Here is a 57,671-nt window from a genome sequence, read left to right as displayed (position 1 = left end):
AGGGTTCATCACCTTAACAGATATTAATTTCATCTCTTTATCTGTTAAATGGAATAAATGCATTTGTTGCGCTGAAATATTCTCCACAAAATCTACTTTATTCAAAACACCCTCCCAAACTAAATCTGAAAAAACGTCTAATTCTTCTTCCGCTACTTCAGGTGTATCTGTTTTAATTTTTTCCCATTCATCTCCTGTGATAGATTGTGTGGCTAAGAAATTAATAAACTCCTGATGTAATTCTTCTAACTGCTGCTTTGTAAGTCTTGTATACTTCATTACTTGCTTTTACTGTTTGATTTGCTTTTGTACAAATTCAAAATCTTGGCAAAAATAAAAAGGCTGTACAAATTGTACAGCCTTTTTAAGATTTAATATTATTTATTTTTCATTAGAAGATGTAACGCACTCCAAATTGCGCTTGCCATCTTGATGCTAAACTAGCATCAAACCCGTAAGTCTTAGTTAAACTAGGGTCAAATGTGTAGGTTGGTGTATTGGTAGCATCTACAGAAACTCCAATAGGACTCACATTATTAGGCTGTTGTATAACACCCCAATCAGAATTGATTAAGTTCCCTACATTAAGAACATCAATACTAAATTGAATTTTATTATCATTATTAAAGGTATAATCCTGTAATATTTTCATATCCCATTTACCTCTCCACGGTGCTAATGCGCCATAACGCTCCATATACTCACCTCTATTATCACTTAAATAATCATCTTGTTGAATATACGCTTCAAAAGCTTCAGCTTGACCTGCTCCTGAAAATTGCATTTGCCCAACTTCTGCCGCGGTAGGAATGTATAATAAATCGTTATTTTGGAAAGAACTATCGCCGTTAATATTCCCTGCATACGTATAATTGTAACGAGCTCCTTGTCCGTACTCAAAGAACGTTGAAATTGTTGTATTCCATTTTCCTTGACCATATTCAAAGTTCTTAGACAACACCCCAATAAATCTGTGGGTATCTCCATATTTAGAGAAACCTAGCACATCTTCATTAGCATTTCCTAGAGTTGGGTTAAAATCAAACGCATCTCCAGTAATCTCTGCTTCTATTGAGTTTACATCCTTAGCATTTAAATAACTATAAGCCCCCATTACATATAAGCCATTATTAAAATTTTTCTGAGCCTTAACAGATGCATTCCATACTCTTCCTTTATCTGAGTTTGTAAATACATAAGCATTGTTTCCTTTATCAGCAGCTGTATAATATGGTCTATTATCCCCTGGAGCATTCAAAATACCCGTTGGATTTCTTAATCCCCAGTTTTGAACATGAGCTGCATTTAAATCCTTAGTATAAGAAACATCTGCCGTTAATACAATATCATTATCAAAGCGATGATCAACTCCTAAATTAGTTCTCCAAACTTGTGGAAATTGAAAATCAGGATCTACTAATTGAAAGAAACCATCATCTGCACCACTTACTTGATTTCCAATCCAAACAAAAGGTAATCTTCCTGTAAAGAAACCTGTCCCCCCTCGTAATTGTGTCGATTTGTCGCCATTTAAATCCCAATTGAAACCAATTCTAGGTGAAACTAGCCATTTATTGGTAGGCATGGTAGTAGAATTAAGCTCCACTTCTTCATTCGTATTAGGGTTAAAATACGAAACAGAATTATCTCTTGATGCTCCATTATCAGTATCAATGTAATTCTGAATTAAACTAGAAGTATCAAAATACATTGGTCTATCAAAACGAACACCATATGTTAATTTTAAATCTTCTGAAACATTCCATTCATCTTGCACATAAAAAGACAACTGACCAACATTTAGTTCTGCTAATTTCCAACCACCGTCATTTCCATCACCAGCAGCATTAGAATTATTAAAAACATTCTGAGCATTTGCTAAGTTTTTTATTAGGATTCCGTTTGGATCAGCAGCATCATCTAAGAAAGTTTGCACTGAAGGATAAGGGTTAAAATTACCATAGTAATTACCATTAGTCCCAAAAGTTGCAAAGTTATCATACGCAGTTAAGTTGAATGAATTCTTAAATTGAAATTTCTCAAAAGAAAAACCAACAGTATAGGTATGATCTCCTTTAAAAATATTCATATTATTAGTTAACTGAAAAACTTTCTGGTCTAATTTGTTATTAATTGAGAAAGGTTCGTGACCTGCAATAATATAATTCAGACCATTTCCATCTTGAATATTGATTACTGGAGCAGGGCTAGAAAAGGGAGTTCTAAAATCATCAAAATGGGTATATCCCACTTGTAACTTATTTGTTACTTCATCAGACAAGGTAGAGTTTAATTCTAATTGAAATGAATTTAATTTATTATTGATCTCATACCCAGATTTTTCAAATTGTAAAGTTGTAAAATTGGGTCCTCTTGTTGATAAAGCTGTTGGATGTGCAGGTTTCTCACTAGATGCATCTAAAAAGTTATAGATAAGTGCTAACCTGTTCTTATCATTAATATTCCAATCTAATTTAAAAAGTCCCTTTGTAGAACCTGATCCGTAGGTAAAACCACTGTAAGCACCAGTGTCATAACCAAGACCTGCTAAAGCAGATTGCACGGCCATTAAATCTGACTCTAACACTCTAGACTCATTGATAGCACCAGAACCCGTATTCGGAATCCATCCATTTGTTCCTAAATCTTCTCTTTCTTCTTTCTCAAAATTGGCAAAAAAGAACAATTTATTTTTTACTATAGGACCTCCTATACTAACACCATATTGATTTTGTGACAATTTAGGTTTGATAACATCTTCACCTTTCACCTTACCACCGGTCAAATCTTCATTTCTAAAGAACCCATACACCGTACCATGGAATTCATTAGTACCACTTTTAGTAACAGCATTAACACTTGCTCCGGTAAAACCTGATTGCGATACATCATAAGGAGCTGTAGATACTTGTATTTGCTCAATAGCATCTAAAGAAATAGGTTGTGAACCTGTTTGCCCTCCAGGCGTTGGAGAATCTAAACCAAATGGGTTATTAAAAATAGCACCATCTAAAGAAAAGTTATTGTATTGATCATTACGCCCTCCAAAAGAGTTACCACTTGCTGTAGGCTCTAATCGCGTAAAATCTGAAGCAGATCTAGAAATTGTTGGCAAACGAGTTAATTCTCTACGCCCAACACTAGTTTCTGCACCTGTACGATCACTACCAAAGGTTCCACTTTGATCTGATACTACGACAACTTCTTGTAAAGCCTGGCTATCAGAAGCCAAGGTAACATTTACATTAAAGGTTTGTCCTAAGGTTAAATAAACATCCGACTTAGATTGTGTTTTATACCCAACATAAGAAATAGATACCTCGTAAGGACCCCCTACTCTTAAATTTAGCAAATTAAATCTACCGTCTTCATTAGAAATTGCACCATAGGTAGTACCTGTTGGTGTATGAACTGCTACAATGTTAGCACCAAATAATGGTTCATTAACATCGTCAATAATAAGACCCTTAATATTAGAGGTCGTAACCTGAGATAGTGCCCCGAAGGAGACAAATAACAGAACAAATACTGCATAAGCCTTTTTAAACATAATTGAGTGAGTTTATAGTTTACGGCAAATTTAACGCAAAAAAAAAGAGCCATGCGGACATGACTCTTTTTTTATAAAATATTTGTTAACTATTTGTTAACTATTTTTCTTACTTAGTACCAACTACTTCAAAAGCAAAATCTACAACTACATCTCTATGTAATCTGATTTGCGCATTGTAAGGACCTGTTCTCTTGATAGCTCCACCTGCAATTGAGATGAATTTTTTCTCAATTTCTTGACCTTCTTTTGCTAAAGCTTCCGCTAAATCAATGTTAGTTACAGATCCAAATAACTTGTCTCCTGCACCAGACTTAGCAGCAATTTTAATTTCTAATTGTTTTAATGATTCTGCTATTTTAGTAGCTGCATCAACAATTTTCTTTTCTTTATGAGCTCTTTGCTTTAAGTTTTCAGCTAATACTTTTTTAGCAGAAACAGTAGCCATTGTAGCTAAACCATTAGGAATAAGAAAGTTTCTACCGTAACCGTTTTTCACAGTAACTAAATCATCCTTAAATCCTAAATTCTGAACGTCTTCTTTTAATATAAGTTCCATTGTCCGTTTTTTTTTATTTTAATAAATCACCAACATATGGCATTAATGCTAAATGACGTGCTCTTTTTACAGCTACAGCCACTTTTCTTTGGTACTTTAATGAAGTTCCAGTAAGTCTTCTTGGAAGTAATTTACCTTGCTCATTAACTAATTTAATTAAAAAGTCTGGATCTTTGTAATCTACATACTTAATACCAGATTTCTTAAAACGACAATACTTCTTCTGAGAATTAGTATCAATATTTAAAGGAGTTAAATATCTAATTTCTCCGTCTTTTTTACCTTTTGCTTGTTGTTCTATTGATGACATAACTTAAGCTTTAGTTTTTAACTTTGTTCTTCTTCTTTCTGCCCATGAAATAGCATGCTTGTCTAACTTTACAGTTAAAAAACGCATGATACGCTCATCTCTTCTGAATTCTAACTCAAAAGGGGAAACTACCTCTCCTGGAGAACTGAATTCAAACAAATGGTAAAAACCACTTTTTTTGTGTTGTATTGGGTAAGCCAATTTTTTTAGGCCCCAATTTTCTTTAGATACCATTTTGGCACCTTTAGTAATTAAGAAATCTTCAAATTTCTTAACTGTTTCCTCTATCTGAGTATCAGATAGAACGGGATTCAAAATGAAAACAGTTTCGTAATGATTCATATTAATATATTTTTAAGAGCGCAAAAGTAATAATATTTCTGACTTTACACAAGATTTCTGCAAAAACTTCGTTATTAGATTCAGTATCCATAAAGTTATGCTAAAAAAATAAACTTAACCTAAATTTTTAATCATGTATTTTGCTGATTACACAACAAATTATACCATATTCACATCTTTTGTTGTAGTTCATCGTGTTTTTTCAGTACTTTGCCTATGATTTAACCCCACAAATCAACCTTTTATGAAATTAAGAAGTATAATTGTAGACGATTCATCCATGCAGAGGATGGCAGTTGCTAAATTGGTGAATAACCATCCGAACCTGGCGCTAGTAGCCGAGTACAGTAATGCAATTGAGGCAAAAAATGGAATCAAGAACAATGAAATTGATCTAATTTTCCTTGATGTTGAAATGCCTATTATTAGTGGTTTTGATCTCCTTGAATCGTTAGACAACAGACCTCAAGTTATTTTAATTACTGGAAAACCAGATTATGCACTAAAAGCTTTTGACTATGATGTCACTGATTACTTGCATAAACCTATCACTATGTCTCGATTTGACGCTTCTGTAAAAAGAGCTGTCGCTAAATTTGAGCAACTACATAGGATTAATGAAGATGAGGAGCATATTTTTGTTAAAAGTAATCTGAAAAAGAGAAAAGTAATTCTAAACGACATCAAATGGATTGAAGCACTTGGTGATTATATTAAACTGGTTACGGATGAAGCTAATATTGTAATTTTATCTACAATGAAGTCTTTTGAAGAACAATTACCAGATGATAAATTCTTAAGAATTCATAAATCTTATATTATCAATTTAGAAAAAGTAGAGAAGTTCAACAGTAAAAATGTTGAAGTAAGTGGGCGCTCTATTCCTCTAAGTAGAAACAAGAAAACAGAATTAGCGGAAGCGTTAAACAACGTTTAAACTATATATAATCTACATTGTAGATTACTCGTACGCTAGCGTACTGCGAAATAGCATTAAAAGATTTTTCAATTCTTTTAATGCTATTTTTAGTTTTACCCAAAGCTTGGCCGTTGGGTATCTTTATTAAAACATGCTTTAAATATTGATTTCTAATTCTAGAAACAGGAGGAAATTCTGGTCCCAACACATGAATACCAAATGCATTCCTTAGCCCCTGTGTAAACCACTCTGCCGCTTCATTAAGCTTGTTATAATCTTTGTGTTTAAAGGTTACCTTAATAATCCTATTTATAGGTGGGTATTTGTATTGTTGCCGTTCATATAATTGTTCTTTAAACATTCCTTCATAATCTCCCGTAGACACCTGTTTTAAGATTTGATGGTATGGATTATAACTTTGTATGATAACCTTTCCTCGTTTTTTAGTACGTCCTGCCCTACCAGAAACCTGGGTTAATAATTGATAGCTGCGTTCGTGGGCTCTAAAATCTGGAAAATTTAATAGTGTATCTGCATTCATAATCCCCACTAAATTCACATTCCTGAAATCTAATCCTTTGGTAAGCATTTGCGTACCTACTAATATATCTATCTCTTGTTGTTCAAAGGCCGTAATTATTTTTTCATATCCGTACTTCCCTCTAGTCGTATCTAAATCCATACGGCCAATTTTTACTTCCGGGAATAAGGTTTGTAACTCTTGCTCTACCTGTTCCGTACCAAAACCTTTAGTATCCAATGTGCTACTACCACAAGCTTCACACGCTAAGGGCACTGCAATATTATAGCTACAATAATGGCAACGCAATTGTTTTTTATGCTGATGATACGTTAGACTTACATCACAATTGGGACATTGCGGAGAATGCCCACACGTAGTACATTCCATGATTGGTGCATAACCTCTTCTGTTTTGAAATAGAATAACTTGCGCTCCGCTTTCTAGCGATTCTGTAATCTCTTCTAATAATCGTTCAGAGAAGTGCCCTTTCATTCTCTTTTTCCTAGTCAATTCTTTGATATCAACTAGTTCTACATCTGGCATCAACACATTACCAAATCTTCTTAAAATACTGGCATAGCCGTATTTGCCCGTTTGCGCATTATAATAACTTTCTACGCTAGGCGTAGCAGAACCTAATAAAATTTTAGCTTTATGTAACTTACCTAATACAATTGCTGCATCACGCGCATGGTATCTTGGTGCGGGGTCATATTGCTTAAAAGAACTCTCATGCTCTTCATCTACAATGACCAGACCTAAGTCCGCAAAAGGCATAAATAGAGCAGATCTTGCCCCAATAACAATTTGAGCTTTTACTTTATTTGCCAAAACATTGTTCCAAACTTCTACACGTTCTTGCACACTATATTTAGAATGGTATACCGCCACTTTTTCTCCAAAATACTCTTGAAGTCTAGAAATTAATTGCGTTGTTAAGGCAATTTCCGGTAATAGATACAAGGCCTGTTTATTAGACCGAATACATTCTTCTATCAACTTTACATATACTTCCGTTTTACCAGAAGAAGTAACTCCATGTAAAAGAGTCGGCAAGTTTTTTTCAAAACTTAGTTTGATATCTTTTAATGCCGCTAATTGATATTCATTTAAAGATTTTAAACTTTCATTTGCTCCGTCGTCTTGGTAAACTACTCTATCTGTTTGAATAAAATAATCTTCCAACACAGCTTTATCTATCAATGTTTTTATAATGGCCGAAGAACTTTTACTAGCAACTTCTAAATCCGAAACCTTAATTGGCTTCTTTGAACTTGCTTGTAATTGAAACAATGTAAGCACTACTTGACTTTGCTTTGGAGCCCTTGTCAAGGTATTTAATAATTCTTCTAACTTTTCCTCTGATTTGTAGGCATTTCCCATACGAACATACCGAACCATTTTCGGCTTATATTGCTCATATACCTCTTCTTTTAAAATGATGATATTTTTATCTAAAAGGCGGTTTAACACCGGAAGTACGCTCTTTTTCCCTAGAATTGCACTTATCTCCTGCACTCGCAATATAGATTGATGTTCTAAAGCTTCAAATACTAAAAATTCATCATCTAGTAGTTCATTTTCATCGGGCTGAAAATTCTTATTCTTTAATATTAACGTCTCGCTTTCTAATAAAAATGCATTAGGCACAGCAGATCTAAAAACCTCCCCTACACTACACATGTAATAATCTGCAATCCAAAACCAATGCTTTAATTGCATCACAGTTACTAAAGGTGCTTCATCTAAAATTTGATGAATTTCTTTAGCTTCATAAATAACGGGTGGTTTTTGATGCACTTCATACACCAAAGCGGTGTATATCTTAGATTTACCAAAGGGAACTGCAACACGCATTCCTGGCTGTAAAAAAGCAGCTTCAGCCTCAGAAATACTGTACGTAAACAGTTTTTCTAACGGTATGGGAAGAATTACATTAATAAAATAAGGCATGCTACGGTGTTCTAATCTTTTACGCGTATCCAAGTTTGTGTACGGTAAATAAATGCTAAATACCCTCGAACTTTAAGCTCATCAGGATTATCTGGATTTAACCAAATCTTGCAACGAAAGGTCATTGCCTGCTCTGGATCAAATAAATATTTTCCTTTCCATTCTCCATCACCATCATCTTCTGCTCCTTTTATAATCGTCATTCCTAAAACAGGTGCATCTTTTAAATCGCCCTCACATTTAGTGCATTTAAAATTCTCTTTCCCTTCTTCTAATACCTTTACAATATCGCCATACATCTGGCCATCTTTCTTGTAGATTTTAATTACGCCTTTTGGTTTCCCAGTGCGATCATCAATTGTTTTCCATTCATCAAAGATGGATTGACCGTAACTAAAATTAATTAAAAAAAGACCTATAAAAAAAAGTAATAGCTTATGGTGTTTCATCCTTTTGGTTTATATTATTTCGAACAGCATTTATTGTTGCATTCAGTTCAAAACCTAGCAACAATATATTAGAATTTAACCAAATAAACACCATTAATATTAATAAACCTCCTAAAGCACCGTATAACTCATTATATCTCGCAAATTTCTCCACATATACCCCAAAAAGATACGATGTAAAAATAAACAACAAAGTGGTCATTGTTGCTCCTGCCGAGAAAAATTTTGCTTTTTTACCTTCTGCCGTTCCAAAATAATACAGTATTGCGGTAGTTAAATAAGACAATATAATAAAGAATAAAACCTTAGCAATCTGTACCCCTATAATATCTGTTTCTTCTAAATTAGTACCATAGGTCTTAGTAACCAAATCACTGGCATATTCTACGATATAAAACTCGGAATACACAAATGAAATTGCCGCAACGATTAAAAGAATTGATAAGATTAAACCTACCAGAAGTGCATATAAATATTGTCTAAAGAAGTTGCGCGTTAAATTCACGTGGTATGAATTTTCAAAGCCACCAAAGATGGCATTAACCCCATTTGCTACCAAGAAAATAGAAATCACAAAAGTAGAAGAAAGTAAGCCTCCTCTTTTTTGATCTTTTATTTGAATAAAAATTTCTTCAAAATAATCTCCCGTGGCTGTTGGCAAAAAAGATTCAAGAAAGGCCAAAAAATCGGCCTCAAAATTTGTTTCACCATCTATTTGAATATAAGGTATTAAGAATGGTAATAAACTCAGTAAAAATATCAATAAAGGAAAAAGTGCCATAAATAAACTAAAGGCAATTGCACTTGCCCTGGTTGACATTGCCCCTTGAACTATTCCCGACAAGTACATTTCTATCAGCTCATACAATGACAAACCTTCAAGAGCTGCAAATTTTACTTTTTTTAGTAATCTCGCAAACCAATTTACGATCGGTATTTTATCTATCTTTTCTTCTAATGCAGACATTTATACTGCTTTAAGGCTCAGATCCATATTGTACACTGAATGTGTCAATGCTCCTGATGATATATAATTTACACCACATTCCGCATAATCGCGAATAGTATGCTCATTTATACCTCCAGAAGATTCTGTGAGACATTGATTGCCGATTAATTTAACTGCCGCTTTGGTATCTTTAAATGAAAAATTATCCAATAGTATTCTATACACACCTTTAGCATCAAGAATTTGCTGAACCTCATGTAAGTCTCTTGCTTCTACAATAATTTTCAGATCCCTATTCGTCTCTTTTAAGTAATTTTTTGTTTTTTCAATAGCTTTCCCTAAGCCCCCCGCAAAATCTATATGATTGTCTTTTAACATAATCATATCATACAAGGCAAATCTATGGTTCTCTCCTCCTCCAATTTTTACCGCCCATTTTTCTAGGGCTCTAATTCCAGGAGTTGTTTTTCGGGTATCCAAAATTTTAGTCCCTGTACCTTCCAAGAGCTTTACAAAATAATTTGTTTTTGTGGCAATAGCACTCATACGTTGCATTGCATTCAACACCAAACGTTCTGATTTTAAAATGCTTTGAGAACTACCTTCTACATAAAACACTATATCACCATGCTTCACAGTATCTCCCTCCTGCAAAAGGGTCTCTATTTTCAAGTCTTTATCTACGTAATTAAACACTTGCTTTGCAAAGTCTATCCCTGCGATAATTCCGGTATCTTTCACCAATAGTTTAGCTTTCCCTATTGCTGTTGAAGGTATACAAGCAAGCGAACTATGGTCCCCATCACCTACATCTTCACGGATCGCATTTGCTATAATTAATGCTATTTCTTTGTTAAATTGCTCTTTTGAAATCATTCCTACATTTTCTTAATTGCTAATTTACTAAATACTTTACTCAGATAAGAATCCCTATAAATTTATATTCTATAATATTAAACGTAAAAATTCTAATTAAATTTGCACTATGACCATCAAACTTTTAGCTATCGGCAAAACAGATAGCAACAACTTATCGCAACTCATTGACGAATACGAAAATAGACTTAAACATTATGTCAAATTTGAATTAGAACTCATTCCTGACATCAAAAACACCAAAAATTTATCAGAAGCGCAACAGAAAGAAAAAGAAGGCGAAGCGATTTTAAAAAAAATAAATCCGACCGATGCGCTTATTTTGTTAGACGAAAATGGAAAACAGTTTACTTCTGTTGATTTCTCTAATTACTTACAAAAAAAAATGAATTCTGGAATTAAACAACTTGTTTTTGTTATTGGGGGTCCTTATGGCTTTAGTGCAGCAGTTTATAGTAAAGCACAAGGAAAAATAAGTCTATCGAAAATGACGTTCTCGCATCAAATGATCAGACTATTTGTCGTAGAGCAAGTATATAGAGCGTTTACCATTTTAAAAAACGAACCTTATCACCATCAATAACATTATTTTTTCTTACTAAAAAAAATATCTAATTTATTTAAAACAGCATCTAACCCACTAACCTCTTTCTTATCGCTTTCCAGAGACTTTATCATGTTTTCCGAAACCTCATTAAGCGCGTCTAATTCAGTAACCACACAAGCTACTAAATCTTCTTTGTTTTCTATTTTTTTCTCAATTTTCAAAACATGCTGAAGATCTTTAATATTCTTCATATGTGAAGCATAGGCATGTGATTGATGCCATGAAATTTCTTTAAGCTTTTTATTCTGTGAGCTAGTTTTCCTGATTATAGGGTTGACAATATAAAAGATTTCAAAAAGAATAATAAAAAGCGAAAGTACCGCTAATTCTACCTCAATAATCATAATTGTCTTTATCTCTTCTTCTGATTCTTGTTGAAATTTAAGAACAATACCATCCATAATTTCCAAGAAATCATCTACATGACTTGTAAGCTCCTCTACAGGAACTTCTGCAATGTGATCCATATCATTTAAATGCGTGTAGATATATTCTAAATGAGGTTGCATTTCTTTAAAATCAGCAATGATCTCAGTATTTTCTACAGGATAAAAACCTAGTTTCTCGTCTCCTTTTTCTAAGATTTCATCTGTTCTGTATAATTTAGCAAGGGCTATTTTTAATTCAGAATAATCACATTCATAATGATTACACTCATAAAAATTTTTCAACACTAATTGACTGAGCATACGTTGCTTACCCGCCACATTAATAACCGCAGCCATACGCTCTTGGTTTCTCAAAGAATATTGGATAATAGACTGAATTAGCACCGTTAGCACAATGATGGTTATAACTAATAAATAATATTTATAAAATTTTTTCACACTAATAATTTATACCTAGACAATTACTATAGAATTTTCCTACAAGATATTTCATAACGCCACCAAGCGCAACAAATTGTTGTGAAACAGCATGGAAGCGATAGTTAAGTCCTTAAAACTAAAAAAAGCCCAAGAAAAAAATTCTTGGGCTTCCATTTTATTTCGAAAATGACTAATAAAGAACTCTAAATTTAATCGTGTTTTCTATTTTCTTCAATTCCTTTATAACATCTTTATTATATTCCTTATTCACATCAGATATTACGTAGCCCACTTCATTATCGGTAGATAAATACTGACCCGTGATATTCAATTCATACTCTGCTAAAACTTTATTTACTTTAGCCATAACGCCAGGAACATTTTTATGGATATGTAAAAAACGATGTGATTTGTTTTGCTTTGGCAAACGAATATTCGGGAAATTTACAGCATCAACTGTATTTCCAGAATTCATATAATCCATAATTTTACTTGGCACAAAATCTGCAATATTTGCTTGAGCTTCTTCTGTACTACCACCAACATGCGGTGTAAGAATAACATTTTCTAAACCTTTAAGTTCTGTTTCAAACGCACCATTACTTCTTGGTTCTTCTGGGAATACATCTATTGCAGCACCGGCAATTTTACCACTTTTTAATGCTGCTGCTAACGCAGGAATATCTACCACAAAACCACGCGCTAAATTGATGAAAATAGCCCCATTTTTCATTTGGTTAATTTCTCGTTCACCAATAAAATTAAGGTTTGCTTTGTTATCATCTATATGAAGGGTTACAACATCTGAAATGTTTAATAAATCTTCTAGTGTATTACATTTTATAGCATTACCTAGCGCTAATTGATCATTAACATCATAATAATAGACACGCATTCCTAAAGCTTCTGCCAAAACTGAGAGTTGCTTACCAATATTTCCGTAACCAACAATACCTAAGTTCTTACCACGTACTTCTCTAGAATTTGCAGCAGTTTTATTCCATTGCCCTTGATGTATTTCCGTACTACGTGTAAAGACACTACGCATCAGCATAATAATCTCTCCAATGGCCAGTTCTACAACAGAACGGGTATTGCTATAAGGAGCGTTGAACACAACAACCCCTTTGCTCTTACAGGCATCTAAATCTATTTGCGTCGTTCCGATACAAAAAGCTCCCACAACCATAAGCTTATTAGCTGCTTCTAGTACATTTTTGGTTACTTGCGTCTTAGAACGTATACCAAGTACATGTACGCCTTTTATTTTTTCTATTAATTCTTCTTCTGTTAAACTATGGCCAACAGTTTCTACTGAGAAACCTGCTTCAGACAGACTTTTAAAAGCATCTGGATGCACATTTTCTAACAATAACATCTTTATCCTGTTTTTAGGATAAGAGATTTTTCTAGGTAAATCGTTCACAAATAAAAATTCATCAAGGTTAGGTGTAATATAATCTGCATTTTTTGCAGCTTTTTCTCGGTGTACATTTTCGGTATAAGCAAAAAATTTATCTGCGATACCGGCTTCTCTCATTACATAATCGCTATAACCATCACCAATTACCTGAACCTCACCGTCAAGATTCATGTTTTTTAGGCAATCTATTTTACCATTATGCATCGCTAAAACATTGGTTTCATCAAAACCAACAATTTTACCTTCTTCATCAAATTCAAATGTATTAGCGTATACTCTATCTGAAGGAATGTTATACTCCTTTACTATAGGGTCTATAAACTCTTTAAATCCACAAGATATTACATAAATATCATCCGCATAGTCTCTAAAAAAATCCTTATTAGCCTCTATAGATTTTGAAATTTTAGTCTTTAATTCTTCCACCAAAACCGGTAAATCATTTTTATGCGCATGTAGCAATTTAATTCTGCGCTCTAAAGATGTGGTAAATGAAATATCACCATCAATACCTAAATTGGTAATCTCCTGAATTTCATTAATAATTTCTTCTTTATTGGACCTGCCTTTGAGTGTGATTTCCGCCAAAACATCTAGCGCTTCAACTCGCGTTAAAGTACTATCAAAATCAAATACATACTTTCTTCCTGTTGCAACCATTTTTTGAATAAAATTAAGCATCAAAAGTAAAAATTTATTTGCTGCGATTCTTTTAAATTAGATTAAAACTACTATCGAATTAGTAATTGTAACATTTTGATACAGAATTGTTTTTATGGACCCTTAAAAATTATGAAAATCGCAATTCTAAACTTCAACGGAATAGCTTATTATTTTAAAAATGAAATTATGGCCTTAGAAAAAGAATCCGTTTTGTAAACATCATTATGATTCCCTTTTAGTAATACAAACTCACTCTTAGGAATTGCGCTATGCAATGCCTCTGGGTTTCCATTTTCTAAATCCTCATCTCCCGCAACAATCAAGACTTTAGATTTTATTTGCCCCAGCTCAAAAACACTAGTTACCGGTTGATGTTTCTGTAAATAATGCAATGCTTTCAAATCTGCTTGAACCGATATTGCATAGGCTACAGCTCCTTTTGTTTCTTCTGTGAGCTCTGCCCCTTCAGCAAATGCATTAGCAAATAGGATGCGCCGATTCCACTCAGGATTTGTAAAATCTAAACCCATACCTCCTAACACCGATTTTTTAATTCTCCTATCTAATGTTAGCCATTTCGCGGTAATAATACTACCTCTGGAATAGCCTACCACTATAAATTTCTTAAGCTTTAAATAAGATGCTAACCCCTGTAAGTCTCTAACTTCTGCGTCATCTGTATAAAATTTTTCCTCTTGAGGTTTACCAGAAGATCCGTTTCCTCTTAAATCAGGAACAATAACCCTATAGCCTTTTTGTAAAAGTTCTTTTTTTAATACGGTAGCATTCCAAGAACTTCCGTCATTAATAAAACCGTGTACCAATACTACTGCCTTACCTTTACCTTCATCTGTGTAGGTAATTTCGATTCCATCAAAAGAAGTAAAGAATTCTTTTTGAGCCTCCACTCCAAATGAAATTTGCATGAAAAATAAAATCAGAATACATCTCATCGCTTTAAATACTAGTATATATTACCCCTGTTAGAATCGCTATTCCAAAACTCAATAATGTTCCTATTAAGATGTACTCTGTTAGCTCTCGATTATTACTATCCTTTAAATCATTAAATCTAAAAACAGATTTTGCAGCGATTAAAAAACCAATGACTTCCCAACGCCCTAATATGATAAACGCCACTACAAATAAACGTTCAATAATACCAATGTACATTCCCGCATTAGGTAATGACTCATGATCATCTTCTATATATTTTGACATTCCTTGCAAGACTTTACTAATTAGTATGGCCGTTGGAAAACTAACAAAAACTAATGCCGTCACTAAACGCACATCTATTCCTTGTAGGAGTGCTAATGTATGTGCATAAAAATCTCCATAATATGCACAAGCATATAATACCGCCACATGCAGCACTTGATCTATCAAAAAAGGAAGGTTTTTGTTTGTAAAACTAGGGGTTACATAAAGTTTCAGAAGATCTATCAAATAGTGACTAACTGCAATAATTACCGCAATTTTCCAGTACTTTAAATCCCATAAAATTAAAAGCGTTAATGCAAAATGAATTAAAGTATGGTAATAGATGTATTTGGATTTTACTTTTTTTTCCTCTTTATCTTTTACCCATTTAGAGGACTGAAAAATAAAATCTCCTAGCAAATGCGCTAAAAAGAGCTTGGTAAATAACATCATACTATTCTTGTTTAATTGCATCCCTGTAAAAGGATAATAGTTCTAAAACAAGGTCTAACCTCGCTCGTTTTTGTCTTTGACTTACGGCAGACTGTTTTACCCCTAATTGATCCGCAATTTCTTGTTGCTGTAATTCTGGGTTCTCTAAAGAAATTGCAATAATTTCTGCAGAAACAACACTCCAGTCATCCATAAAATCTAATGCCAATTTAAGTATTAAATTTAAGATGTTCTCTAATTTTTTATCTTCTGTAGCTAAAGCTAATTTTAATTTCTGCTCTTTTAATGTTTCAAAAATTCTCCCTGAAAAATGATACGCACTGCCATTAGATTCACTTATTTTAGAACCAACAAAGGTTTCCTCTCCCAAGCCAATACCCATCCGAACATCTAAGCCTTTTATCATTTTGATTTTAGCCTTTAAAAGGATAGCTACTCGTAAAGCCTCTACCACCGGAACCTTTAACTGAAATTCATCTCCTCTAAAAATATCCCAATCTTTAGGCGCCTCGCCTATTTCTGACAGTTGTTTTTTCAAAACACCCATCCACTCCGAAGCCTTATATCGTTCCGAATTAACGATATCTCCTGTTAGTACTGCTATCATAAATATATAAGTTAAAAGGCTAATATACTAAAATATAAGCAAAATACGTAATAATTATAATTATAAGCTAAATAGCTTATACTAAAACCATCTCCTAACATCTTTTAAATACGCAGCATATTCTGATCCAAAAGTTTTAGCAAGCGCTTCTTCTTCTGGCTGTATTTGAAACTTATTCATATACGACACAAAACCAGCCGCGATTAAAGTATTAAAAGCATTCCCTAAATATACCCCCCAAGCCAAAAGCACCAATAACAACCCCAAATACATAGGATTACGCGTAAAGCGATACAATCCATTTATGACCAACTTAGAAACCGTTTCGGGTTTTGTAGGGTCAACAGTGGTCTGTTTTCTAACAAACTGAATAACAGCAACCAACCCTATAGCCCCTCCTAAAATTAAAAACAGATAGATAAAATAAATCCGACCTGTAAAGTCAAATTCTCCAAACGGTAAAAACCGGTCTAGCCCTAACATAAATACTGCCGCCAATACCCAAACAACTGCTGGTGGTAATTTTAAATGCATTTGAAAAAAATTAAGCGATTAAAATACTATTTTTGAATTAAATGATACGATACTACAATGGAAATTGTTTTTGCAACGCACAACAAAAATAAGGTATATGAGGTTCAGTTATTAGTTCCTAAACATATAAAAATACTTTCGTTAGAAAGTATTGGCTGCTTTGATGAAATACCAGAAACGGCAGACACCTTAGCGGGGAATGCAAAACTAAAAGCAGATTTTGTAACTAAAAACTATAAGCTTCCTTGTTTTGCAGATGACACTGGTTTACTTGTTGAAAGTCTAAATGGAGCTCCCGGAGTTTTATCTGCACGCTATGCAGGAGAACAGAAAGACGCTACGGATAACATGGATAAACTACTGGCTGCCTTAGCTCTTAAAGAGAATAGAAAAGCTAAATTTGAAACCGTAATTGCCTTAAACCTGAACGGAGAACAAATACTTTTTAGCGGTGCAGCAACCGGTGAGATTACGCTAACAAAAAGTGGCGTTAAAGGATTTGGCTATGATCCTATATTTAAACCTGAGGGTTATAACAAAACTTTTGCCGAAATTCCTGTAGGGATCAAAAATACCATCAGCCATCGCGGAAAAGCCATAAAAAAGTTACTAGATTATTTAAGCAAACTAGAGAGTAGATAATTTACAAATCCGTAACAACCATGAATTCAATATGTTACATGCAAAAATATTGAATTAAAAATTTAATTTATTATCTAATGAATTAACAGTACCTTTGCAGCTTTAAATAATGCCGCTGGTATAGCATGTGTTGCGCTGAGTCTAAATAGGTTATAAAATGTAATCGCTCTATGCAACAGACATATTTGCGATTAACATTTACATATTATGACAAAATTTGAAGCGTTAGGCCTTAAAAAGTCTATTTTAGACGCTATTACAGACATGGGTTTTGAAAACCCATCTGACGTACAAGAAAAAGCAATTCCAATTTTACTAGGTGACGATACAGACTTAGTAGCTCTTGCCCAAACAGGTACAGGAAAAACAGCAGCATTTGGTTTTCCATTAATTCAAAAAATAGATGCAGATAGTAGAACCACTCAAGGTTTAATACTATCACCAACACGTGAGCTTTGTTTGCAAATTACAAACGAAATGCAAGCGTATTCTAAATACGAAAAAAACATTAATGTTGTAGCGATCTATGGTGGTGCTAGCATTACAGACCAAGCTAGACAAATTAAGCGTGGCGCACAAATTATCGTTGCGACTCCTGGTCGTATGAAAGATATGATGAGCCGCGGATTAGTAGACATCTCTAAAATTGACTATTGTATTTTAGATGAAGCTGATGAAATGCTTAACATGGGATTCTTTGAAGATATCAAAGAAATTCTTTCTGATACTCCAAAAGAAAAAAGCACATGGTTATTCTCTGCAACAATGCCAAGAGAAGTAGCTACTATTGCTAAGAAGTTTATGCGTAGTCCACAAGAAATTACTGTGGGAACAAAAAACTCAGGAGCATCAACGGTACAACATGAATATTATGTAGTAAGTGGTCGTGATAGATACCCTGCATTAAAAAGATTGGCAGATACTAATCCTGATATTTTCTCTGTAATTTTCTGTAGAACTAAGAGAGATACACAAAAAGTAGCAGAAAGTCTTATTGAAGATGGTTACAACGCTGGTGCATTACACGGAGATTTAAGTCAAAACCAAAGAGATTTGGTCATGAGTTCTTTCCGTAAAAAACAAATACAGATGTTGGTGGCAACAGATGTTGCTGCACGTGGTATTGATGTTGATGACATTACTCACGTAATTAACTATCAATTACCAGATGAAATAGAAACCTATACACACCGTAGTGGTAGAACAGGTAGAGCTGGTAAATCTGGTATCTCTATGGTAATTATTACCAGAAGCGAGCTTAGAAAAATAAAAGCAATTGAGAATAAAATTGGACAAAAATTCATCACAAAAAATATTCCTTCTGGAATGGAAATTTGTGAGATCCAATTATATCACTTAGCAAACAAAATAAAAGATACTGAAGTAAACGAAGAGGTTGAATCTTACTTACCTGCTATCAACGATGTCTTTAAAGATATCGATAGAGAAGAACTTATTAAGAAAGTAGTTTCTGTAGAGTTCACACGTTTCTTTAATTACTACAACAAAACCAGAGATTTAAATTCTGGAAACTCTGACCGAGGCGATAGAGAAGAAAGAGGTAGCAATACTGGCAGTGGTGAAATACCTACTAGCGGTTCTGTTCGTTACTTTATCAATGTTGGAGAAAAAGACGAATACGATTGGATGTCACTTAAAGACTTCTTAAGAGATACTTTAGAAGTAGGTCAAGATGATATTTTCAAAGTAGACGTTAAAGAGAGTTTTTCTTTCTTCAATACTGATGCAGCGATTACTCCTAAAATTTTAGAGACTTTCAAAGACTTTAAGGTTGATGGTAGATTTGTAAACGTTGAGATTTCTAGCAACCCAGGTGGTGGCGGAGGTCGCGGAGGAAGAGATCGTAACCGTAGTGGCGGTGGCGGAGGAAGAGATCGTAACCGCGGTGGCGGTGGCGGCGGAGGAGACTTCAAAAAACGTAGATCTTCATCATCAAGAGATGGTGGTTACGGAGGTTCTTCTGAAGGCGGAGGATCTAGAAGAAGATCTGATTCTGGTTCTGGCTCTAAATCTGGTTCACGTAGTGGAAGTAGAGAATCTAGTAGCGGTAGTAAAAGCAAACGCAGAAGCGGCTTTTTCTAGACCAAAATTTAGTTAATTTCATATTAAAAAATACGCTTCGGCGTATTTTTTTGTTTTGTTTAGTATTTTAGGCCTTTCTTTGTCAAACGTAATAAACATCATAGACACTGTAATATTGCAGTTTTTAAAGTGAATTACATCTGACGCCTTAAACCCTATTTTTCAGATGAAGAACAACCTTATTTACCTATTTATATTTGCCTTTGTAACTCTTGGCTTTTCTCAAGAAGATGAGGATGAGAATCAAAAAAATGAATTCTTAAAAGCTATTGTGGTAAATGCACAAGATGGCTCTTTAATGGAAAGCGTACACGTGGTAAACTTAAACCAAGTCGTAGGCACCATCACTAGCGAAAAAGGGGAATTCAACATTCGCGCTACTGCTAATGATACTTTATATTTTAGTTACTTAGGCTTTAAATCTCAAAAAGTACGCGTCACTAATGACATGTTGAAATTTAAGGATACCAAAATTACCTTAACAGAGTTAGCATACGCTTTAGAAGAAGTTATTGTTACCTCTTATGATTTAACAGGCTACTTAGAAATTGATGTAAAAAACCTACCTTTAAATGACTCTTATCAATATAGTATTTCTGGACTTAACACGAGCTATGAAGCCGGAAAAAAGAATCCGAGTGCTGTAACTAAAGTATTAGGAGCTATTCTCAATCCCGCAGATTTACTTCGGAATTTATTTGGAAAAAAGCCGAATCAGATGAGAAAGCTTAGAAAAGTTAAAGAAGATGATGCCATAAAAGATTTATTGGCTTCTAAGTTTGATAGAGAAACATTAATGGAACTTCTACAAATAGAAAAAGTAGACATTGAAGACATTTTAAACAATTGTAACTATTCAAAATCTTTCATAGCAACAGCTAATGATTTACAGATTTTAGATGCCATAAGTGGATGCTACGAAGACTACAAGGTTTTAAATCGTAAGAAATAATTTTTGAGCTCTTTGTATTCTAAATAAATTTTCTATTTCCATTATCATTTTATAGCTTTATCAAAAATAAATGATGATGAATAAAGGCCTGCTATTGCTATTAGGATTTGCTCTTTTTACCTCTTGCAAAGAAGAAAAAAAAACTCCTTCACCAGAACAATCAAGCACTGTAGAAAATAGCATAGTCACCCCTAAGAAAAAACCATTTGTATGGGAGGGCGCTAATATTTATTTTTTACTTACCGATCGTTTTAACAACGGAGATACCACTAATGATATCAATTTTGAAAGAACAGAAGAAACCGGAGTTCTTAGAGGTTTCATGGGAGGCGATTTAAAAGGAATTACCGCAAAAATAGAAGAAGGGTACTTTACGAAATTAGGAATCAATGCCATTTGGTTTACTCCTGTAGTAGAACAAATACATGGCGCTACAGATGAAGGCACTGGAAATAGCTATGGTTACCACGGGTATTGGACCAAAGATTGGACGGCACTAGACCCAAATTTTGGTACCCGGGATGATTTAGAAACAATGGTAAAAACTGCGCATAAAAACGGAATTCGCGTTTTGATGGATGTAGTTTTAAACCATACGGGACCTGTTACAGAAATTGACCCTGTATGGCCAGAAGAATGGGTACGTACATCTCCTACCTGTACTTTTGAAAACTACGAAACAACTACCGCCTGCACCTTAGTTAACAACTTACCAGATATTAAAACAGAAAGTGATGAAGAAGTTGCTCTTCCTGATCATTTGCTTGCCAAATGGAAAGAAGAAGGCCGTTTAAGCTCTGAGTTAGATGAATTAGATTTATTTTTTAAACGCTCTGGTTGTTCTAGAAGCTCAAAAGCTTACATCACAAAATGGTTAACAGATTATGTAAATGATTTTGGTATTGATGGCTTTAGAGTAGATACTGTAAAACATGCAGACGAAAGTGCCTGGAGCGAACTTTACAAACAAGCTTCTATTGCTTTTGATACTTGGAAAAGAAAAAACCCAGATGCTGTTTTAGATGACAATCCTTTTTATATGGTTGGGGAAGTATATAACTACGGCATTTCTAGTGGCAGAGCATATGATTTTGGCGACAAAAAAGTAGATTATTACAATGCCGGTTTTAAAAGTTTAATCAATTTTGAACTTAAGACCGATGCTAAGAAAGATTATGAGACTATTTTCAAAAAATACAACACACTTCTACAATCTAAACTATACGGAAAAAGTGTCGTAAATTATTTAACCTCACATGATGATGGTAGTCCTTTTGACAAAGAACGCAAGGACCCGTACCATGCAGCTAATGTATTATTACTTACTCCAGGAGCTTCTCAAGTGTACTATGGTGATGAATCTTCTAGAAACTTAACCATAGAAGGCACCCAAGGTGATGCTACATTACGTTCTTACATGAATTGGAATGAAATTGACAGCGTTCCTGAAACAAAAAAAATATTAGCTCACTGGCAAAAACTAGGTACATTTAGAGCAAACCACCCTGCTGTTGGTGCTGGTACCCATAAGGTACTTTCTAAGGCTCCATATGTTTTTGAAAGAACGTATACGAATAGCCAGTATAAGGATAAAGTTGTCGTGGGCTTAAACCTTCCTAAAGGGAAAAAATCCCTACCCGTAAAAGGGTTTTTTGGTGATGCTACAAAATTACACGAAGCATATTCTGACACTTTTGTTGTTGTAAAAAATGGTAAGGTAGAGCTAGAGAACGAATTTGATATTGCACTATTAGAATTGGTGGAATAGATAGTATACTAAAACTTTATTAAATGAGCATTTTCTTTTTATAGAATAGGGTTTCTTTGCAGCGTAGTATTATTTCTAGCAAACCATGCATATCAAAAGAAGAGTGTTCATAAAAAATCTAATTCTAGGATTTTTAGGTCTTATTGGCTTTATTTATTTAGATAGTTTTTGGATTGAAAAATATATTATAGATTGGAACACGCATGATTTAAGTGACGGCGCTAAGCATAAAATTAAGATAATCCAATTGTCTGATTTACATTTAAAAGAGATCAAGTATTTTCATAAAACCATAGCCGAGAAAATTAATACCGAAAAACCAGATATTGTAGTGTTTACCGGCGATACTATTTCTAGAAAAAACACCTATCATATTTTAGAACAATTCCTTAAGCTTATTGATCCAGAAATATTTAAAATAGCAATCCTTGGAAATAAAGAATATGATGCTAAAGTAGCCATGCCACTTTTTAAAGCTACTTTTAAAAAGTACAACGGCATTGTCCTAATCAATGAAAACTATGCTTTCTTAAAAGACAAAAGAGTCATAAACATTATAGGTATTGACGATTTTCTAAGAGGATCTTCTAATTTTAAAACGGCAATTCATCATATAGATACACAATTAGACACCATAGTACTCAACCATTGCCCAGCATATACAGATGTTATTGATGCTCTGAATAGTGAAGAGAACTTAAAAATTAAAGTTGTCTTATCTGGCCACACCCACGGAGGACAAATAACATTTTTTGGTATTCCATTTTATACTCCTGGCGGTAGCGGAGATTACGTAAAGGGTTGGTATCAAAAAACAACTACAAAAATGTATGTCTCTAAAGGCATAGGTACCACCGCACTTCCTATTCGTTTTTTTGCCCGAGCAGAAGCATCAATCTTTTATGTGTAGCAAATTAAATTTTGAACTCATGTGTCCTCCGAATACCGGGATAAGACCCCATCAATACTCTTAATCGATTTTTTTGCCCAATCTATCTGCTTTATAATTTTCTCATCATCGGTAAGCTGCCACTCAGCGCATTCTTTTTTTAATTTAGTAGTTAAGCTTTGTAAGATGATGGCCGCTGAAACCGAAATATTTAAGCTCTCCGTAAAACCCACCATTGGTATTTTCAAAAACCCGTCGGCTTTTTCCAAAACTTCATCACTTAAACCTTTTTTTTCTGTTCCAAAAAACAAGGCTGTTTTACCATCAAAATCAAAATCATCTAACAAACAGGAATCGTTATGCGGCGTTGTTGCTATTATTTTATACCCTTCTTTTTTTAACGCATCTATACAAGTGCTTGTACTTTCATACCTATGTATATCTACCCACTTTTGCGCGCCCATAGCTATTTGCACATCCAATTGGTCTCCATACTTACGTTCGATAAGATGGGCAGACTGAATTCCGAATATATCGCAACTACGAATAACAGCACTGGTATTGTGCATTTGAAACACGTCTTCAATAGCCACCGTAATTTTATAGGTACGTTCTTCCAAGATCTGAAGAAAGCGTTCTTTACGTTCTTCAGATATAAATTCTTCTAAATATTTTAAAAGTTTTAAATCAATCATAAATCGAAGATAATAAAAATCTAAAATTGTATATTTTTATAATCAAATTCGTACATGATATGAAAAAAATTGTTGTTTTAACAGGTGCGGGAATAAGCGCAGAAAGTGGCATTCAAACTTTTAGAGATGCAGATGGCCTTTGGGAGGGTTATGACGTAATGGAAGTTGCTTCTCCCCAAGGTTTTGAAAAAAACCCTAAACTCGTCTTAGATTTTTACAACCAGCGTAGAAAACAACTTTTAAAGGTAGCACCGAATGAGGCACACCTAGCATTAAAAAATCTTGAAGAGTATTTTGAGACCACCATAATTACTCAGAATATTGATGACTTGCATGAAAGAGCTGGCAGCAAAGCTATAATTCATTTACACGGGGAGCTGCTTAAAGTTAGAAGCACCAAGATTTCTAGAATTGGAGCTCCAGTAATACTAGACTGGAAAAAAGATTTAAAAATAGGCGACAAATGTATTAATGGGCATCAGCTACGACCACATATTGTTTGGTTTGGCGAAGCAGTGCCTTTGCTTGATAGGGCTATCGAAATTACCCAAGAAGCAGATATTTTAATCATCATTGGCACTTCTATGCAAGTGTATCCAGCTGCTAGTCTTGTCAATTTTATAAAAGATGACACCCCTATCTACTTTGTTGACCCTAGACCTAGTATCTCCAAAAATGCATTTAACAACTTAACTATTATTGAAAAAACTGCTGTAGAAGGAATACCAGAACTAGTAACTCAATTAATAAAAACAAATTAATGACTACGCAAGAGCTCTATACTTCTTTAAATTACGTGAATCACTCTAGAGAAAAAAGAGCTGAAATGGCTGGGCTAATTTCCAATAATCCTGAATTAATTACGCCATTATTAAAAGTAGCCTTTACTATTAACGACCCAATATCTTGCAAAGCCTGTTGGGTTTTAGAATTTACAGCCAAGGAAAACTTGCCCTTTATTTTTCCGCATTTAGACACTTTTGCCAAGAACCTAACCAGCGTACATTTAGACTCAGCAGTACGTCCTATGGCAAAAATCTGCGAATACTTAACCAAAAGTTATTTTTCAAAGACTCCAAATACAACTCAAGACGCCTTGAGTACAAAGCATCTTGAAAAAATTACTGCAGCATGCTTTGATTGGCTCATTACTGATCAAAAAGTAGCAGCACAAGCATATGCTATGACAAGTTTACTGTTAATGGCTAAAAAATTTAAATGGATTTTACCCGAGTTAAAAATCATTCTAGAACAAAACTACTCAAAAGGGAGTGCCGCATACAAAGCCAGAGCTAGACTCACCTTAGCCAAAATAAAATAGATCAAATCCATGTATTTATTTACTTGTTAGCTTTTTAGGTGCTTAAGGAATCCCTATATTTGCCGCTTCTATAAAACCAATCAATTTCTATAAAATGTCTTTAAACAAACTGAATGCGATTTCTCCGATAGACGGTCGTTACAGAAACAAAGTTGAAAATTTAGCTGATTATTTTTCTGAAGAAGCATTAATAAAGTATCGAGTTCGTGTAGAAATCGAGTATTTCATTGCTTTATGCGAAATTCCATTACCACAACTTTCTAGTTTTGATACTTCTAAATTTGAGGCATTAAGAGAAATCTATACTAATTTTTCTTCTGACGATGCTTTAGCCATTAAAGAGATTGAAAAAACAACCAACCACGACGTTAAAGCTGTTGAATATTTTATCAAAAATAAATTTGACGGATTAGGACTTCAAGCTTATAAAGAGTTTATCCATTTTGGTTTAACCTCTCAAGATATTAATAACACTGCCATTCCTCTTTCTTTAAAAGAAGCCATGAATGATGTGTATGTACCGCAATATTTTGAAGTTTTAGAAGAACTAGAAGCCTTAGCTTCAGAATGGAAAGCAATACCTATGTTGGCCCGTACTCACGGACAACCAGCCTCTCCTACCCGTTTAGGGAAAGAAATTCAGGTATATGTGGTACGTTTAAAAGAACAATTTAATTTACTGAATGATATTCCTAGTGCTGCAAAATTTGGCGGGGCTACAGGTAATTACAACGCACATAAGGTAGCATATCCTACTATTAACTGGCAAGAATTTGGACAAGAATTTGTACAAGAGAAACTAGGACTCTACCACTCTTTTCCTACAACTCAAATTGAGCATTACGACCATATGGCGGCTTTGTTTGATACGTTAAAAAGAATAAATACTATTATTCTTGACTTAGATCGTGATTTCTGGACCTACGTATCGATGGATTACTTTAAACAAAAAATTAAAGCAGGTGAAGTAGGTTCTTCTGCTATGCCACATAAAGTTAACCCAATAGATTTTGAAAACTCTGAAGGTAACTTAGGAATTGCGAATGCTATTTTTGAGCATTTATCGGCTAAACTTCCTGTTTCTAGATTACAACGCGATTTAACGGATAGTACGGTCCTAAGAAACATTGGTGTGCCTTTTGCACATACCATGATTGCTTTTCAATCTACCTTAAAAGGCTTAAGTAAGTTATTGCTGAATAAAGAAAAGTTTGAACAAGACCTGGAGAACAACTGGGCTGTAGTTGCAGAGGCTATACAAACCATTTTAAGACGTGAGGCATATCCAAATCCATATGAAGCATTAAAAGGGCTTACAAGAACTAATGAAAAGATAAATCAGCAATCTATTGCTAACTTTATTGATACTCTTGAGGTGCCTGATGCTATTAAGGCAGAATTAAAAGTAATTACACCAAGTAATTACACTGGCATTTAATAACTAGTGTCACTATAAAATTAAAAAGACCGCAAATTGCGGTCTTTTTTTATGCTTATAAGTATTTAATTACTTATTAATTTGAACTTCGTGTGGGTAAGGAATTTCAATCTTAGCTTTGTCAAGAGCCAATTTAGAACCTTCTATAGTTGCAAAGTATACATCCCAGTAATCTTCTGGCTTACAGTAAGGTCTTACCGCCAAATTCACAGAGCTATCTGCTAAGGCTTCTACATTTACTGAAGGAGCAGGATCTTTTAAAACCAAAGGGTTTGCCACAAGCATTTCTAAAAGCACTTCTTTTGCTTTCTTCATATCTTCTCCATATCCTATACCTACAGTGGTATCTACACGCATTTTGCCTTCTGCGGTATAGTTAATGATATTACCATTTGCCATTGCCCCATTAGGTACAATTGCCAATTTATTTTGAGGCGTGATTAATTTAGTGGTAAAAATTTCAATTTCTTTTACATTTCCTAAGACCCCCTGTGCCTCTACTAAATCACCGATTTTATAAGGTTTAAAAATCATTATAAGAACACCACCGGCAAAGTTAGAGAGTGATCCTTGTAATGCTAAACCTACCGCTAAACCAGCCGCCGCAAGAATGGCTGCAAAACTTGTCGTTTCTACACCCAGTTTTGAAATCACCATAATGATTAAAAAGATTTTTAATCCCCATGACAAAAGGTTTAACAAAAAGCTTTGTAATGATTCGTCGTAGTTTCCTTTATTCAATACTTTTCTAACCGCTCCAATAAGCTTCTTTATAACCCATGAACCAATTAAATAAATAGCTATGGCTCCTAAAATTTTTGGCCCATAATCTGTTACAAAATCAATTCCTTTAGCCATCCATAAGTCAGCCGTTCCTGCAGTCTCGGTAATAATTTCTGCACTTTCTTCCATAATTGTAATTAGTGTTTAAATAATAATTCGTTAATAGTTACTGGCAAATTACGGATAATCAGTCAAAAAAATATCTATTAGCGTTAAAACATTTATCATTAGCATCAAAAAACCTCTTCATCTACATATTTTAGACAAAGAGGCTCCCCTTTTTTTAATTATTTTCTATTTGAAGGCACCTAGCAAACCTTCTAACTGTTTGCCATCAAAATTAGATTTCTCCATCGCTTTTATTAATTGCATTAAGTTAGCGGGGTTCATATTATCGCCTAAAACGCGCACTAAAACAAACCCCTTATCATCGGTATCACCATAAATAATAACCTCATCTATAGCATCATCATCTCCTAAAAATTTAATAGAACCTTTACCGTAACTGGTATTCAACTTCATTAACTCTTGATACTTATCATTTTTTAAAATAGCTTTTACTTTTGCTTTCTCTGCTACGTAATCAGCTGCATTTTCTAAGGTTTTTTTAAAAGCCAATACATTCAACTTTTTAAGAGAAGTATATGCTTTCTTCTGCTCCGGAGTTAGCTCTACCTGGTCTATATTCAAAAGGCTTGCTGGTAAATCAAAAGATAGGAAATTCGGATTCTCTGCATTATCTACATAATACTCCTGCAGACTTTGTGTGGAGGAACAACTAAAAAATAGCAGAACCCATGCTATTACGAGACTAAACTTTACATTTTTCATTTTATTATAATTAAAGAAAACAGCATTTGGCGCACCAAATGCTGTTTTTTATTATTGAATTATTTTGCTTTCCCTGCTTTATTTAATTCTTTCGGCAAATTCATTTTATTAGTCAAAGCACCAATTTTATTCAGATCAATATCTCCTGTAATAGACACTAAAACAGTCTCTATATTTCTACCGTTTAGGTCTGTTTTGACATTACCTATACCGGTTACAAACATTAATAACTCTTTTACATGATCTGCATCTCTACCTTCTCTAATAAAAAATTTCACATTAACATCTTCGTCTTTTACACGCATCAACTCTTCCATCTTAGAAGATTTTAAATACTTTTTAACGGTAGACCCCATTTCTAAAGATGCCGTCTTATCTTCCGTCATAAAGACTTTTAAACTCTTTACTCCTTTAGCGATATCCATAAAATCTTTGGCTTCTTGATCATGCTCATCTATTCCAAGAGAACTGACAAAATTGATCATACTTTTATTAACGATTACAGATGACACACGATCCATATCTTCATATTTGTCGAAGATAGATTGAGAAAATCCAAATAATGGTAAAATTGCGATTACTAAAAATAAACTGATTGTTTTCATGATTGATGATTTTTGATTGATTAATTAATTATTGATTTTTCTTACCTGCATTATTTAGTTCTTTCGGTAAGTTCATTTTACTTGTCAAGGAACCAATTTTATTTAAATCGATATCTCCTGTTAAAGAAAGCAGTACTGTTTCTACATTTCTACCTCCTGCTTGTATGTTTTTTACGCCGGTAACAAACATAAGTAACTCACTTACGTGGTCATCATCTTTACCTGCTTTGATATAAAATTTTACGTTTGCATCTTTATCTTTTACACGCATTAGCTCTTCCATTGAAGAAGATTTCAAATATTTCGCTACGTTTACAGCCATATCTGCTCCTACTGCTTTGTCTTCTGTGGTAAAAACTTTAAGACTACTTACGCTCTTGGCGATATCCATAAAATCTTTAGCATCTGGATCATCTACTTCTACATCTATCTTACTTAAAAGATTAAACATGCTTTTGTTCACAATTACAGCAGATACATTATCAGAATCCTCGTATTTATCAAATAAGGACTGCGAAAAACCTATAAAAGGGGTAACGGCTAGGAATAATAGTATAAGGGACTTTTTCATGATTTTTTTTTTAATTATTGTTGTAAATTTTTTGTTTTGCTTGTTCAAACTCTTTTAAATAGGCTATCTTTTCTTTTCCTTTATTAAAGTTTTGTGCCAATAAATTCAAAGCTTTTTTTGTTTCTTGGTAGGCATATGCTGCTTGCTCTTTTTCTATACGTTGTTGCTCCATATAATTAGTACCTAAATACAAACCCAATAATAGCATGGCTACTGCTGCTGCCGAAAACCACTTGGCTTTTGATTTCTTTTGCTGTAAAGGTATTTGTTTGGTAAATTTTTCTTCTTTAGCATTTGTAAGATGCGTAAACATCGGGGCATATTGTTGATGCTCTGAATGTATAGGCCCATTTACAAAATAGTCTTTCAATGCTTTCTCTTCTGCTATAGTTGTTTCTGCATTAAAGTATTTTTCTAGTATGTTATTTATATTATCCAATTCCATAACTGTGTTTTTCTACTAATTTTTCTCTTACTGTTTTTCTAGCTCTTGACAAGGCCACCCGTATTGCGGTAGGCTGCATGTCTAACATTTTCGCTATTTCGTCATAATCATACTCTTCTACATCTCGCAATTGTAATACCAGTTTTTGTTGTTCTGGCAACTCTTCCATAATTTTTTCTACCCATGATATACTATCCTTGGCTTCGACTTGCTTCTGTAACGATGTATTATCATCCGTATAATTACTGTGAACTAATTTCAAATTTCCTGCTTGCTTCGACTTTAATCGGTCTAAGCAAAAATTCTTAGTCATGGTCATGGCAAAAGCTTCTACGTTTTTATATTCTTCAATAGCAGAATTTTTTGTCCATAACTTCAGTAATATTTCTTGAGTTGCATCCTCTGCTTCCTCTGTGGAAACCAACAATCTTTTGGCTAACCGAAAGAGTTTGTCTTTAAAAGGCATCACAACATTTAAAAATTCTACCTGTTTCATTGTGGTTGGGTTGTTGTAAACCAGTATTAAGTGGTTTATACTAGGAAGACGAAGTATAACGAATTTTGTTACAAATAATTTCTTTTATTTTTTAGATGTGTTTATTTTAGTGCCATAATATTAAGATACAAACGGCTTTTATAGGACTGCAAGAGGCATAATGTAGGATATACTTTGGTATAATTAGTGTTATATTTAAAGAAAAAAAATATGAAAAAGTTTCTCCTTTTGTTTTTAGGCCTAGGCCTATTTGCTGTTTCCTGTTCTGATAAAGATGATGAACCTTCAGAAATAGTTACTATAGAATTAAATAGTGAAGTGAATGATTTTGTTTGGAAGGCGATGAACTATTGGTACTATTGGCAACCGGAACAAGCAAATTTAGCTGACGATAGATTTGCCACGATAGATGAATTTTATAGTTTTTTAAATGGATACGGTGCTCCGGAAGATTTATATAATGCTGTAAAAGTACCACAAGATAGATTTAGCTTTATTTCAGATGACTATGATAATTTAATTAGCGCTTTAGGAGGTACTTCAACCACTACAGGGATTGAATTTACATTAACAAGGCTGCCTTCTGATAGTGGAAATGGAGTATTAGGAGTAGTTCGCTATGTTTGGGCTAATTCTGATGCTGCAACTAAAGGTATTAAAAGAGGTGATATTTTTTACGCCGTTAATGGTACCGAATTATTCGCAGATACGGATGCTGATGGATTTATAACTTCAAGTAATTTAGATTTACTAAGTGCTAGTACATTTACTTTAAACTTTGGAACTATAGAAGAAGAACTATTTACACCCAATGATGTAAATATAGAAGTGAATCGCTTAGAAATAACAGAAAACCCTATTTTGATTGCAAAAACTCTAGAAGTGAATGCTACAAAAATTGGCTATATAATGTATAACGGTTTTACTAGAGATAATGAAGATATTATTGATGATGCGTTTGCTAAAATAAAAACGGAAGGCGCTACGGAATTAGTTATCGATCTTAGATATAATCCTGGAGGCTCTACAGGAGTAGCTAATAGAATAGCCGCAAGAATTACAGGCCAATTTGCAGGACAACCCTTTATTGAATACATCTATAATTCAAAAAGAAATGGAAATTTCGGATCTACAGATCCTTTTGAATCTGATTATGAAAATACTCCATTAACGAGTTTGGGTCTAACAAAGGTATATGTTATCACTACTGGTGATACCGCTTCTGCTAGTGAATTGCTAATTAATAATTTAAAGCCATACATCACCGTAGTTCAGGTAGGTGAAACAACCGTTGGTAAAAATGAATTTTCTATAACACTCTTAGATAACACAGCACAAACATCCAATGGTTATCCTCCGTATGCGTATTACTCTCAGAGTGTTGGTTTAGATGGCGTAAATCCTAATCACAAATATGCATTACAACCTATATGTGGTACGTATGCAAATGCAGATGGATTTAATGATTTTGCATCTGGTCTAGAACCTGATATCGCTATAAATGAAACCTTAGGTAACCTAGGACAATTAGGTGATCTAGAAGAGCCTTTATTAGCCAAAGCAATAGAAGATATTACTGGAGTTACGAGTAAGAGCTTAAAAAGTGTTGTCCCTGAAAGTATGAAAACGGAATTTGTTGGCAGTTCATTAAGGTTGAAAAAATATAATGACATGGTTTTGATCCGAGATTTTAACTAATTTTCATTGAAAATAGAAATATGTAAACGGTTTGAATCACGATTCAAACCGTTTTTTATTGAAGTCTAATTCTCTAAAATTTTTAGTTATTCTCTCCAACGCCGCCACTTGCGTCTCCACCCACACCTGATGCACTATTGAAAACTCTCAATTCATAAGTATAAGTTCCTAATGGGAAAATAGGTGTTATAAAAGTTTCTTGGCTATTATCGCCAAATCCCAGAGTAGAAGAACTAACAGAATATTCTACACCATCAATTATGAAGTATGTAGTAGCTTGCAATCCACTAGCTCTAATTATAAAACTGGAAGGGTTATTAACAACTGTAACAGTACCTTGTGTTTGAATACCTCCAAATTCCTGAACATAAATAGATTGTGCAATCTTCCCATCAGAAAAAATGATGTTAGAAGCCTCATCTACGACCACCTCTATGGTATCTGAATCTTGAAGTCCATTACCGTCAAATACCGTTAAAGTTACTTGATAGGTACCTGCAGAAGTGAAAGGCCATGATGTATTGTCGCCGAAAGCTCCTGAAATTGGATTTGCAAAATCTCTAAAATTCCACTGGTAGGTTAGCGTATCACCGTCAGGATCAGACGAGCCAACACCACTAAAGCTTCTCGTTAAGGTTGTAGGATCATAATCTGTTAACAATTCTGCTACTGCCACTGGGGGTCTATTTCCTTGGGTTATTGTTAGCACTACAGTTCCTGTTGCTTCATTCCACATCCTACCATCATTTATGGTATAGGTAAATTCTGCAGTGCCTACATAACCTGGAGCAGGACTAAAACTAATTGTTGCCCCTGTAAAAGAAGCCGTACCCGCTTCCGTTGGAACAACACTCCCTATACGTACTATAGTAATTGGATCTGATTCAGGATCACTAGTAGCCTCCAAAACAGAAAAAATAGATGCTACTGTATTAGTACTAGTTCTAGTAATGTCATTCGCCGTTGGAGGCATATTACCATTAACATCACGAACAACATTTACCATACGAGAAGCCGTGGCAGTATTTCCATCATCATCAGAAACCGTATACACTACTTCATACATACCTTCTACTGTAGTATCAACTTGAGTGTCATCAACCACTATCTCAGAACTTATATCCCCATCAATATCATCTAGCGCCGTTGCACCCGCATCTTGATAGGTATCTCCCAGAAATACATCAAAAGGATTATCGCCTAAAATGGTAAGCTCCGGAGCCATAGTATCAATAATATCTTCAACTACCTCAAAGCTTAGTATAACATTACGTTCTTGATTGTTACTGTCTGTTAAAACAAAATTTATGGGTACTACCCCTAAAGTACTCGGTGTGAAATTTAGCGTATACGTCCCTGGAGTAATTTGAACATCCTCGTTTAAAACAACATTAGTTTCCGTATCGTTCTCTTTTAATTCTCCTTGGTCAGCCCCTAGCTGGTAATTTCGTACAAAGCTAATCCCGCTTTCTGTATCGTCTATTTCAAAATTGACAACAATAGCTACTGTTTTTCCAAGTTCTACCTGTGTAGCCGTGCTTGCAGCAGTCCATATGACAGAAACCTCATCAATAGTATACAGTAAGGTTTCCTCTTTTTCCATCCCAAAATTATCGGATGCTATAATTTTCACTTCATGGTCGCCCACACTTGTTCCTATATAAGATAGGCTTGTGGCGAGTGGATTCAAGGTGATTTTAGAATTAGGAGCTAGTAAAACTCCGTTCGCATCTACAAAATATCCTTCGCCATTATTAATACTATACGTAAATCCATAGCTTATCTCTTCTAAAACCTCTTCCGGAATAACTTCTATAGTGGTGGTCAGTAGTCCGTTTAGATATCCTTGATTGGTATTAGAGGTGATCAATTCAAATTCTACCTCCGTAAATAACCTTACTTCCTTAGTACACGAAATGCATAGGCCTACTAAAAGCACTAACATAAAAGCTTTACGGATCAATGGATGCTTTATAGCTTGCATAAGGTCTTGATATAGGTTGATTCTAGCATACGCTAAGGTCCTTAATATAACGAAATTTTTTCATCTTAATTGTAAACAGAAAAGGGTCAACAGTATTGTTGACCCTTTTCAATTAAAAATTTGAAAACCCTACAAATTCAAATTAAGTCCTAAACTAAAGTTTCTACCCAACGTAGTATATCCTACCGTTTCAACAAATTCTTCATTAAGTAAGTTTTGAGCATTTATAAAAACTCTCAATTTATTATTGATGAGTTGGTGACTTACATATAAATTCACCAGTGAAAACGAATCCAAACTAACGTCAGAAAAAGTACTAAAATCTGTATCTAAACGGTCTCCTGTATACGCATAACTTAACGACGCAAAAGTGGCATCAGAAAGTTGATAATTAAATGATGTGTTCACTTTATGCTTAGGGATACGTATTGCGTTATCTCCTTTACGTTCTGTAAAGGTATAATTAGCATTCCAAGTTAAATTTTCACATAAGCTCCAATCTAATTCGACCTCAACACCTTGCGCTTTAATAAAGCCATCTATATTTTCATATCCTTCACTTCCGTAAACAATTGTTTCATTTTCATCTCTATTAAAGTATAGCGCACTAAGCCTTAATTTATCATTTGCATATTCTAAACCTCCTTCAATAGTAGAATTCTCTTCAGGATTTAGCTCTGGATTAGCTCCAAAAAAACCAAATAATTGACTAAGTGATGGTGTAATGTACGATGTTGCATAAGACGATAAGACTTTAACATAGCCATTATCTAATTTATAACTGTACGATGGGTTTATATTATAGACCACATGAGAACCATATTCAGAATTATTATTAAAACGAGCACCTGCGTTTACATTTAATCCAAAAGGAGAAACATACACGATGTTAGCATAAGGATCCGTAATGGTTATTTTTTTAAGTTCTGAAAACTCTGATTCGTCTTGAATATAGTTTACTCCTAAAATGGTATAAAACTTATCATTAAAATTATATTTGTTGTAAACATCAACAGTATAATTATCTCCTTTAAAAGCTCCTGGGTAAGACCCCATATCTTCTGCATCATAATTTGAATACGCGGCGTTCATATTTATAGAACCATTTTCATTATAAGAAAACACAGAGGCTAAACCAACTCTTTCTTGCTTACTCTCATATAAAGGATTTGCAACAGTTCCAAAGCTTTCGTCATATGCTGTTTTTATTTTAGTCTGATTTCCATACACTTGAACTTTAAAGCTTTCTGAAAATTTGTATCCAATTTTTACATCAGTACTATAATCTGAATAGAAATCTTTTTCATCAGCAGAGCTTACAAAAGCAGAAAGTCCGTCTGAATATCTATTTGAAAAACCTACTGAATAATCAAACTTATTTAAAGTTCCGCTAACTTGCGCACTGTTTGAAAACCTTGACAAGTTATAATTTTGATCGTCTTTTGTTTGTTGCGTTTCTAGACTTGTTTGAAAATTTCCAGAGATCGCTTCATTTGATGCTTTCTTAGTCGTTATATTTATTACTGCAGTAGCTGCATTTGTACCGTAAAGCGTACTTGCTGCTCCTTTAATAATTTCAATAGATTCAATATTTGCCGTTGCTAATAATCTTAAATCATACTCTGAAGATGGTGAAGAAGGATTTGAAACACGAACGCCATCTATCACAATTAAAACTTGCTTACCGCGTCCACCTCTTGCAGAAACTCCAAGAACCGCACCATCTCTACCTCTACTTCCATTAATTTCAATACCACTTTTAGTATTAATAATTTCTACTACTGTCTTACCTTGGTTTTGAAGTAGTTCTTCCGCCGTTATTTTAATTACAGTTTTTCCAGAATTTTCACGTTTTAATTCAAATCGTGAGTCACTAATAACAACTTCATCTAATTTTTGAAGTTTCATAGATTCATTTGGCTCATCTTGAGCAGCTACACTTGTATATGCTAAAGCAATAGCACATAAACTTAAAAATTGTTTGTTCATTTCGTAAAAAATCGAATAAACGGGAGAATAGTATGTCTGTACCCATACGTAAACCTTTATCCCGAAAGTTTAACATTATTGTTTTGAATTTGGCAGGTCTCCTGACTTGTGTACTATCAATCACCTTCCCAAGTCTTTACTCAGTGGTATTTTGAAGATATGATAGCCACCTATTACGAACCGATATAAATATCAGTGCCGATTCGGCATAACTTACAGTTGCGGGAACAGCTCTAGAATTACACTAGATTCCCTTTTAATCAAATAAACCCTATGCGTTTATCTAAACCAAAATTCGGCACGAAGATATTGCTTTAAGTAGAAAAGAAATCACTTATCATCGTTATTTTTTTTATTCATCTTGATCATCAACCAAATAAAACCAACCACAAAATGAAGTATAATTATACCTGCAACAATATATAATGTTAAATTAGAATTACCTCTCATGTTTAAATTTTCATAAATTTAAGCCCTTAAAACCATAAAAAATATGACTTTTGCTACCTTGCAAAAAAAATATATCCCTAAAATAAATGAAATACTTTTTTCTGCTTATCACGATAGTATTCCTCTCCTGCAAGGAGGAAACCAAGAAAACACCTGATTTTGTAGAAAAAATTATTCCAAGTACTGACATATTATATGCCAAAGGGTTTTCTGTAGAAAAACAACCCAGCGGTGTTACCATTATTAAAATTACATCGCCTTGGCCAAATGCAGAAGCTGTTTTCACCTACGCACTAATCCCAAAAGAAAAGGCAGCTTCTATGACTTTAAATCGTGATGAGTACGATGCTATTGTCACTGTTCCTATTACCAATGTGGTAGTTACCTCTACCACGCACATTCCAGTTTTAGAAGCCTTGGGTGTAGAGCACACTTTGGTTGGTTTCCCTGACACCAAATATATCTCATCACAAAAAACAAGAAAATTAATTTCTGAAGGGAAAGTCAAAGAATTAGGGCAGAATGAAACCATAAATACCGAATTACTTTTAGCATTACAGCCAAATTTGGTGGTAGGCTTTAGCATTCATAATGAAAATAAAATGTACGAAACCATTCAGCGTGCAAATATTCCTGTAGTGTACAATGGTGATTGGACAGAAGAAACACCCTTAGGAAAAGCAGAATGGATTAAATTTTTTGCACCTTTTTACGGACTCGAAAAGGAAGCAGATGCTATTTTTCAAGACATTACAAACAATTATTTAGCCGCAAAAGAATTGGCGACAAAAGCTACAAATAAACCTACCGTATTAAGTGGTGCTATTTATAATGATGTTTGGTATTTACCCGGAGGAAAAAGTTGGGCTTCAAAATTTATTGAAGATGCCAATGCCTCTTATATTTTTAAAGATACAGATGATGCAGGTAGTTTATCGTTGAGTTGGGAAAGTGTTTTAGAAAAAGGAAAAAAAGCGGATTTCTGGATTTCTCCCTCTCAGTTTACAACCTATAAGGATATGACAGAAAACAGTCTGCATTATCAACAGTTTGATGCTTTTAAGAAGAAAGAAGTGTACTCTTTTGCGAGTACAATTGGGGAGACTGGCGGACTTTTGTATTACGAATTGGCTCCTAATAGACCCGATTTAGTGCTTAAAGATTTAATTCATATATTTCACCCTGAGCTAATACCTGAGTATTCACCAACTTTTTTCAAACCTATAGATTAAGTGCATTCTACCAAAAAGTACTCCTTTTATTTTTTATGTTTAGTACTACTGCTGTGTGTCTTTTTTTTAATAAATATTAGTTTAGGTTCTGTTCACATCCCCCTAAAAAGCACCTTTAACACCCTTTTAAGTGGTGCTGAAGTAAAGGAATCATGGCATTACATTATTTGGAACTATAGAGTCCCTAAAGCAATTACAGCAATACTTGTTGGTGGCGGATTGTCTTTAAGTGGTTTGTTAATGCAAACGCTTTTCAGAAACCCACTAGCTGGGCCTTTTGTTTTAGGAATCAGTTCTGGTGCTAGTTTAGGAGCTGCCTTATTAATTATGGGTGCTGGATTATTTTCCTCAGTGTTCAGTGTATCGCTTTTTAATGATGCTTCATTAGCCATTGCTTCTAGTTTAGGTAGCTTTCTTGTATTACTCGCTGTTCTGTCTGTTGCCATGAAAGTAAAAGATACCATGTCTCTACTTATCATAGGGCTTATGTTTGGGAGTATAACCGGCGCCTTAGTTAGCGTACTCTCCTATTTCACAACTTCAGAACAATTACAGCAATACATCTATTGGAGTTTTGGAAGTTTAGGAGATTTATCATGGCCGCAATTAGGATTACTAGCTGGGATAACCAGTATAGGAGTGCTCTTAAGTATCTTTTCTATAAAATCTTTGAATGCCTTTTTATTAGGTGAAAATTACGCTCGGAGTCTCGGAGTAAGTTTAAAAAAATCTAGATTCATTATTATTATTGCTACAGGATTATTGGCTGGTGGTATTACAGCTTTTGCTGGCCCCATTGCTTTTATTGGTTTAGCAGTTCCCCATTTAACGCGACAAATATTTAATACCACAGATCATAAAATATTAGTACCAGCAGTTCTTGTATATGGCGCTATTTTAATGTTGCTATGTGATAGTATTGCACAACTGCCCTTATCGACAAGCGTTTTACCCATCAATGCCATCACCAGCTTAGTAGGTGCTCCTGTGGTTGTATGGCTATTGGTTCGAAAACGAAAAATGATTTTTTAATTCCGAAAGATGAAACTAAAGCTACTCCATAAAATCATTATCGTATTTAGTTTTACCGCTAGCTATAGCGTGAGCTTTAGTCAATCTACTAACTTTCAAGGCATAAGTGATGTTGTAGACTCCCTTTTGCAAACAAATCACCCCAGGCCTTTTAACGGACAAATAATCCTAGCCGTTAATGATGCTATCTTTTATAAGAAGTCTATAGGCTTTTCTAAAGATATAACGGAGTTTACGCAAACAGATAAATTCATTATTGGCTCCCTTAGCAAGCAAATTACTGCAGTGCTCATTCTACGAGCCGTAGAGGAAGAAAGATTAAAATTAAACGACCCAATTTCAAAATACCTTCCTAATCTAAAAACGGAATGGAAGAATACCATTACAATTCATCAACTTTTAAATCATACACACGGTATTATAGATCTACAAAAAGATTTAGCTTTTGCTCCCGGAACAGATTTTTCTTATTCTAATATCGGATATCAACTTCTAGGTGAGATTTTGGAACAACGTTACAATAGTACTTATGTACAGTTGGCTTCCAATTTATTTACATTATGCGGTATTGCAAACCATCTAACAAGCTTAACCACTAAACAGCCTAATCTTGTTGAAGGAAAAATAAAAAATAAGAACAATAGCTACATCACAAGTACAACCGATTTTACCACCGCATATATTCCGGCGGGCTATTTAATAGCAAGTACTAGTGATTTATTAAAATGGAATACCGCTTTGCACCAACAGAAATTACTACAAAAAGAAAGCTATCAATTACTGATTACTCCGAGTGCCACTCAAAACCATTCTCTTTTTGGGCCAATAGGGTATGCATATGGCATAAGAGTTTCTGATGAAAACCAGCTTAAAGAAATTGGACATACCGGATACGCTCCTGGATATATTTATATGAATTTATACTATCCTGAGTATAAAACTAGTATTATTGTTTTAGAAAATTTAGATTGGAATGATGATGCTATTCGTAAAACATTCTATTTTGAAATGAAAATCAGAGAGATATTTAGACAAACGCTGACTAAAGAATAAAAATCATCCTAGAAAACGAAAAACATATCGCCCTAGAAATTGCCAATCTTAGTATTGGTTACCAGCGTAAAAAGCAGGATATAATTATTGCTCAGGACATCTCCTTTGCTTTAAATAAAGGAGAACTAGCTGCTATTGTTGGTGTTAATGGCATAGGCAAATCTACCTTACTTCGTACGCTTGGCGCCGTCCAAAAATCGATTTCAGGAGCTATAGCCATTGAAGATAAAGCACTCCAAAACTACACGCCATTAGAATTAGCGACTAAAATAAGTCTTGTACTAACAGAAGCCATAGCTTCTAAAAACCTTACCATAGCTGAGTTAATTGCTTTAGGTAGGCAGCCTTATACCAATTGGCTCGGTACGCTCACAGAAGTAGACAAAGCAAAGACTAAAGAAGCTATTCAACTCGTAGAAATTGAAGCATTACAACACAAAAAATGCTATGAACTAAGTGATGGCCAATTACAACGGGTAATGATTGCACGTGCATTAGCACAAGACACTCCTATTATCTTGTTAGATGAACCCACATCACATTTAGATTTGTACCATAAAGTTCAAATTTTAAAATTACTCAAAACCATAGCACACCATACGCAAAAGACCATTCTGTTTACTACCCATGAAATTGAGGTTGCGCTACAACTAAGCGATAAAATGCTTTTACTCCGTAAGGAAGAAAGTTATTTTGACACGCCAGAGGCTTTAATTCAAGGAAAGTATTTTGAAAAATTATTCCCAGCAAATACCATACAGTTTGATCCTATTCTAGGGAGTTTTAAAATAGTGTAACACCTTTTTACCAGTCTTTTTTAACGTTAATTTAAAAGTACACCTGCTTTTTATTCTTTAATTTTAAATTTCAAAACCACACGCATGAAAGTAGCAAACAAATCCATCATTATTACCGGATCCTCTAGAGGTATTGGAAAAGAAATAGCATTACTCTTAGCAGATAATGGCGCCAAGGTTGTCGTGAACTATACCAATAGTAAAGACGAAGCGGAAGAAACTAGTGCCACTATACTTAAAAATGGAGGTACCGCAATTGCTGTACAAGCAGATGTGAGCAAGAAAGAAGACGTAATTCGCTTATTCGAGGAGACCATTGCGGCATTTGGCCAAGTTGATGTGTTGATTAATAATGCTGGCATTATGAAGAATAAGCCTTTTAAAGATTATAGTCAAGATGATTTTACGTCACAATTTGATGTAAATGTGCGTGGTGTTTTCAATACCATGCAAGAAGCATCTGCAAAGCTAGCAGATAATGGTATTATCATTAATTTTTCTTCGAGCACTACAAAATTGATGCTTCCAAGTTATGGTATTTACTCTGCTACTAAAGCTGCGGTAGAACAGATGACGCGTGTGTTTTCTAAGGAAGTAGGAAGAGGCATTTCTGTTAATGCTATTGCTCCAGGACCTACCAATACGGAACTATTTTTAGAAGGGAAATCTGAAGAGTTTATAACGAAGCTTAAAGGTATGAATGCTTTTGGCAGGTTAGCAGACCCTATAGATATTGCTAAAATCGTGTTGTTTTTAGCCAGTGATGATTCTAAATGGATCTCTGGCCAAGTAATAGGCGCAAATGGTGCAATGGTGTAAATTTAAGATCTATAAATACTCGCTATTACGGGTTCATAAGTTTAAAACAAAATAGTTTTAAGCTGTATTTATATTCTAGCCAATCTAGTATCTTTACTTTTTTGCTAATTAAAATACAAATGAACGAGTACATCATCTATTTCCTTATTGCTAGTGTAGGTATTGGGATAGGTTTTTTTTTAGGAAATTATATCCAAAAGCTTAAGACCACTTCATCACAAAGTGCTTTGATAGCTCGTGAGGAGCAGTTACGTATCAACAATACTTCTTTAGAGCAAAAACTTTCTCAAGCAGAAGAGACTATAGCAGAAATACGCTCCTTAGCAGAATTAGATAAGAACGAACTTCGGAATGAAAAAGAACTTTTAGGAAATCAAATTACAAGATACCAAGCAGATCTAGAGAATCTTCAGCTTAAAAATACAGAGCAAAAAGAAGAAGTAGAAAAACTCCAAGAAAAATTCACCAAAGAATTTGAAAATCTTGCCAATAAAATCCTAGATGAAAAGAGCAGTAAATTCACGGAACAGAATAAAGAGAATATTAAAAACATTTTAAATCCGCTGCAAGAAAAAATACTCTTATTTGAGAAAAAGGTAGATGACAGCCAAAAAGAAAGTGTAGGTATGCATTCTGCATTAAAAGAACAACTGGCAACCTTACAATTACAAAATTTAAAGATTACCCAAGAGGCCGAAAATTTAACTAAAGCATTAAAAGGCGATAGTAAAATGCAAGGAAATTGGGGAGAATTGGTCCTAGAACGTGTTTTAGAAAAGTCTGGATTAGAAAAAGACAGAGAGTATTCTGTACAACAAAGTTTCACTAGAGAAGATGGTTCCCGAGTATTACCAGACGTGATTATTAATCTGCCCGACGGTAAGAAAATGATTGTAGATTCTAAAGTTTCTTTAACAGATTATGAGCGTTATGTAAATGCGGAAGACGAATTGAAAGATAAATTCTTAAAAGATCATATCAATTCTCTTCGCCGCCATGTAGACCAACTATCTGCTAAGAAATACGAAGATCTGTACGAAATGGAAAGTCCAGATTTTGTGCTTCTTTTTGTGCCAATTGAACCTGCATTTGCAGTCGCTATTAACAATGACAGCACGCTATACAATAAAGCATTTGAACAAAATATTATTATCGTTACCCCCTCTACCCTATTGGCTACGCTACGTACTATTGATAGTATGTGGAATAATGAAAAGCAACAACGCAATGCACTGGAGATTGCCAGACAAGCTGGGGCGCTATATGATAAGTTTGAAGGTTTTGTGAGCGACTTAATGAAAGTGGGCAAAAAAATGGACGAAGCTAAGGTAGAATATCGGGGTGCTATGAACAAACTAGTAGATGGCCGCGGTAACATTGTGACCACTATTCAGAAGCTAAAGAAAATGGGCGCTAAAGCAAAGAAATCTATTCCTGATTCTTTACTAAAAAGAGCCAATGATGATTCTGATGATGAAGAAGACACCAAAGAAATACCTAATCTAAATTTGTAACTTACCTTTACAAAAGCAAAAAACAACGAATTAGCCTAAAACAAATACCAATAATGGTAAGCTTTAGGACGCAACTAACAAATAATAAGAATGAAAAAAATAATTGGATTAATAATTGTTGCAATAATAGCAATATTTGGAGCCTACTATGCTTTTGTATATTTTGTGCCCTACAGTGAAGGAATACGCTCTGGAGAACTTATTAAAATAAGCCATAAAGGAGTTGCTATAAAAACATGGGAAGGAGAAATAAGCCAAGGAATCTCTGGCGCTCAAATTTTTCAATTTTCTGTTTTAGATAAAGACAAAGAAGTCATTCAGCAATTAAAAGATTATCAAGGCCAATACGTAAAACTAGATTATGTAGAGCGCTATAGAACGTTCTTTTGGTTAGGAGATTCTAAGTATTTCATCACCAAAGTACAAAAGGAAAAATCACCCGGTTACCGCAATTAATTATGAAAGAATACAAGTCATCTAAAGAATCTAGAATATCTATCACAGAATTAATGCTGCCTGCGCACTCTAATTTTGGTGGTAAAGTTCACGGAGGGTATATATTAAACTTAATGGATCAGATTGCTTTTGCATGTGCCTCTAAACACTCTAGAAGCTATTGTGTGACAGCTTCTGTAAATAAAGTAGATTTCCTTAACCCTATTGAAGTAGGTGAACTGGTGACTTTAAAAGCCTCTATAAACTATACCGGAAGAACCTCTATGGTGGTGGGCGTGCGTGTGGAGTCTGAAAACATTAGATCTGGAAAAAAGAAGCACTGTAACTCTTCTTATTTTACAATGGTGGCCAAAGACCTTGAAGGCAAAAGTATTCCTGTTCCTGGTTTGGTGGTAGATTCTATTGAAGATGTTCGTAGGTTTGCAAGAAGTATCCAAAGAAAATCTGAAGCCTCTTCTAGAACAAGTCGTTTTGACTCTTCTAACTTTAAAGTGGAAGACTATATCGCACATTTAGACGGTGAGAATGTCAAATTAAATTTAAAGTAAGAACGGTATTTCGTTGCTCATTGAAGCAATTTTAAGTGATGCTCAGCATTTTCCCAGAAAAAGCTATGAAGAACTCATTTATAGTTTGTGCTAAATTCTTGCCTAAAACGTTCTAAAGAAATCCAGGCTACACAGACAGTGAAGAAGGTATGAATGCTTATTGAGACAGACTTTTTGAAAATAAACTATAGGAATTATGCAAATAACTACTAGTTCTATTCACGATATTGACGAAATTTTTAGACTCTATAAAATAACCTCTGACTATCAAAAAGAAAAAAAAGAAAGTGGTTGTGTGGCCAGATTTTAAAAGAGCCTTGGTCGAGACCGAAATAGCAGAAAAAAGACAATGGAAATTGATAATTGATGATGAAGTAGCTTGTCTTTGGGCTATTACCTTTAGTGATGCTCAAATATGGGAGGAACGAGATAATTCTACATCTATCTACATTCACAGGATTGCTACCAATCCTAAGTTTAGAGGTAATAATTATATGAACACTATTGTAACATGGGCAAAAACCTATGCACAATCTATAGAAAAACGGTTTATACGTTTAGATACTTTAGGGAATAATACCAAACTAATCAAACATTACCAAAAGGCCGGATTCGACTTTTTAGGAATGTTCGATTTGAAAAATACAGATATGCTCCCTGATCATTATCAGGACCAACCTGCTTGTTTATTTGAAATAGATCTAGGACGATAAATTAAAGTCCCTTTGCGGCATCCTCATCTAAAAACCAAATTAGTTTATTAGAACTTGGTTTTACCAATGTCGCAGGATATATGGTGGTATCTGCTTTTGGGCGTATAATTTCTTCTACTTTCTCTGCTTTGCTACTTCCGGTTACTAAAAAAGCGACTGTTGCGGCATTATTGATAATCTTACCGGTAATAGAGACACGCCTTTGTCCAGATTCTGGATGAATAGCTACTACACAATTCTCATCTGCATCCCAAAGCATTATTTCATGTGGAAAAACAGAAGCGGTATGTCCGTCATCACCCATTCCCAAAATTACCAAATCAAATTTTGGCACTCCATTTTCATTTGGCACGTTTTTTTCTAAAACATCGCTGTAACGTATTGCTTCCTTTTTAGGATCATTCTCTCCAAGGATTCTAAAAATATTCCCTGCAGGAATCTCTATTTTAGACAACAAATGTTGCACAGTCATTTTATAGTTACTCTCATCATCGGTTGGTTGCACACAGCGTTCATCTCCCCAATAAAAGAACACCTTAGACCAATCTATATCCGTTCCAAAATGGGATGCTAAATAATCAAAAACAATTTTAGGCGTGCTGCCTCCAGAAAGTGCTACATGAAAAGCATCTTGATTTTTTGCTTCATCTTTGAAAAAGGCAGAGAACTTTTCTGCAACCTCTTGCTTTGTGCTATATATTCTTGCTTGCATATTATTCTTATTTTTAACAAATTACACAGAACCCAGAATCATCTACTAGATGTGGACCTGGATTACGCCAAACAAAATTTCCTTCAATCAAATCATTAGAATTTTCTGGTCCCCAAACTCCTGCAGAATACCCGTAAGTTTTTACGTCTTTACTATGTTCCCAGTAGTTTAATATAGGATCTACAAATGCCCATGCAGCCTCTACTTCATCTGCTCTAGCATATAATGTAGCGTCACCTTGCATAGCATCTAACAATAAACGTTCATAAGCTTGCATCACATTTGTGTCTACTAAACTAGAATAATAGAAATCAAGATTGGCGCGTTCTACCTGAAATCCTTGTCCAGGAACTTTAACACCAAATTTGATTAAAATACCTTCATCTGGTTGTATTCTAATGACTAATTTATTATGCTTATTATTAATATCTTGTTCATTAAATACTTGATGGTGTGGTGTTTTGAAATGAATCACGACCTCAGTTACCTTAGTTGGCATACGTTTAGCGGTACGCACATAAAAAGGAACATCACTCCATCTCCAGTTATCTACAAAGAATTTTACTGCCGCAAAGGTTTCTGTTTTAGAATTAGGATCTACACCTTCTTCTTCTCTATAGCCTTTAACAGGATGCCCATCTATTTCAGAAGCTACATACTGCCCTCTAATGGTATGATCAAAAAGCGTTTGCTCATCGGTCATAATTCTAAGCGACTTAAGTGCTTTTACTTTTTCATTTCTAATCTCTTCTGCATTAGAATTAATGGGTGGCTCCATCACTATTAAAGAAACTATTTGTAATAAATGACTTTGAAACATATCACGCAAAGCACCAGATTTATCATAATATCCACCACGTTTTTCTACCCCTACCGTCTCTGCATTGGTAATTTCAATATGGTGAATGTAGTTTCTATTCCATAAAGGCTCAAAAATGGAGTTGGCAAAACGTGTCACCAATAGGTTCTGAACGGTTTCTTTCCCTAAATAATGATCAATTCTATAAATTTGTTTTTCCTTAAAATATTTCTGTAAGCCCTTATTTAAATCTTGTGCAGTTTGTAAACTATAACCAAAAGGCTTTTCAACCAAAATACGTTTCCAGCCATCCGATTCATTATTAAGTCCTTTATCCGAAAGGTTTTTTGCAATGGCTTCGTATAAACTCGGTGGTGTAGAAAGGTAGAATATATAGTTATTCTCGGTATTGTATTTATTGTTTAGATCCCCAATTCGTTTGCTTAATCGGTCATAATCTGTATCATAATCATCTCCTAAATCCTCGTAAAATAACTTATCAGAAAACGTAGCGATAAAATCATGATCTTCTTTCTTAATGCTAGATTTTAGGTATTCACTTTCGTGTACTACCTTTTTTCTAAACTCACTATCGGTAATTGAACTTCTACTTGCTCCTAAAACAACAAAATTTTCTGGCAGGTGTTTTCCTTTATATAAGTTATATATAGCAGGAATTAATTTCCTCGCCGTTAAATCTCCTGAAGCTCCAAAAATAATAAGCATTTGATTTGCCGTCTTGTTCATAAATCTTTGCTTTTTTTAAACTCTTTATGTTGTATTTTCAATTTTTACAGACACATTGGTTAGTTTCTTGCGTATAACCCGCCTAATTGAATATTTTAAATTAATTTTGATGTAATTCTTTGGCTAAATTAAGACTTATTTACATCAATTAATAGTTTAGTCGAATACTTTACACAATATTGACACCTAATGTTAGGGATTAAAACATATACATACATGGAGCATACAGATTATGATTTTGGATTGGTAGGACTTGGAGTTATGGGGCGTAATTTTATTTTAAATGTAGCCGATAATAACTTTAAAGCTTTTGGTTACGATTTAGACCAGGAGAAAGTAGACGCCTTAAAAACAGAAGGTGGAAATTTAGAAAAAGTAAATGCCGCTACTGATATTGAAACTTTTGTAAAGGCATTAGCTACCCCTCGAAAAATAATGTTGTTAGTACCTGCAGGTAAAATTGTAGATGCGGTCATAGAAAACCTTTTACCTTTCTTAGCTAAAGATGATATTATTATTGATGGTGGAAACTCTTTCTTTACGGATACAGACCGAAGAGAAGCTTACTTACAAGAAAAAGGAATTCACTTTTTTGGTTCTGGAGTTTCTGGAGGAGCTAAAGGAGCTCGTAAAGGTCCAAGTATTATGCCTGGCGGAAACAAGGAAGCTTATACACATGTGAAGCCAATTTTTGAAGCTGTTTCTGCAAAATACAATGGCGAACCTTGCGTTGCTTATTTAGGTCCTAAATCTGCCGGTAATTATGTTAAAATGGTACATAATGGTATTGAGTACGGTTTAATGCAACTGACTTCTGAAATATATGATATCCTTAAAAAAGCAGTTGGCTTATCTAATGACGAATTACATACTGTTTTTGATACTTGGAATAAAGGAAGATTACAATCTTTTTTAGTTGAAATTACAGCCGAAATCTTCAATCAAAAAGATGACAAAGGTGATGGCCGTTTGGTAGATAAAATTTTAGATAAAGCAAAACAGAAAGGAACTGGGAAATGGACCTCACAAAATGCGATGGACTTAGGTATTCCTGTTCCCTCGATTGATATTGCCGTGAGTATGCGTGAAATATCTGCTTTAAAAGAAGAACGTGTGGCTGCAGATGCATTATATGACAGACCAGAGATTGCTTCAATTGCCAAAGAAGATTTAATTGCAATGGCAGAAGAAGCCTTATATTTTGCTTTTATAACTACGTACGCACAAGGCTTACATCAATTAGCGGATGCTTCTAAAGAGTACAACTACGAATTAGACCTATCTGTGATTGCAAAAATTTGGAGAGCAGGTTGTATTATTAGAGCAGGTTTGCTTGCTGATATTTCTAATGCTTATGTACAGGATAAGAATTTAAACAATTTATTATTAGCACCGTCTTTTGTTCCTAAAGTGCAAGAAACCGTTTCTTCTTCAAGAGAGCTAGTTGCTTTTGCTGCTAAAAGCGGAATTCCAATGCCAGGATTATCTAACTCTTTGACGTATTTTGATGCGTATACATCAAGTAAGTTACCCTTAAATTTAATACAAGCACAACGTGATCATTTTGGTTCTCACACCTATGAACGTAATGATATGGAAGGTATTTTTCATACCGAATGGGGCGCATAACCTTATAGATAATAATGTATAAAAAAGCCCAGTAGTTCACTATTGGGCTTTTTTTATTTCTACTTGAAACTATTTCAGTACAATAATATGATGAAATTTAGGTTTAATACGATATAAATTTAACCTACTTAATTATGAAATGGTATTTAGATGCATTAAAGAAGTATGCACAATTTGATGGACGTTCAAGAAGACAAGAATATTGGATGTTTAGACTTTTCTCTATCTTGTTTATGTTCGCAAGTTTAATTATAGACGGGATTATATCTTATTTAGCAGATTTCCCTCTATTTTTAGTAACTACGCTCTACTGTTTAGCTATTATAATTCCTAGCATAGCAATAACCATAAGAAGATTACATGACACCAATAATAGTGGCTGGATGATTTTTGTAGCCTTAATTCCGTTTGTTGGTGGTATTTGGTTACTTGTATTAGAAGTTACAGAAGGAACACATGGGCCTAATGAATACGGTGAAGATCCTAAAGAAATTAGAGAACTTATTCAAAGTCATTAATTTCAAAAATAAACCATCCATCACAGGATAATGGATGGTTTATTGCATACTTTTAAAGTACCTATTATTTTTAGCGCATGGCTTTCTTTAAGAACCCTAAATACAAAAACCTACAGTTAACCCTATCGGCAATTGTGGTTATCAGTGTTAGCTTCGTATATGGTGGTAATCCTAGTGTATTTTTACCTTATGTATTTGGTTTTGATGTTACAGATATTGATTTAAAAAATATCTTCAGAGCCATTATGGGACTGTATCTTGCCATTGGTTGTTTTTGGATTTACGGAATCCGAAATAAAAACTATTGGGAATCTGCTACGCTTGTTAATATTTTATTTATGGGTGGCTTAGCGCTAGGAAGACTTGTTAGCACCATCCTAGATGGTATTTCACCTCAATTCATGGTAGGATTTATTCTAGAATTTATTTTTATGCTCTGGGGTATTTACAACCTAAGGCAACATAGAAGAATTATCTAAAATTTACGACACTAGCCCTTCCAAATTCATATACAATATTAACGTGCTGGCTTTGCTTGTTCCCAACCTTCTAGCAATTGCACGGAAAGTTCTTTAACTATCGTTGCAAATTTCTCCTCCTTAGCAAGATTTATTGTCTCATAAGCATCGTCCTCTGAATCATACAATTCTGATGTTTTATATTCCCCTCTACTCCCTTTTTTATCATCCCATTCATACCATTCAATATAATGGTATTTCCCTGTATTCATAGAATAGCCCATATAGCGCTTACCATCTGCGGACACTTTTGGTCGCCTATGAAACTGACTAAAAGCAGCTTTTTTCCAAGGTAAATCTGGCTTATCCAGTAGCGGTACGAAACTTGTACCTTGCATATACTCCGGAACAGGAATACCAGAAAGTTCACAAAGGGACGGAAACATATCTATCAGTTCTGTGATAGCATAACTCTTTGTTCCTTTTACCTGCTGATTTGGATATCTAATTATCATAGGTACTTTCAAATCAATATTGTAATTGGTCATTTTACCCCAGCTATTATGCTCTCCCAATTTCCAACCATGATCACCAAACACAATGATAATTGTATTTTCATAGATGCCAATAGTTTTCATATGAGCAATTAGGTCTCCTATTAATGAATCTACATAGCTAACACAGGCATAATAACCATGTTTTAAGCTTAGAATGGTATCTTTAGAAATACGATTAGGAGACGTAGGATGGCCAATGTAACCAAAACCATCATAATGCCGCAACTCATACATAGAGTTCATGGTATGCAGTGGTGCTCCCTTAGGTATTTCAGGATTTATTGCCGTAGGAATTTTGTCTCGGTCATATAAATCCCAATATTTTTTAGGTGCAGTAAATGGTAAATGCGGTCTAAAATATCCTAATCCGAAAAAGAATGGTGCTTTTGATTTAGAAAGCCTTGTGAGCGTTTGTTTTGCTAATTTAGTTTGCGCACCATCATAATACATAGTGTCATGTACATCGGCAGCTTCCCAAGCAGGTCCCGTATTCCAACCATCTGCATACCGTTCTGGACGTAATTTTAATAAAGAGTCTCTCTTAATTACCTGTGATTTATTCACCGCTTCGCTAATGTAAAAAGTCTCACCATCTCTTTTCAGCCATTCTTTTTTAAGATACCTAGAAGGTCTTAAATCTGGCTCATCCCATGATATAGAATCAGGCATGTAATTATGATAGATTTTACCCATATTCACGGTATGATAGCCATGCTTTGCAAAGTATTGCGGCATAGTAACCGCTTCTGGATTTATATCTCTAAACTTATCACCTAAATGCCACACACGTGTAGCATCGGGCCGTAATCCTGTCATTAGACTCGCTCTAGAAGGTGCACAAACAGCAACCTGAGCGTAAGTGTCCATAAAAGTCATTCCTTGTGAAGCTAAGGCGTCCAAATTGGGTGTTATAGCTGCTGTATCCCCATAAGCACCTAGGGTTGGTCTAAGATCATCTATTGAAATAAAAAGAATATTTGGTTTTTCATTTTTAGATTCTTGCTGTTGACTATTTGCAAGCGATACAACTCCTAACAGCATTAACCATAATTGCAAATATATCTTCTTTGTCATACTCTAATTTTAGATAGTTGTCTCGAATAAAAATAAATCAATTTTCATACAAAAAGAAACTCCCAGTAGTATAGTTACTTCAGGAGGTTTCTTTTAATGATATTCTTAAAATAGGATATTCATTATTACATTTATCGACCTTAATTATCCAACAAATGGATCTTATTGTTTATTGCATGCCCTCCCTAATCTATATCATATAGAGCTACCCCTATTGACAAAGGGAAAGCAATGATTTCAAATAACAACCAGAGAATAAGTCATGCACTCTTCTATAAATCAGTTTTTTACCACAACATAGCGTTCATAGGCAACAAAAAATATATACGTACGGTTAATATTCCTAATATTGTAATCTTTAACTTACTTTTTAATATAAACCCCTGTTGATTAATATGTTATTACTGAAGCAAGCAGCTACACTAATGTTATGGTTATCGTTACTACTACAATGTTGTACACCTGTTCTTGCACAACAAAACCAGACTGATATCTCTTTTCAACACTTACCAGGAGGTTTATCACAAAGCTCTGCTAATGTGATATTTGAAGATAGTTATGGATATTTATGGATAGGCACCAGAAATGGACTTAATAAATATGATGGTAAAAGTTTTGAAATATATGAGCAGGCTGTGGATAGTACAACTGGCCTCACCAATGGCTATATCGAAGATATTTACGAAGATGACGATAGACAACTGTATATAGGAACTGTACAGGGTTTAAATATATATCAAAGGGAGATGGACGTGCTAAAACCCTATCCATTTTTTGGAGAAGGTAAAAAAATAGCCTTAGAACATTTTTATTCCATTACTAAATCCTCAGATATTCTTTGGCTGGGAACCACAACAAGCTTATTCAAATATCATACAACCACAGGGGACCTTAAAGAATTTGTCTATCAGGAAGGGACCCCCAACATACTAAAGAACAACTATTTTGTTAAAATTGCAGGACTAGATAATCAAAACACGCTAGTTTTTATCGATAATGACATCTGGTTGTTGGATAAGGAATTGCAAATAGTATCAAAGTTTCATGAAAATCAGAGAATACGAAGTGTAATACAACAAAACTCAACCCAGTTTTTAATTGGCCTGCATAACGGTGAGCTCCTTGAATTAAAAATACAACCAGACCATGCCTTAAAGGTTGAACGAAAAAAAATAAGTAATGGGTATCCTATTTTATCTTTAGCCATTGCGCCAAACGGCGATTATTGGATGGGTAGTGAAAATGATGGTCTTTTTATTTACTCAAAAAATACCAAACAATTATCAAATTTAAAATATGATAATACCAATATAAATTCCATCTCCAGCAACTCTATCTGGTCTATATACAGTCGTGAAGGAATTATGTGGCTAGGTCCTTATAAAAAGGGACTAAGCTTCTTCGATCCCATATATCATAAATTTGAACATATAAAAAACCAACCTTTTGATTCTCGTTCTTTAAATAACAACAATATAAACTGTTTTATTCAAGATAAAAATGACCCTACAGATCATCTCTGGATAGGAACGGATGGAGGCGGATTAAATTATTGGGATAGAAGTGCTAATTCATTTAAAAAATACAGTTTAGACAACAATACCCTTAATACCAATGTAGTATTAAGCATCCTGCAAGACAAAAAAAACAATGTATGGTTAGGATCTTGGGGTAAGGGAATTACTATATTAAATTTAAAGAATAAGCACTACGAAGTATTAACCAAAGAAAACTCTTTTCTACTATCAAACAATGTTTTTAATTTAATGATGGATAGCAAGGATCGCATTTGGATAGCAACTTTTCACGGCGGATTACAAGTCTATAACCCAGACACCAAAACGCATCAAAACGTACCGCTTACGAACAGCATTAACGACACTAACATCTCTACCATTACAACCATAACGGAAGATAAAAATGGAAATATTTGGGTTGGCACACAAATATCTGGGCTCTTTAAACTCACTGAAATAAATGAGGAATGGCAATACACCAGTTATAATAGTCAAGAACCTGAACACCTCATGAGTAATGATTTTATTAATGCTATTGTAGAAGATAGCAAGGGCACTTTATGGGTAGGTACTCAAGCTGGCTTAAATAAATACAACGCTAGTACAGGTTATTTTCAAGCGATCACCCGTAAAACCGGATTGAAAAATGATGCCGTAAAAGGAATTATAGAAGACGAAAACCATTTATTATGGTTAAGTACCGGTTTTGGAATTATTCAATACAATCCTGAAAACGACGTATCTATAAATTATGATATTAATGATGGTTTACAAGGCAACGAATTCAACTCAAATTCTTTTTATAAAACTAGAAATGACGAGTTACTTTTTGGGGGTAGCAATGGTTTCAATTTATTTGAGGCAAAAAATATTAAAAAAAGAGAAGATACCCCAAAAGTAAATATCACCAGTTTAAAGATTTTCAACAAACCTATTTATGCAGGTGATGCCTCTAAAATTTTAGAACGACACATCTCTCAAGTAGACTCCATTAAAATCTCCTACGATAATGATGTACTTAATTTTGAGTACAACGCATTAACTTTTCGTCATCCGGATAAGGTGAACTATGCCTATTTCTTAGATGGTTTTGAGACGGACTGGAACTATGTGGGACACAAAAAGAATGCGACATACACCAACTTAGAGCCAGGAAATTATACGTTACGAATAAAATCGAGCAATTCTGATGGGATTTGGAATAACAACGAGACAACTCTAAACATTACCATTACACCTCCTTTCTGGGAAACTTGGTGGTTTCGCTTGCTTTTGGTTCTTTCCTTAATATTAGGAATTTATTTGGTGGTATACCTACGACTTAAAAGTATAAAATTATACCAACAAACACTAGAAAAAGAGATAGACGAGCGAACACAACAATTACAACAACAAAAGGAAGAACTTAAAAAAATAGCTGATGAGTTAACTACAAAAAATCAAGAAATTCAACGTTTTACTTTTGCCGTTTCACATGATCTTAAAAGTCCGCTTAGTGGTATTAAAGGTATTGCCAGCTTAATTCCTATGGAGTTTGCAATGAAAGACTATCCTGAATTAGAGCAATATCTAGAGATGATTAATATTTCATGTGATACGATGAATAACCTTATTGGGGATATTACTAAAATTGCAAAAATTGGTAAAATAGAAAACCAAAATGAAATACTTGACGTCAATGAGATTGTAGCATTATCAACCACCTTAGTCAAAGGAAAATTAAAAGTAGCCAAGGTAAAACTCATCGTGGAAAAAAACTTACCTAGTATTTATGGAGACAGAAATAGAATTATACAAGTATTTGGTAATCTACTAGATAACGCTATAAAGTATATGGGCGAACAAAAAGAACCCGTAGTTCATATTAAAGCACAAGAAAATGCCCACAACATACAATTCTCTATTTCTGATAATGGTTCTGGAATGGATGAAAAATCTTTAAAAAAGCTTTTCTCACCATTTGAGCGATTTCATGCTAACGTAAAAGGAACCGGCTTAGGTCTATATATGATTAAACAGATTATAGAATCACATAACGGTACTATTTATGCTAAATCTGAGGGTACCGGAAAAGGAACTACTTTTTATGTGGAAATCCCCAACATCGTAGATCAAGAGATCCAAAACATGATGACTAATGACTTGGAAACTTGAAGATCCTATCAGTAATCGACCAAGAAATTGAGGCAAAAAAAATAGCTTGAGCAATACGCTCAAGCTATTTCCTGTAATAAATATGTTCTTTCTTACTTACTCAAATACATTTTACGACGCGCATACAAGTTGTAAAACTCATCATCTTTTAAGCTATCAATAAATAATATGCTTTCACCAGTACTCTTCATTTCTGGTCCCAAATTTTTATTTACATTATGGAATTTCTCAAAAGAAAATACAGGTTGTTTAATAGCATAACCTTCCAATTGAGGGTTAAAATTAAAGTCCTTTACTTTTTTCTCTCCTAACATTACCTTCGTAGCATAATTTACATACGGCTCTTTGTATGCTTTTGCAATAAAAGGTACGGTACGAGATGCTCTCGGGTTTGCTTCAATGATATAAACCGTATCATCTTTAATTGCAAACTGAATATTTATAAGGCCTACAGTGTTTAATGCTAAAGCAATTTTCTTCGTATGATCTTTTATTTGTTGCATTACAAATTCCCCTAAATTAAAAGGAGGCAATGTTGCATTAGAATCCCCTGAATGAATACCACAAGGCTCAATGTGCTCCATAATCCCTATGATATACACATCTTCACCATCACAAATTGCATCTGCTTCAGCTTCTATTGCTCCGTCTAAATAATGATCAAGCAACAACTTATTACCCGGTATTTGCTTTAAAAGATCAATAACATGCTCTTCCAACTCGGTCTTATTAATCACAATTTTCATTCCCTGACCTCCTAGTACATAGGATGGTCTTATTAATAATGGAAAGTCTAACTCGTCAGAAAGTGCTAAGGCTTCATCTGCTGTTTCTGCGATTCCAAATTGTGGAAAAGGAATGTTATTCTCTAATAACATTTTAGAAAAATGTCCTCTATCTTCCGCTAAATCTAAGGCTGCAAAACTAGTTCCTATAATTTTAATACCGTATTTCTCTAATTTCTCAGCAAGTTTAAGTGCTGTCTGCCCACCAAGTTGTACAATAACACCTTCTGGCTTTTCATGAAGAATAATGTCATAAATATGCTCCCAAAAAACAGGCTCAAAGTAAAGTTTATCTGCCGTATCAAAATCTGTAGATACTGTTTCTGGATTACAGTTAATCATAATAGTTTCATAACCGCATTCTGCAGCTGCGAGTACACCATGTACACAACAATAATCAAACTCTATACCCTGTCCTATCCTGTTTGGTCCTGAACCTAAAACAACTATTTTCTTTTTATCGCTAACCACACTATCGTTAGCAACGTAGCGCTTTCCATCAGCTGTTTCTATTTCTTCTTCAAAAGTAGAATAATAGTAAGGCGTCATTGCCTTAAATTCTGCCGCACAGGTATCTACCAATTTAAAAACTCTATTGATATTAAGATTTGTTCTTTTACTATGAACTTCACTTTCATAACAATCTAGCATATGTGCTATTTGTCTATCAGCAAAACCTTTTTGTTTAGCCTCTAGTAACATATCCTTTGGTAAGGTCTCAATTGTATAGGTTTCTATTTCTTTCTCTAAAACATGTAATTCCTCATACTGCTTTAAGAACCACATATCAATTTTTGTAATCTCGTGAATTCTACTTAACGGAATACCTAATTGTATGGCATCATAAATAATAAAAACACGATCCCAACTAGGAATCGTTAGTTTACTTATGATTTTATCGTAATCTTTTAATCCTTTACCATCTGCTCCTAAGCCGTTTCTCTTAATTTCTAAAGACTGTGTAGCTTTATGAAGGGCTTCCTGAAAAGAACGCCCAATTCCCATTACTTCTCCTACCGATTTCATTTGTAGGCCTAAAGTTCTATCCGATCCTTCGAACTTATCAAAGTTCCATCGTGGTATTTTTACAATGACATAATCTAGGGTTGGCTCAAATAAAGCGGATGTAGATTTGGTAATTTGATTGTCTAATTCATCTAGATTGTAGCCTATAGCTAACTTTGTTGCTACTTTTGCAATAGGATATCCTGTTGCTTTTGATGCAAGTGCAGATGAACGCGATACTCTTGGGTTAATTTCTATAGCTATAATATCTTCTTTTTCATCAGGACTTACAGCAAACTGTACATTACATCCCCCTGCAAAATCTCCAATACTACGCATCATATGAATAGCCATATCTCTCATTTTCTGATAAGTTTTATCAGATAATGTCATTGCAGGTGCTACAGTAATAGAATCTCCCGTATGAATCCCCATTGGATCCATATTTTCTATAGCGCAAATAATAACTACGTTATCATTTTTATCACGTAGTAATTCTAGTTCATATTCTTTCCACCCCATTAAGGCTTTATCAATCATTACCTCGTGAATTGGAGATATTTCTAATCCGCGACTTAGTAACTCATCAAAATCTTCTGGTTTGTAAACGATAGATGCTCCTGCTCCTCCTAGAGTGTAAGATGCCCTAATAACTAAAGGAAAACCAAATTCTTGCGCAATCTCTTTTCCTTTTAAGAATGATGTTGCTGTTGCCTGTGGTGCCATGCCAACACCAATTTCCAACATTAAATTTCTAAACTTTTCACGGTCTTCTGTGATGTTGATAGCATCAATATCTACCCCAATAAGTTCTACTCCAAAATCTTTCCAAATTCCTTTTTCATCGGCTTCAATACATAAATTTAAAGCAGTCTGACCTCCCATTGTTGGTAAAACCGCATCAATATTTGGATGCTTTTTTAGGATTTCAATAATAGACTTGGTCGTTAAAGGTTTTAGATAAACATGATCTGCCATACTCGGATCAGTCATTATCGTAGCAGGGTTACTATTAATTAAAATAGTTTCTATCCCGTCTTCGCGCAATGATCTAAGCGATTGAGAACCAGCATAATCAAACTCGCATGCTTGTCCAATTACAATTGGTCCAGATCCAATTAATAAAACAGATTTGATACTTTTCTTCTTCGGCATTGTACTTG

52 protein-coding genes and 1 riboswitch (1 of these 53 only partly in view) are annotated in these 57,671 nt (G+C 34.3%); of the genes, 24 read left to right on the top strand and 28 right to left on the bottom strand.

The window, feature by feature from the left end:
• The 5 genes from BLQ19_RS17535 to rpsF all read right to left on the bottom strand — a co-directional run.
• Window positions 1–279, bottom strand: the 5' portion of a protein-coding gene (locus BLQ19_RS17535) for a DUF6495 family protein (RefSeq protein ID WP_074539202.1). The gene continues 192 nt to the left of window position 1, outside the view; only the first 279 of its 471 coding nucleotides appear in the window; its start codon is at window positions 277–279; its stop codon lies off the left edge, out of view.
• Between the two features lie 112 nt (window positions 280–391).
• Window positions 392–3,550: a TonB-dependent receptor gene (locus tag BLQ19_RS17530; protein ID WP_074539201.1), complete on the bottom strand. Its 3,159-nt coding sequence runs from the start codon at window positions 3,548–3,550 to the stop codon at window positions 392–394.
• A 109-nt stretch (window positions 3,551–3,659) separates the two neighbouring features.
• A complete protein-coding gene (gene rplI / locus BLQ19_RS17525) occupies window positions 3,660–4,109 on the bottom strand; it encodes a 50S ribosomal protein L9 (RefSeq protein ID WP_024479879.1) in 450 nt (149 codons plus the stop codon).
• A gap of 13 nt (window positions 4,110–4,122) precedes the next feature.
• On the bottom strand, window positions 4,123–4,419 hold the full coding sequence (gene rpsR, locus BLQ19_RS17520) for a 30S ribosomal protein S18 (protein WP_024479878.1): 297 nt from the start codon (window positions 4,417–4,419) through the stop codon (window positions 4,123–4,125).
• Window positions 4,420–4,422: 3 nt separating this feature from the next.
• On the bottom strand, window positions 4,423–4,761 hold the full coding sequence (gene rpsF / locus BLQ19_RS17515) for a 30S ribosomal protein S6 (RefSeq protein ID WP_024479877.1): 339 nt from the start codon (window positions 4,759–4,761) through the stop codon (window positions 4,423–4,425).
• Window positions 4,762–5,005: 244 nt separating this feature from the next.
• Between rpsF and BLQ19_RS17510 the strand changes: the two genes are divergently transcribed.
• Window positions 5,006–5,698: a LytR/AlgR family response regulator transcription factor gene (locus BLQ19_RS17510; protein ID WP_013548890.1), complete on the top strand. Its 693-nt coding sequence runs from the start codon at window positions 5,006–5,008 to the stop codon at window positions 5,696–5,698.
• Window position 5,699: 1 nt separating this feature from the next.
• Here BLQ19_RS17510 and priA read toward each other — a convergent pair whose 3' ends face one another.
• The 4 genes from priA to nadC are packed head-to-tail and all read right to left on the bottom strand — an operon-like array spanning window position 5,700 to window position 10,430.
• The gene (gene priA, locus BLQ19_RS17505) at window positions 5,700–8,156 is read right to left on the bottom strand and encodes a replication restart helicase PriA (protein WP_074539200.1); all 2,457 of its coding nucleotides are present in this window, start codon (window positions 8,154–8,156) and stop codon (window positions 5,700–5,702) included.
• Between the two features lie 11 nt (window positions 8,157–8,167).
• Window positions 8,168–8,605, bottom strand: coding sequence for a DUF2147 domain-containing protein (locus BLQ19_RS17500; protein WP_029445769.1), 438 nt, complete (start codon window positions 8,603–8,605; stop codon window positions 8,168–8,170).
• Complete coding sequence (locus tag BLQ19_RS17495; RefSeq protein WP_029445768.1) at window positions 8,592–9,572, bottom strand: YihY/virulence factor BrkB family protein; 981 nt, start codon at window positions 9,570–9,572, stop codon at window positions 8,592–8,594. The genes BLQ19_RS17500 and BLQ19_RS17495 overlap by 14 nt, the downstream gene beginning before the upstream one ends.
• Complete coding sequence (nadC, locus tag BLQ19_RS17490; RefSeq protein ID WP_074539199.1) at window positions 9,573–10,430, bottom strand: carboxylating nicotinate-nucleotide diphosphorylase; 858 nt, start codon at window positions 10,428–10,430, stop codon at window positions 9,573–9,575.
• Window positions 10,431–10,539: 109 nt separating this feature from the next.
• Between nadC and rlmH the strand changes: the two genes are divergently transcribed.
• Window positions 10,540–11,013, top strand: coding sequence for a 23S rRNA (pseudouridine(1915)-N(3))-methyltransferase RlmH (rlmH, locus tag BLQ19_RS17485; RefSeq protein ID WP_074539198.1), 474 nt, complete (start codon window positions 10,540–10,542; stop codon window positions 11,011–11,013).
• 2 nt (window positions 11,014–11,015) lie between these two features.
• Here rlmH and BLQ19_RS17480 read toward each other — a convergent pair whose 3' ends face one another.
• From BLQ19_RS17480 to BLQ19_RS17455, 6 genes are all read right to left on the bottom strand, one after another.
• A complete protein-coding gene (locus BLQ19_RS17480; RefSeq protein ID WP_139150280.1) occupies window positions 11,016–11,864 on the bottom strand; it encodes a type IV pili methyl-accepting chemotaxis transducer N-terminal domain-containing protein in 849 nt (282 codons plus the stop codon).
• 172 nt (window positions 11,865–12,036) lie between these two features.
• The gene (serA, locus tag BLQ19_RS17475) at window positions 12,037–13,929 is read right to left on the bottom strand and encodes a phosphoglycerate dehydrogenase (RefSeq protein ID WP_025614458.1); all 1,893 of its coding nucleotides are present in this window, start codon (window positions 13,927–13,929) and stop codon (window positions 12,037–12,039) included.
• A 170-nt stretch (window positions 13,930–14,099) separates the two neighbouring features.
• Window positions 14,100–14,858 (bottom strand): alpha/beta fold hydrolase, encoded by a 759-nt coding sequence (locus BLQ19_RS17470; RefSeq protein WP_254788417.1) that lies wholly within the window; start codon window positions 14,856–14,858, stop codon window positions 14,100–14,102.
• Between the two features lie 31 nt (window positions 14,859–14,889).
• Window positions 14,890–15,588 carry a DUF3307 domain-containing protein gene (locus BLQ19_RS17465; RefSeq protein ID WP_074539209.1) on the bottom strand — a complete coding sequence of 233 codons (699 nt, stop codon included), beginning with the start codon at window positions 15,586–15,588 and terminating at the stop codon, window positions 14,890–14,892.
• Between the two features lies 1 nt (window position 15,589).
• Window positions 15,590–16,195, bottom strand: a complete 606-nt coding sequence (locus tag BLQ19_RS17460; RefSeq protein WP_074539195.1) for a SatD family protein — start codon at window positions 16,193–16,195, stop codon at window positions 15,590–15,592.
• 81 nt (window positions 16,196–16,276) lie between these two features.
• The gene (locus BLQ19_RS17455; protein ID WP_074539194.1) at window positions 16,277–16,729 is read right to left on the bottom strand and encodes a methyltransferase family protein; all 453 of its coding nucleotides are present in this window, start codon (window positions 16,727–16,729) and stop codon (window positions 16,277–16,279) included.
• Window positions 16,730–16,786: 57 nt separating this feature from the next.
• Between BLQ19_RS17455 and BLQ19_RS17450 the strand changes: the two genes are divergently transcribed.
• The 5 genes from BLQ19_RS17450 to BLQ19_RS17430 all read left to right on the top strand — a co-directional run bounded on the left by BLQ19_RS17450 (window position 16,787) and on the right by BLQ19_RS17430 (window position 23,104).
• Window positions 16,787–17,371, top strand: coding sequence for a non-canonical purine NTP diphosphatase (locus BLQ19_RS17450; RefSeq protein WP_074539193.1), 585 nt, complete (start codon window positions 16,787–16,789; stop codon window positions 17,369–17,371).
• Window positions 17,372–17,578: 207 nt separating this feature from the next.
• A complete protein-coding gene (locus tag BLQ19_RS17445; RefSeq protein WP_074539192.1) occupies window positions 17,579–19,474 on the top strand; it encodes a DEAD/DEAH box helicase in 1,896 nt (631 codons plus the stop codon).
• A 166-nt stretch (window positions 19,475–19,640) separates the two neighbouring features.
• Window positions 19,641–20,426, top strand: coding sequence for a carboxypeptidase-like regulatory domain-containing protein (locus tag BLQ19_RS17440; protein WP_025614451.1), 786 nt, complete (start codon window positions 19,641–19,643; stop codon window positions 20,424–20,426).
• Window positions 20,427–20,502: 76 nt separating this feature from the next.
• Window positions 20,503–22,194 (top strand): alpha-amylase family glycosyl hydrolase, encoded by a 1,692-nt coding sequence (locus BLQ19_RS17435; protein WP_074539191.1) that lies wholly within the window; start codon window positions 20,503–20,505, stop codon window positions 22,192–22,194.
• A gap of 85 nt (window positions 22,195–22,279) precedes the next feature.
• On the top strand, window positions 22,280–23,104 hold the full coding sequence (locus tag BLQ19_RS17430) for a metallophosphoesterase (protein ID WP_074539190.1): 825 nt from the start codon (window positions 22,280–22,282) through the stop codon (window positions 23,102–23,104).
• A 17-nt stretch (window positions 23,105–23,121) separates the two neighbouring features.
• Here the strand turns inward: BLQ19_RS17430 and BLQ19_RS17425 are convergent, their stop codons facing one another.
• Window positions 23,122–23,775 carry a TrmH family RNA methyltransferase gene (locus BLQ19_RS17425; RefSeq protein ID WP_074539208.1) on the bottom strand — a complete coding sequence of 218 codons (654 nt, stop codon included), beginning with the start codon at window positions 23,773–23,775 and terminating at the stop codon, window positions 23,122–23,124.
• Window positions 23,776–23,837: 62 nt separating this feature from the next.
• Between BLQ19_RS17425 and BLQ19_RS17420 the strand changes: the two genes are divergently transcribed.
• The 3 genes from BLQ19_RS17420 (at window position 23,838) to purB (ending at window position 26,537) form a co-directional block, all read left to right on the top strand.
• Entirely contained in the window at window positions 23,838–24,539 is a 702-nt protein-coding gene (locus tag BLQ19_RS17420; RefSeq protein ID WP_024479859.1) for an SIR2 family NAD-dependent protein deacylase, read from the top strand.
• Window positions 24,539–25,099 (top strand): hypothetical protein, encoded by a 561-nt coding sequence (locus BLQ19_RS17415; RefSeq protein WP_034667226.1) that lies wholly within the window; start codon window positions 24,539–24,541, stop codon window positions 25,097–25,099. Before BLQ19_RS17420 ends, BLQ19_RS17415 begins: the two co-directional genes overlap by 1 nt.
• A 94-nt stretch (window positions 25,100–25,193) precedes the next feature.
• A complete protein-coding gene (gene purB, locus BLQ19_RS17410; RefSeq protein WP_074539189.1) occupies window positions 25,194–26,537 on the top strand; it encodes an adenylosuccinate lyase in 1,344 nt (447 codons plus the stop codon).
• A 69-nt stretch (window positions 26,538–26,606) separates the two neighbouring features.
• Here the strand turns inward: purB and BLQ19_RS17405 are convergent, their stop codons facing one another.
• The 6 genes from BLQ19_RS17405 to BLQ19_RS17380 form a co-directional block, all read right to left on the bottom strand.
• A complete protein-coding gene (locus tag BLQ19_RS17405; protein WP_074539188.1) occupies window positions 26,607–27,449 on the bottom strand; it encodes a mechanosensitive ion channel family protein in 843 nt (280 codons plus the stop codon).
• Between the two features lie 165 nt (window positions 27,450–27,614).
• The gene (locus tag BLQ19_RS17400) at window positions 27,615–28,151 is read right to left on the bottom strand and encodes a GFO_1091 family lipoprotein (RefSeq protein WP_025614444.1); all 537 of its coding nucleotides are present in this window, start codon (window positions 28,149–28,151) and stop codon (window positions 27,615–27,617) included.
• Between the two features lie 59 nt (window positions 28,152–28,210).
• Window positions 28,211–28,756 carry a GFO_1090 family protein gene (locus BLQ19_RS17395; RefSeq protein ID WP_034667229.1) on the bottom strand — a complete coding sequence of 182 codons (546 nt, stop codon included), beginning with the start codon at window positions 28,754–28,756 and terminating at the stop codon, window positions 28,211–28,213.
• A 28-nt stretch (window positions 28,757–28,784) separates the two neighbouring features.
• Window positions 28,785–29,327, bottom strand: coding sequence for a GFO_1090 family protein (locus BLQ19_RS17390; protein WP_024479853.1), 543 nt, complete (start codon window positions 29,325–29,327; stop codon window positions 28,785–28,787).
• 10 nt (window positions 29,328–29,337) lie between these two features.
• Entirely contained in the window at window positions 29,338–29,772 is a 435-nt protein-coding gene (locus tag BLQ19_RS17385; protein ID WP_074539187.1) for a PG0215 family putative anti-sigma factor, read from the bottom strand.
• Window positions 29,759–30,268 carry a GFO_1088 family ECF-type sigma factor gene (locus tag BLQ19_RS17380; RefSeq protein WP_024479851.1) on the bottom strand — a complete coding sequence of 170 codons (510 nt, stop codon included), beginning with the start codon at window positions 30,266–30,268 and terminating at the stop codon, window positions 29,759–29,761. Before BLQ19_RS17380 ends, BLQ19_RS17385 begins: the two co-directional genes overlap by 14 nt.
• 210 nt (window positions 30,269–30,478) lie before the next feature.
• Here BLQ19_RS17380 and BLQ19_RS17375 point away from each other — a divergent pair, with 210 nt between their 5' ends.
• Window positions 30,479–31,966 (top strand): GFO_1087 family putative carboxy terminal peptidase, encoded by a 1,488-nt coding sequence (locus tag BLQ19_RS17375; protein ID WP_074539186.1) that lies wholly within the window; start codon window positions 30,479–30,481, stop codon window positions 31,964–31,966.
• A gap of 82 nt (window positions 31,967–32,048) precedes the next feature.
• Here BLQ19_RS17375 and BLQ19_RS17370 read toward each other — a convergent pair whose 3' ends face one another.
• Window positions 32,049–33,950, bottom strand: a complete 1,902-nt coding sequence (locus BLQ19_RS17370; RefSeq protein ID WP_074539185.1) for a DUF5011 domain-containing protein — start codon at window positions 33,948–33,950, stop codon at window positions 32,049–32,051.
• Between the two features lie 129 nt (window positions 33,951–34,079).
• Window positions 34,080–35,939, bottom strand: a complete 1,860-nt coding sequence (locus BLQ19_RS17365; RefSeq protein WP_074539184.1) for a TonB-dependent receptor plug domain-containing protein — start codon at window positions 35,937–35,939, stop codon at window positions 34,080–34,082.
• A 74-nt stretch (window positions 35,940–36,013) separates the two neighbouring features.
• Window positions 36,014–36,247: riboswitch (cobalamin riboswitch) on the bottom strand.
• A 228-nt stretch (window positions 36,248–36,475) separates the two neighbouring features.
• On the opposite strand from BLQ19_RS17365, the gene BLQ19_RS17360 reads away from it, so the two are divergent.
• The 9 genes from BLQ19_RS17360 (at window position 36,476) to BLQ19_RS17320 (ending at window position 44,553) form a co-directional block, all read left to right on the top strand.
• Window positions 36,476–37,621, top strand: coding sequence for an ABC transporter substrate-binding protein (locus BLQ19_RS17360; protein ID WP_074539183.1), 1,146 nt, complete (start codon window positions 36,476–36,478; stop codon window positions 37,619–37,621).
• On the top strand, window positions 37,622–38,653 hold the full coding sequence (locus BLQ19_RS17355) for a FecCD family ABC transporter permease (protein WP_074539182.1): 1,032 nt from the start codon (window positions 37,622–37,624) through the stop codon (window positions 38,651–38,653). It abuts the gene before it with no gap.
• A gap of 9 nt (window positions 38,654–38,662) precedes the next feature.
• Entirely contained in the window at window positions 38,663–39,706 is a 1,044-nt protein-coding gene (locus BLQ19_RS17350; protein WP_074539181.1) for a serine hydrolase domain-containing protein, read from the top strand.
• Window positions 39,703–40,503 carry an ABC transporter ATP-binding protein gene (locus BLQ19_RS17345; protein WP_367888706.1) on the top strand — a complete coding sequence of 267 codons (801 nt, stop codon included), beginning with the start codon at window positions 39,703–39,705 and terminating at the stop codon, window positions 40,501–40,503. The genes BLQ19_RS17350 and BLQ19_RS17345 overlap by 4 nt, the downstream gene beginning before the upstream one ends.
• 84 nt (window positions 40,504–40,587) lie before the next feature.
• Window positions 40,588–41,322, top strand: coding sequence for an SDR family oxidoreductase (locus BLQ19_RS17340; RefSeq protein WP_024479842.1), 735 nt, complete (start codon window positions 40,588–40,590; stop codon window positions 41,320–41,322).
• Between the two features lie 119 nt (window positions 41,323–41,441).
• Window positions 41,442–42,836 (top strand): DNA recombination protein RmuC, encoded by a 1,395-nt coding sequence (locus tag BLQ19_RS17335; protein WP_074539179.1) that lies wholly within the window; start codon window positions 41,442–41,444, stop codon window positions 42,834–42,836.
• 90 nt (window positions 42,837–42,926) lie between these two features.
• The gene (locus BLQ19_RS17330; protein WP_024479840.1) at window positions 42,927–43,292 is read left to right on the top strand and encodes a hypothetical protein; all 366 of its coding nucleotides are present in this window, start codon (window positions 42,927–42,929) and stop codon (window positions 43,290–43,292) included.
• Between the two features lie 2 nt (window positions 43,293–43,294).
• Complete coding sequence (locus BLQ19_RS17325) at window positions 43,295–43,840, top strand: acyl-CoA thioesterase (protein ID WP_024479839.1); 546 nt, start codon at window positions 43,295–43,297, stop codon at window positions 43,838–43,840.
• A gap of 293 nt (window positions 43,841–44,133) precedes the next feature.
• The gene (locus tag BLQ19_RS17320; protein ID WP_437438135.1) at window positions 44,134–44,553 is read left to right on the top strand and encodes a GNAT family N-acetyltransferase; all 420 of its coding nucleotides are present in this window, start codon (window positions 44,134–44,136) and stop codon (window positions 44,551–44,553) included.
• Window position 44,554: 1 nt separating this feature from the next.
• On the opposite strand, the gene pgl is transcribed toward BLQ19_RS17320, so the two are convergent.
• On the bottom strand, window positions 44,555–45,265 hold the full coding sequence (pgl, locus tag BLQ19_RS17315; protein ID WP_074539178.1) for a 6-phosphogluconolactonase: 711 nt from the start codon (window positions 45,263–45,265) through the stop codon (window positions 44,555–44,557).
• Window positions 45,266–45,278: 13 nt separating this feature from the next.
• Window positions 45,279–46,811, bottom strand: a complete 1,533-nt coding sequence (zwf, locus tag BLQ19_RS17310) for a glucose-6-phosphate dehydrogenase (protein WP_074539177.1) — start codon at window positions 46,809–46,811, stop codon at window positions 45,279–45,281.
• A gap of 216 nt (window positions 46,812–47,027) precedes the next feature.
• Here zwf and gnd point away from each other — a divergent pair, with 216 nt between their 5' ends.
• The 3 genes from gnd to BLQ19_RS17295 all read left to right on the top strand — a co-directional run bounded on the left by gnd (window position 47,028) and on the right by BLQ19_RS17295 (window position 49,437).
• Window positions 47,028–48,440, top strand: coding sequence for an NADP-dependent phosphogluconate dehydrogenase (gene gnd / locus BLQ19_RS17305; protein ID WP_074539176.1), 1,413 nt, complete (start codon window positions 47,028–47,030; stop codon window positions 48,438–48,440).
• A gap of 134 nt (window positions 48,441–48,574) precedes the next feature.
• Window positions 48,575–48,958: a DUF805 domain-containing protein gene (locus BLQ19_RS17300; RefSeq protein ID WP_074539175.1), complete on the top strand. Its 384-nt coding sequence runs from the start codon at window positions 48,575–48,577 to the stop codon at window positions 48,956–48,958.
• 77 nt (window positions 48,959–49,035) lie between these two features.
• Window positions 49,036–49,437 (top strand): DUF4345 domain-containing protein, encoded by a 402-nt coding sequence (locus BLQ19_RS17295; protein WP_024479833.1) that lies wholly within the window; start codon window positions 49,036–49,038, stop codon window positions 49,435–49,437.
• Window positions 49,438–49,475: 38 nt separating this feature from the next.
• Here BLQ19_RS17295 and BLQ19_RS17290 read toward each other — a convergent pair whose 3' ends face one another.
• Window positions 49,476–51,047 (bottom strand): sulfatase, encoded by a 1,572-nt coding sequence (locus BLQ19_RS17290; protein WP_083332283.1) that lies wholly within the window; start codon window positions 51,045–51,047, stop codon window positions 49,476–49,478.
• Window positions 51,048–51,442: 395 nt separating this feature from the next.
• Here BLQ19_RS17290 and BLQ19_RS17285 point away from each other — a divergent pair, with 395 nt between their 5' ends.
• A complete protein-coding gene (locus BLQ19_RS17285; protein ID WP_254788415.1) occupies window positions 51,443–54,718 on the top strand; it encodes a ligand-binding sensor domain-containing protein in 3,276 nt (1,091 codons plus the stop codon).
• A 92-nt stretch (window positions 54,719–54,810) separates the two neighbouring features.
• Here the strand turns inward: BLQ19_RS17285 and carB are convergent, their stop codons facing one another.
• On the bottom strand, window positions 54,811–57,663 hold the full coding sequence (gene carB, locus BLQ19_RS17280; protein WP_024479830.1) for a carbamoyl-phosphate synthase large subunit: 2,853 nt from the start codon (window positions 57,661–57,663) through the stop codon (window positions 54,811–54,813).
• Window positions 57,664–57,671 lie beyond the last annotated feature (8 nt).

The sequence above is a fragment of the Cellulophaga baltica genome (genome assembly GCF_900102165.1).
Classification (GTDB): Bacteria; Bacteroidota; Bacteroidia; order Flavobacteriales; family Flavobacteriaceae; genus Cellulophaga; species Cellulophaga baltica.
Note: the sequence above shows the minus strand (reverse complement) of the source record. Positions and strands in the feature narration are given on the sequence as shown.

Excerpts from the sequence above, each read along its gene's own strand:
- BLQ19_RS17530 (WP_074539201.1), bottom strand. The coding sequence starts at position 3,550 with ATGTTTAAAAAGGCTTATGCAGTATTTGTTCTGTTATTTGTCTCCTTC.
- rplI (WP_024479879.1), bottom strand. The coding sequence starts at position 4,109 with ATGGAACTTATATTAAAAGAAGACGTTCAGAATTTAGGATTTAAGGAT.
- rpsR (WP_024479878.1), bottom strand. The coding sequence starts at position 4,419 with ATGTCATCAATAGAACAACAAGCAAAAGGTAAAAAAGACGGAGAAATT.
- rpsF (WP_024479877.1), bottom strand. The coding sequence starts at position 4,761 with ATGAATCATTACGAAACTGTTTTCATTTTGAATCCCGTTCTATCTGAT.
- BLQ19_RS17510 (WP_013548890.1), top strand. The coding sequence starts at position 5,006 with ATGAAATTAAGAAGTATAATTGTAGACGATTCATCCATGCAGAGGATG.
- priA (WP_074539200.1), bottom strand. The coding sequence starts at position 8,156 with ATGCCTTATTTTATTAATGTAATTCTTCCCATACCGTTAGAAAAACTG.
- BLQ19_RS17500 (WP_029445769.1), bottom strand. The coding sequence starts at position 8,605 with ATGAAACACCATAAGCTATTACTTTTTTTTATAGGTCTTTTTTTAATT.
- BLQ19_RS17495 (WP_029445768.1), bottom strand. The coding sequence starts at position 9,572 with ATGTCTGCATTAGAAGAAAAGATAGATAAAATACCGATCGTAAATTGG.
- nadC (WP_074539199.1), bottom strand. The coding sequence starts at position 10,430 with ATGATTTCAAAAGAGCAATTTAACAAAGAAATAGCATTAATTATAGCA.
- rlmH (WP_074539198.1), top strand. The coding sequence starts at position 10,540 with ATGACCATCAAACTTTTAGCTATCGGCAAAACAGATAGCAACAACTTA.
- serA (WP_025614458.1), bottom strand. The coding sequence starts at position 13,929 with ATGGTTGCAACAGGAAGAAAGTATGTATTTGATTTTGATAGTACTTTA.
- BLQ19_RS17470 (WP_254788417.1), bottom strand. The coding sequence starts at position 14,858 with ATGCAAATTTCATTTGGAGTGGAGGCTCAAAAAGAATTCTTTACTTCT.
- BLQ19_RS17465 (WP_074539209.1), bottom strand. The coding sequence starts at position 15,588 with ATGATGTTATTTACCAAGCTCTTTTTAGCGCATTTGCTAGGAGATTTT.
- BLQ19_RS17460 (WP_074539195.1), bottom strand. The coding sequence starts at position 16,195 with ATGATAGCAGTACTAACAGGAGATATCGTTAATTCGGAACGATATAAG.
- BLQ19_RS17455 (WP_074539194.1), bottom strand. The coding sequence starts at position 16,729 with ATGCATTTAAAATTACCACCAGCAGTTGTTTGGGTATTGGCGGCAGTA.
- BLQ19_RS17450 (WP_074539193.1), top strand. The coding sequence starts at position 16,787 with ATGGAAATTGTTTTTGCAACGCACAACAAAAATAAGGTATATGAGGTT.
- BLQ19_RS17445 (WP_074539192.1), top strand. The coding sequence starts at position 17,579 with ATGACAAAATTTGAAGCGTTAGGCCTTAAAAAGTCTATTTTAGACGCT.
- BLQ19_RS17440 (WP_025614451.1), top strand. The coding sequence starts at position 19,641 with ATGAAGAACAACCTTATTTACCTATTTATATTTGCCTTTGTAACTCTT.
- BLQ19_RS17435 (WP_074539191.1), top strand. The coding sequence starts at position 20,503 with ATGAATAAAGGCCTGCTATTGCTATTAGGATTTGCTCTTTTTACCTCT.
- BLQ19_RS17430 (WP_074539190.1), top strand. The coding sequence starts at position 22,280 with ATGCATATCAAAAGAAGAGTGTTCATAAAAAATCTAATTCTAGGATTT.
- BLQ19_RS17420 (WP_024479859.1), top strand. The coding sequence starts at position 23,838 with ATGAAAAAAATTGTTGTTTTAACAGGTGCGGGAATAAGCGCAGAAAGT.
- BLQ19_RS17415 (WP_034667226.1), top strand. The coding sequence starts at position 24,539 with ATGACTACGCAAGAGCTCTATACTTCTTTAAATTACGTGAATCACTCT.
- purB (WP_074539189.1), top strand. The coding sequence starts at position 25,194 with ATGTCTTTAAACAAACTGAATGCGATTTCTCCGATAGACGGTCGTTAC.
- BLQ19_RS17405 (WP_074539188.1), bottom strand. The coding sequence starts at position 27,449 with ATGGAAGAAAGTGCAGAAATTATTACCGAGACTGCAGGAACGGCTGAC.
- BLQ19_RS17400 (WP_025614444.1), bottom strand. The coding sequence starts at position 28,151 with ATGAAAAATGTAAAGTTTAGTCTCGTAATAGCATGGGTTCTGCTATTT.
- BLQ19_RS17395 (WP_034667229.1), bottom strand. The coding sequence starts at position 28,756 with ATGAAAACAATCAGTTTATTTTTAGTAATCGCAATTTTACCATTATTT.
- BLQ19_RS17390 (WP_024479853.1), bottom strand. The coding sequence starts at position 29,327 with ATGAAAAAGTCCCTTATACTATTATTCCTAGCCGTTACCCCTTTTATA.
- BLQ19_RS17385 (WP_074539187.1), bottom strand. The coding sequence starts at position 29,772 with ATGGAATTGGATAATATAAATAACATACTAGAAAAATACTTTAATGCA.
- BLQ19_RS17380 (WP_024479851.1), bottom strand. The coding sequence starts at position 30,268 with ATGAAACAGGTAGAATTTTTAAATGTTGTGATGCCTTTTAAAGACAAA.
- BLQ19_RS17375 (WP_074539186.1), top strand. The coding sequence starts at position 30,479 with ATGAAAAAGTTTCTCCTTTTGTTTTTAGGCCTAGGCCTATTTGCTGTT.
- BLQ19_RS17370 (WP_074539185.1), bottom strand. The coding sequence starts at position 33,950 with ATGCAAGCTATAAAGCATCCATTGATCCGTAAAGCTTTTATGTTAGTG.
- BLQ19_RS17365 (WP_074539184.1), bottom strand. The coding sequence starts at position 35,939 with ATGAACAAACAATTTTTAAGTTTATGTGCTATTGCTTTAGCATATACA.
- BLQ19_RS17360 (WP_074539183.1), top strand. The coding sequence starts at position 36,476 with ATGAAATACTTTTTTCTGCTTATCACGATAGTATTCCTCTCCTGCAAG.
- BLQ19_RS17350 (WP_074539181.1), top strand. The coding sequence starts at position 38,663 with ATGAAACTAAAGCTACTCCATAAAATCATTATCGTATTTAGTTTTACC.
- BLQ19_RS17340 (WP_024479842.1), top strand. The coding sequence starts at position 40,588 with ATGAAAGTAGCAAACAAATCCATCATTATTACCGGATCCTCTAGAGGT.
- BLQ19_RS17335 (WP_074539179.1), top strand. The coding sequence starts at position 41,442 with ATGAACGAGTACATCATCTATTTCCTTATTGCTAGTGTAGGTATTGGG.
- BLQ19_RS17330 (WP_024479840.1), top strand. The coding sequence starts at position 42,927 with ATGAAAAAAATAATTGGATTAATAATTGTTGCAATAATAGCAATATTT.
- BLQ19_RS17325 (WP_024479839.1), top strand. The coding sequence starts at position 43,295 with ATGAAAGAATACAAGTCATCTAAAGAATCTAGAATATCTATCACAGAA.
- pgl (WP_074539178.1), bottom strand. The coding sequence starts at position 45,265 with ATGCAAGCAAGAATATATAGCACAAAGCAAGAGGTTGCAGAAAAGTTC.
- zwf (WP_074539177.1), bottom strand. The coding sequence starts at position 46,811 with ATGAACAAGACGGCAAATCAAATGCTTATTATTTTTGGAGCTTCAGGA.
- gnd (WP_074539176.1), top strand. The coding sequence starts at position 47,028 with ATGGAGCATACAGATTATGATTTTGGATTGGTAGGACTTGGAGTTATG.
- BLQ19_RS17300 (WP_074539175.1), top strand. The coding sequence starts at position 48,575 with ATGAAATGGTATTTAGATGCATTAAAGAAGTATGCACAATTTGATGGA.
- BLQ19_RS17295 (WP_024479833.1), top strand. The coding sequence starts at position 49,036 with ATGGCTTTCTTTAAGAACCCTAAATACAAAAACCTACAGTTAACCCTA.
- BLQ19_RS17290 (WP_083332283.1), bottom strand. The coding sequence starts at position 51,047 with ATGACAAAGAAGATATATTTGCAATTATGGTTAATGCTGTTAGGAGTT.
- BLQ19_RS17285 (WP_254788415.1), top strand. The coding sequence starts at position 51,443 with ATGTTATTACTGAAGCAAGCAGCTACACTAATGTTATGGTTATCGTTA.
- carB (WP_024479830.1), bottom strand. The coding sequence starts at position 57,663 with ATGCCGAAGAAGAAAAGTATCAAATCTGTTTTATTAATTGGATCTGGA.